53 protein-coding genes and 1 tRNA gene (2 of these 54 only partly in view) are annotated in these 56,301 nt (G+C 72.7%); 22 read left to right on the top strand and 32 right to left on the bottom strand.

Features of this window, described 5'->3' with window-relative positions; translation table 11 throughout:
* From Nocox_RS34180 to lat, 3 genes are all read left to right on the top strand, one after another.
* On the top strand, positions 1–444 hold the end of the coding sequence (locus Nocox_RS34180) for a penicillin-binding transpeptidase domain-containing protein (RefSeq protein ID WP_169577003.1). Its footprint begins 1,053 nt before the window's first position; only the last 444 of its 1,497 coding nucleotides appear in the window; the start codon falls outside the window, past its left edge; the stop codon is at positions 442–444.
* Between the two features lie 20 nt (positions 445–464).
* Positions 465–1,112, top strand: a complete 648-nt coding sequence (gene trhA / locus Nocox_RS34175) for a PAQR family membrane homeostasis protein TrhA (protein WP_033408171.1) — start codon at positions 465–467, stop codon at positions 1,110–1,112.
* 122 nt (positions 1,113–1,234) lie between these two features.
* Positions 1,235–2,527 carry an L-lysine 6-transaminase gene (gene lat / locus Nocox_RS34170; RefSeq protein WP_020541314.1) on the top strand — a complete coding sequence of 431 codons (1,293 nt, stop codon included), beginning with the start codon at positions 1,235–1,237 and terminating at the stop codon, positions 2,525–2,527.
* On the opposite strand, the gene Nocox_RS34165 is transcribed toward lat, so the two are convergent.
* Positions 2,517–3,737 (bottom strand): NAD(P)/FAD-dependent oxidoreductase, encoded by a 1,221-nt coding sequence (locus tag Nocox_RS34165; RefSeq protein WP_020541313.1) that lies wholly within the window; start codon positions 3,735–3,737, stop codon positions 2,517–2,519. The two genes, lat and Nocox_RS34165, sit on opposite strands and share 11 nt — an antisense overlap.
* A gap of 140 nt (positions 3,738–3,877) precedes the next feature.
* Here Nocox_RS34165 and Nocox_RS34160 point away from each other — a divergent pair, with 140 nt between their 5' ends.
* Entirely contained in the window at positions 3,878–4,543 is a 666-nt protein-coding gene (locus tag Nocox_RS34160; protein ID WP_020541312.1) for a helix-turn-helix domain-containing protein, read from the top strand.
* Positions 4,544–4,591: 48 nt separating this feature from the next.
* On the opposite strand, the gene Nocox_RS34155 is transcribed toward Nocox_RS34160, so the two are convergent.
* From Nocox_RS34155 to Nocox_RS34120, 8 genes are all read right to left on the bottom strand, one after another.
* The gene (locus Nocox_RS34155; RefSeq protein ID WP_020541311.1) at positions 4,592–4,816 is read right to left on the bottom strand and encodes a helix-turn-helix domain-containing protein; all 225 of its coding nucleotides are present in this window, start codon (positions 4,814–4,816) and stop codon (positions 4,592–4,594) included.
* Between the two features lie 159 nt (positions 4,817–4,975).
* Positions 4,976–5,051, bottom strand: a tRNA-His gene (locus tag Nocox_RS34150).
* Between the two features lie 88 nt (positions 5,052–5,139).
* A complete protein-coding gene (gene orn, locus Nocox_RS34145) occupies positions 5,140–5,733 on the bottom strand; it encodes an oligoribonuclease (protein ID WP_020541310.1) in 594 nt (197 codons plus the stop codon).
* Between the two features lie 69 nt (positions 5,734–5,802).
* Complete coding sequence (locus tag Nocox_RS34140) at positions 5,803–6,882, bottom strand: DUF2510 domain-containing protein (RefSeq protein ID WP_020541309.1); 1,080 nt, start codon at positions 6,880–6,882, stop codon at positions 5,803–5,805.
* Positions 6,883–6,932: 50 nt separating this feature from the next.
* The gene (locus Nocox_RS34135) at positions 6,933–8,336 is read right to left on the bottom strand and encodes a protein kinase family protein (protein ID WP_026213943.1); all 1,404 of its coding nucleotides are present in this window, start codon (positions 8,334–8,336) and stop codon (positions 6,933–6,935) included.
* A gap of 22 nt (positions 8,337–8,358) precedes the next feature.
* The gene (locus Nocox_RS34130) at positions 8,359–10,008 is read right to left on the bottom strand and encodes a serine/threonine-protein kinase (RefSeq protein WP_020541308.1); all 1,650 of its coding nucleotides are present in this window, start codon (positions 10,006–10,008) and stop codon (positions 8,359–8,361) included.
* Between the two features lie 109 nt (positions 10,009–10,117).
* The gene (locus tag Nocox_RS34125; protein ID WP_020541307.1) at positions 10,118–12,529 is read right to left on the bottom strand and encodes a serine/threonine-protein kinase; all 2,412 of its coding nucleotides are present in this window, start codon (positions 12,527–12,529) and stop codon (positions 10,118–10,120) included.
* An 85-nt stretch (positions 12,530–12,614) separates the two neighbouring features.
* A complete protein-coding gene (locus Nocox_RS34120) occupies positions 12,615–13,253 on the bottom strand; it encodes a pyridoxamine 5'-phosphate oxidase family protein (RefSeq protein WP_020541306.1) in 639 nt (212 codons plus the stop codon).
* Positions 13,254–13,324: 71 nt separating this feature from the next.
* Here Nocox_RS34120 and pdxR point away from each other — a divergent pair, with 71 nt between their 5' ends.
* Entirely contained in the window at positions 13,325–14,773 is a 1,449-nt protein-coding gene (pdxR, locus tag Nocox_RS34115) for a MocR-like pyridoxine biosynthesis transcription factor PdxR (protein ID WP_020541305.1), read from the top strand.
* On the opposite strand, the gene Nocox_RS34110 is transcribed toward pdxR, so the two are convergent.
* Positions 14,745–15,875: a DegT/DnrJ/EryC1/StrS family aminotransferase gene (locus Nocox_RS34110; RefSeq protein WP_020541304.1), complete on the bottom strand. Its 1,131-nt coding sequence runs from the start codon at positions 15,873–15,875 to the stop codon at positions 14,745–14,747. The genes pdxR and Nocox_RS34110 overlap by 29 nt on opposite strands.
* Entirely contained in the window at positions 15,872–16,954 is a 1,083-nt protein-coding gene (locus tag Nocox_RS34105) for a GNAT family N-acetyltransferase (RefSeq protein ID WP_026213942.1), read from the bottom strand. Before Nocox_RS34105 ends, Nocox_RS34110 begins: the two co-directional genes overlap by 4 nt.
* Positions 16,955–17,108: 154 nt before the next feature.
* Here Nocox_RS34105 and Nocox_RS34100 point away from each other — a divergent pair, with 154 nt between their 5' ends.
* From Nocox_RS34100 to Nocox_RS34085, 4 genes are all read left to right on the top strand, one after another.
* On the top strand, positions 17,109–18,134 hold the full coding sequence (locus Nocox_RS34100) for a phosphotransferase family protein (protein WP_020541302.1): 1,026 nt from the start codon (positions 17,109–17,111) through the stop codon (positions 18,132–18,134).
* 33 nt (positions 18,135–18,167) lie between these two features.
* The gene (locus Nocox_RS34095; protein WP_020541301.1) at positions 18,168–18,923 is read left to right on the top strand and encodes an SDR family oxidoreductase; all 756 of its coding nucleotides are present in this window, start codon (positions 18,168–18,170) and stop codon (positions 18,921–18,923) included.
* 107 nt (positions 18,924–19,030) lie between these two features.
* Entirely contained in the window at positions 19,031–20,422 is a 1,392-nt protein-coding gene (locus tag Nocox_RS34090) for a GH39 family glycosyl hydrolase (protein ID WP_246649649.1), read from the top strand.
* A gap of 22 nt (positions 20,423–20,444) precedes the next feature.
* Positions 20,445–21,176, top strand: coding sequence for a nucleoside/nucleotide kinase family protein (locus tag Nocox_RS34085; RefSeq protein WP_020541299.1), 732 nt, complete (start codon positions 20,445–20,447; stop codon positions 21,174–21,176).
* Here Nocox_RS34085 and Nocox_RS34080 read toward each other — a convergent pair.
* From Nocox_RS34080 to Nocox_RS34030, 11 genes are all read right to left on the bottom strand, one after another.
* Positions 21,154–22,383, bottom strand: a complete 1,230-nt coding sequence (locus Nocox_RS34080) for a DUF418 domain-containing protein (protein ID WP_020541298.1) — start codon at positions 22,381–22,383, stop codon at positions 21,154–21,156. The genes Nocox_RS34085 and Nocox_RS34080 overlap by 23 nt on opposite strands.
* Before the next feature lie 46 nt (positions 22,384–22,429).
* On the bottom strand, positions 22,430–24,559 hold the full coding sequence (locus tag Nocox_RS34075; protein WP_051112460.1) for a hypothetical protein: 2,130 nt from the start codon (positions 24,557–24,559) through the stop codon (positions 22,430–22,432).
* Between the two features lie 1,055 nt (positions 24,560–25,614).
* A complete protein-coding gene (locus Nocox_RS34070) occupies positions 25,615–26,931 on the bottom strand; it encodes a lipopolysaccharide biosynthesis protein (RefSeq protein ID WP_051112459.1) in 1,317 nt (438 codons plus the stop codon).
* Entirely contained in the window at positions 26,924–27,727 is an 804-nt protein-coding gene (locus Nocox_RS34065; RefSeq protein ID WP_020541297.1) for a polysaccharide deacetylase family protein, read from the bottom strand. Before Nocox_RS34065 ends, Nocox_RS34070 begins: the two co-directional genes overlap by 8 nt.
* A complete protein-coding gene (locus tag Nocox_RS34060) occupies positions 27,724–28,665 on the bottom strand; it encodes a glycosyltransferase family 2 protein (protein ID WP_020541296.1) in 942 nt (313 codons plus the stop codon). The genes Nocox_RS34065 and Nocox_RS34060 overlap by 4 nt, the downstream gene beginning before the upstream one ends.
* A gap of 21 nt (positions 28,666–28,686) precedes the next feature.
* Positions 28,687–29,520, bottom strand: a complete 834-nt coding sequence (locus tag Nocox_RS34055) for a glycosyltransferase family 2 protein (protein WP_020541295.1) — start codon at positions 29,518–29,520, stop codon at positions 28,687–28,689.
* A gap of 157 nt (positions 29,521–29,677) precedes the next feature.
* Positions 29,678–30,811 carry a GNAT family N-acetyltransferase gene (locus Nocox_RS34050; RefSeq protein WP_020541294.1) on the bottom strand — a complete coding sequence of 378 codons (1,134 nt, stop codon included), beginning with the start codon at positions 30,809–30,811 and terminating at the stop codon, positions 29,678–29,680.
* Positions 30,808–31,179: a hypothetical protein gene (locus Nocox_RS34045; protein WP_020541293.1), complete on the bottom strand. Its 372-nt coding sequence runs from the start codon at positions 31,177–31,179 to the stop codon at positions 30,808–30,810. Before Nocox_RS34045 ends, Nocox_RS34050 begins: the two co-directional genes overlap by 4 nt.
* 286 nt (positions 31,180–31,465) lie before the next feature.
* Positions 31,466–33,070, bottom strand: coding sequence for an RNA polymerase sigma factor (locus Nocox_RS34040; protein ID WP_020541292.1), 1,605 nt, complete (start codon positions 33,068–33,070; stop codon positions 31,466–31,468).
* A 101-nt stretch (positions 33,071–33,171) separates the two neighbouring features.
* A complete protein-coding gene (locus tag Nocox_RS34035) occupies positions 33,172–34,947 on the bottom strand; it encodes a substrate-binding domain-containing protein (RefSeq protein WP_246649647.1) in 1,776 nt (591 codons plus the stop codon).
* A 191-nt stretch (positions 34,948–35,138) separates the two neighbouring features.
* Complete coding sequence (locus tag Nocox_RS34030) at positions 35,139–35,774, bottom strand: cation diffusion facilitator family transporter (protein ID WP_051112458.1); 636 nt, start codon at positions 35,772–35,774, stop codon at positions 35,139–35,141.
* A gap of 124 nt (positions 35,775–35,898) precedes the next feature.
* On the opposite strand from Nocox_RS34030, the gene Nocox_RS34025 reads away from it, so the two are divergent.
* From Nocox_RS34025 to Nocox_RS34015, 3 genes are all read left to right on the top strand, one after another.
* Positions 35,899–36,672 carry a DUF4184 family protein gene (locus Nocox_RS34025; protein ID WP_020541289.1) on the top strand — a complete coding sequence of 258 codons (774 nt, stop codon included), beginning with the start codon at positions 35,899–35,901 and terminating at the stop codon, positions 36,670–36,672.
* A 19-nt stretch (positions 36,673–36,691) separates the two neighbouring features.
* Entirely contained in the window at positions 36,692–37,498 is an 807-nt protein-coding gene (locus tag Nocox_RS34020; protein WP_020541288.1) for a TrmH family RNA methyltransferase, read from the top strand.
* Positions 37,499–37,584: 86 nt separating this feature from the next.
* A complete protein-coding gene (locus Nocox_RS34015; RefSeq protein WP_026213940.1) occupies positions 37,585–37,848 on the top strand; it encodes a DUF4235 domain-containing protein in 264 nt (87 codons plus the stop codon).
* Positions 37,849–37,869: 21 nt separating this feature from the next.
* On the opposite strand, the gene Nocox_RS34010 is transcribed toward Nocox_RS34015, so the two are convergent.
* Positions 37,870–38,163: a hypothetical protein gene (locus Nocox_RS34010; protein WP_020541286.1), complete on the bottom strand. Its 294-nt coding sequence runs from the start codon at positions 38,161–38,163 to the stop codon at positions 37,870–37,872.
* Positions 38,164–38,281: 118 nt separating this feature from the next.
* Between Nocox_RS34010 and Nocox_RS34005 the strand changes: the two genes are divergently transcribed.
* Positions 38,282–38,803, top strand: a complete 522-nt coding sequence (locus Nocox_RS34005; RefSeq protein ID WP_020541285.1) for a hypothetical protein — start codon at positions 38,282–38,284, stop codon at positions 38,801–38,803.
* Here the strand turns inward: Nocox_RS34005 and Nocox_RS34000 are convergent, their stop codons facing one another.
* Positions 38,804–39,640, bottom strand: coding sequence for a D-alanyl-D-alanine carboxypeptidase family protein (locus tag Nocox_RS34000; RefSeq protein WP_246649646.1), 837 nt, complete (start codon positions 39,638–39,640; stop codon positions 38,804–38,806).
* Positions 39,641–39,742: 102 nt separating this feature from the next.
* Between Nocox_RS34000 and Nocox_RS33995 the strand changes: the two genes are divergently transcribed.
* Positions 39,743–39,943, top strand: a complete 201-nt coding sequence (locus tag Nocox_RS33995) for a YegP family protein (RefSeq protein WP_020541283.1) — start codon at positions 39,743–39,745, stop codon at positions 39,941–39,943.
* Here Nocox_RS33995 and Nocox_RS33990 read toward each other — a convergent pair.
* A complete protein-coding gene (locus Nocox_RS33990) occupies positions 39,940–40,470 on the bottom strand; it encodes a DedA family protein (protein ID WP_157382837.1) in 531 nt (176 codons plus the stop codon). The two genes, Nocox_RS33995 and Nocox_RS33990, sit on opposite strands and share 4 nt — an antisense overlap.
* Before the next feature lie 172 nt (positions 40,471–40,642).
* On the opposite strand from Nocox_RS33990, the gene Nocox_RS33985 reads away from it, so the two are divergent.
* A complete protein-coding gene (locus Nocox_RS33985; RefSeq protein ID WP_026213938.1) occupies positions 40,643–41,257 on the top strand; it encodes a hypothetical protein in 615 nt (204 codons plus the stop codon).
* Here the strand turns inward: Nocox_RS33985 and Nocox_RS33980 are convergent.
* The 3 genes from Nocox_RS33980 to Nocox_RS33970 all read right to left on the bottom strand — a co-directional run bounded on the left by Nocox_RS33980 (position 41,247) and on the right by Nocox_RS33970 (position 46,611).
* A complete protein-coding gene (locus Nocox_RS33980) occupies positions 41,247–44,618 on the bottom strand; it encodes an ATP-binding protein (protein WP_020541281.1) in 3,372 nt (1,123 codons plus the stop codon). The genes Nocox_RS33985 and Nocox_RS33980 overlap by 11 nt on opposite strands.
* A gap of 63 nt (positions 44,619–44,681) precedes the next feature.
* Entirely contained in the window at positions 44,682–45,743 is a 1,062-nt protein-coding gene (locus Nocox_RS33975; RefSeq protein ID WP_020541280.1) for a lysylphosphatidylglycerol synthase domain-containing protein, read from the bottom strand.
* A gap of 49 nt (positions 45,744–45,792) precedes the next feature.
* Positions 45,793–46,611 carry a PIG-L family deacetylase gene (locus Nocox_RS33970; protein WP_246649645.1) on the bottom strand — a complete coding sequence of 273 codons (819 nt, stop codon included), beginning with the start codon at positions 46,609–46,611 and terminating at the stop codon, positions 45,793–45,795.
* Positions 46,612–46,649: 38 nt separating this feature from the next.
* Here Nocox_RS33970 and Nocox_RS33965 point away from each other — a divergent pair, with 38 nt between their 5' ends.
* Positions 46,650–47,747, top strand: a complete 1,098-nt coding sequence (locus Nocox_RS33965; protein WP_020541278.1) for a glycosyltransferase family 4 protein — start codon at positions 46,650–46,652, stop codon at positions 47,745–47,747.
* On the opposite strand, the gene Nocox_RS33960 is transcribed toward Nocox_RS33965, so the two are convergent.
* The 3 genes from Nocox_RS33960 to Nocox_RS33950 all read right to left on the bottom strand — a co-directional run bounded on the left by Nocox_RS33960 (position 47,726) and on the right by Nocox_RS33950 (position 50,320).
* Positions 47,726–49,198: a DUF2079 domain-containing protein gene (locus tag Nocox_RS33960; protein WP_157382836.1), complete on the bottom strand. Its 1,473-nt coding sequence runs from the start codon at positions 49,196–49,198 to the stop codon at positions 47,726–47,728. The genes Nocox_RS33965 and Nocox_RS33960 overlap by 22 nt on opposite strands.
* 94 nt (positions 49,199–49,292) lie before the next feature.
* Positions 49,293–49,667, bottom strand: a complete 375-nt coding sequence (locus tag Nocox_RS33955) for a hypothetical protein (protein ID WP_020541276.1) — start codon at positions 49,665–49,667, stop codon at positions 49,293–49,295.
* A gap of 89 nt (positions 49,668–49,756) precedes the next feature.
* Positions 49,757–50,320: a TetR/AcrR family transcriptional regulator gene (locus Nocox_RS33950; protein WP_020541275.1), complete on the bottom strand. Its 564-nt coding sequence runs from the start codon at positions 50,318–50,320 to the stop codon at positions 49,757–49,759.
* A 50-nt stretch (positions 50,321–50,370) separates the two neighbouring features.
* Here Nocox_RS33950 and Nocox_RS33945 point away from each other — a divergent pair, with 50 nt between their 5' ends.
* Positions 50,371–51,474 carry an FAD-dependent oxidoreductase gene (locus tag Nocox_RS33945; RefSeq protein ID WP_084685332.1) on the top strand — a complete coding sequence of 368 codons (1,104 nt, stop codon included), beginning with the start codon at positions 50,371–50,373 and terminating at the stop codon, positions 51,472–51,474.
* 64 nt (positions 51,475–51,538) lie between these two features.
* Positions 51,539–52,651, top strand: a complete 1,113-nt coding sequence (locus Nocox_RS33940) for an aromatic ring-hydroxylating oxygenase subunit alpha (RefSeq protein ID WP_020541273.1) — start codon at positions 51,539–51,541, stop codon at positions 52,649–52,651.
* On the opposite strand, the gene Nocox_RS33935 is transcribed toward Nocox_RS33940, so the two are convergent.
* Entirely contained in the window at positions 52,621–53,178 is a 558-nt protein-coding gene (locus Nocox_RS33935; protein ID WP_033408165.1) for a DUF1707 SHOCT-like domain-containing protein, read from the bottom strand. The two genes, Nocox_RS33940 and Nocox_RS33935, sit on opposite strands and share 31 nt — an antisense overlap.
* 180 nt (positions 53,179–53,358) lie before the next feature.
* Here Nocox_RS33935 and Nocox_RS33930 point away from each other — a divergent pair, with 180 nt between their 5' ends.
* The 4 genes from Nocox_RS33930 to Nocox_RS33915 form a co-directional block, all read left to right on the top strand.
* Positions 53,359–54,282: an anti-sigma factor RsbA family regulatory protein gene (locus Nocox_RS33930; protein ID WP_020541271.1), complete on the top strand. Its 924-nt coding sequence runs from the start codon at positions 53,359–53,361 to the stop codon at positions 54,280–54,282.
* A gap of 178 nt (positions 54,283–54,460) precedes the next feature.
* A complete protein-coding gene (locus Nocox_RS33925; RefSeq protein WP_084685330.1) occupies positions 54,461–55,093 on the top strand; it encodes a DUF998 domain-containing protein in 633 nt (210 codons plus the stop codon).
* Positions 55,094–55,121: 28 nt separating this feature from the next.
* On the top strand, positions 55,122–55,583 hold the full coding sequence (locus tag Nocox_RS33920) for a universal stress protein (RefSeq protein WP_020541269.1): 462 nt from the start codon (positions 55,122–55,124) through the stop codon (positions 55,581–55,583).
* A 163-nt stretch (positions 55,584–55,746) separates the two neighbouring features.
* Positions 55,747–56,301, top strand: partial view of a methionine--tRNA ligase gene (locus Nocox_RS33915; RefSeq protein WP_020541268.1) — the 5' portion only. Its footprint extends 861 nt past the window's final position; only the first 555 of its 1,416 coding nucleotides appear in the window; it begins with the start codon at positions 55,747–55,749; its stop codon lies beyond the right edge, outside the window.

The following is a 56,301-nucleotide window of genomic DNA, read 5'->3' as shown; positions in this document are numbered from 1 at the left end:
GGCGCCGTCCCGGTGACCGAGAGCGTGGACACCTTCGCCGAGGACGTGATCGGCCAGGGCGAGGTGGTGACGACGCCGCTCTGCATGGCCGCGCTGGCCGCCGCCGTGGAGAGCGGCACCTGGCGCTCCCCCCGGCTGCTGTCGAAGGAGCAGGTGCGCCGCGTGGACGGCGCCACGATCGAGGACGTGCGCATGGACGAGGGCGTCGTACGGGCGCTGAGGGACATGATGGCGGCCGTCGTGGACCACGGCACGGCGTCCGCGATGGGGTTGCCGGCGGGCGTGGCGGGCAAGACCGGCACCGCCGAGACGCCGGACGGCCGGCCGCACGCCTGGTTCATCGGATACCGCGATGACCTGGCCTTCTGCGTGTTCGTCCGGCATGGGGGATCGGGGCGCGGCGCCGCCGTGCCCGTCGCCGTCCGCTTCCTCAACGGCCTCTAACCTACGGTACCGTAGGTTATATGACGACCTTGACCGTTAAGCCCAGGCTGCGCGGTTGGCTGCACGCGGGCGCGCTGCCCGTGGCCCTGGTCGCGGGCTTCGTGCTCGTGGCGCTCGGCCCGACGCTGCAGGCCCGCCTGGCCTCCGCCGTCTACGCGATCACCTCCGCCCTGCTGTTCGGCATCTCGGCGACCTACCACCGGAGCACGCTCGGGCCGAGGCTGGCCGCCGTCCTGCGCCGCTTCGACCACGCGAACATCTATCTGATCATCGCGGGCACCTACACGCCGTTCGCGCTGCTCGCCCTGGAGGGCGTGGCGCGGGTGGCCGTGCTCGGCGTCATCTGGACCGGGGCGGCGGCGGGCGTGCTGTTCCGGCTGTTCTGGCTCAACGCGCCCCGCTGGCTGTCCACGGCTCTCTACCTGCTGCTCGGCTGGACCGCGATCTTCGTGATGCCGCAGCTCCTGGAGGGCGCGGGGGTGGCCGCCGTGGTGCTCGTGGCGGTGGGCGGCGTCTTCTACTCCGCCGGCGCGATCGTCTACGGGCTGCGCCGCCCCGACCCCTCGCCCCGCTGGTTCGGCTTCCACGAGGTCTTCCACGCCTTCACCCTCGCCGCGTACCTCGTGCAGTACATCGCGGTGTCCATCGTCGTCTACTCGCACGGCTGAAGGACGACTCACGGCGGCCGTTGAAGAACTTCACTTGATGGGTAGATGTACCGTAATTTTTACGTATGGGTCGGCGCTTCACCGGAGAAGCGTGCGACCTGTCCGCCCACAGTGGAGGCGACATGGACGTACACACCCGCCTTGCCCGCCACCTGCTCGTCGACGGCTACCGCCTCGTGCTCGACCTTGAGCTGAGCCGCGGATCCTGGCTCGTCGACGCCCGCGACGGCCGCCGCTACCTGGACTTCTACACCTTCTTCGCCTCCGCCCCGCTGGGCGTGAACCCGCCCTTCGACCCCGGCTTCGTCCAGTTGCTCGGCCAGGTCGCGCGCAACAAGCCGGCCAATCCCGACATGTACACCGAGCACCTGGCGGACTTCGTCGAGACCTTCGTCCGCGTGCTCGGCGACCCCGCCCTGCCGCACCTGTTCTTCGTCGAGGGCGGCGCCCTGGCCGTCGAGAACGCGCTCAAGACCGCCTTCGACTGGAAGAGCCGCCGCAACGAGGCCGCCGGCCGCTCCCGCGACCTCGGCACCAAGGTCATGCACCTGACGCGGGCCTTCCACGGCCGCAGCGGCTACACCATGAGCCTGACCAACACCGAGCCGGGCAAGATCGACCGCTTCCCCGTGTTCGACTGGCCGCGCATCGAGGTGCCCGCCACCCACCTCGGCGACGTCGAGGCGGCCGAGGAGCGCGCCCTGGCCCAGGCCAGGGCGGCGTTCGAACGGCATCCGCACGACATCGCCTGCTTCATCGCCGAGCCCATCCAGGGCGAGGGCGGCGACAACCACATGACGCCCCGCTTCCTCCAGGCCATGCAGCGCCTGTGCCACGAGTACGACGCCCTCTTCGTCCTGGACGAGGTCCAGACCGGCGGCGGCACCACCGGCACGCCGTGGGCCTACCAGCAGCTCGGGCTGGAGCCCGACGTCGTGGCGTTCGCCAAGAAGGTCCAGGTCGGCGGCATCATGGCCGGCCGCAGGGTGGACCTGGTGCCCGACAACGTGTTCCAGGTGAGCGGCCGGATCAACTCGACGTGGGGCGGCGGGCTGGTGGACATGGTCCGCAGCCGCGGCATCCTGGAGATCATCGAGCGGGACGGCCTGATCAAGCGCGCCGCCACGCTCGGCACCGTGCTGCTCGAACGCCTCGTCAAGCTGGAGGCCGAGCACCCGGAGACCGTCTCCTGCGTCCGCGGGCGCGGCCTGATGGCCGCCTTCGACCTGCCCTCCAGGGCCGCCAGGGACGCCCTGGTGGCGAGGCTCAGGGAGGAGCACGGCGTGCTCGTCCTGGCCTGCGGCCCCCGCTCGGTGCGCCTGCGCCCGGCGCTCAACATCCCGGAGACCGACCTCGACCACGGGCTGCGCGCCCTGTCGGACGCGCTCGACGGGAAGACCCCGGTCACTGGGTGACGCTGGTGGCGGTGCGGCGCGGCCCGAGATAGCGCCAGAAGAAGTTGATCAGCACGCTCACCCGGTTGCGCCCGCCCAGCAGGTACGCGATGTGGATGAAGATCCAGATCAGCCAGGCGGGGAACCCGCGCACGGTGAGCCCGCTGGGCCGCTCCAGCACCGCCTCCGCCTTGCCCACCGTCGCCATGATGCCGGGATCGCTGTAGCGGAACGGCCGCAGCGGCTCGCCCTTGGCCGCGGCGAGGATCTGCCGCCCCACGTGCCTGCCCATCTGCCGCGCCGGCTGGGCGAGCTGGGGGAGCGGCTTCGGCGGCGCGGCCAGGTCGCCGGCCACGAAGATCTCCGGATGGTCCGGCACGTTCAGCGCCTCGGTGAGCGTGATCCGCCCGCCCTTGCCCTGCCGCAGCCCCCAGTCGGCGACCTGGTCGGGCGCGGTGACACCGAGCGCCCACACGGTCACGTCGCTCGGCAGCCGGGTGCCGTCCTTCAGCACCACCGCGTCCGGCTCGACCGAGGCCACCGTCGAGCCCAGGCGCATCCGCACGCCGCGCCTGCGCAGCGCGTTCTCGGCCGCCTGGCGCAGCCGCGGTTTGTACGGGGCCAGCACGTAGTCGAAGCGCTCCACCAGCGTCACGCTCGTCTGGTCGGGCCGGACCTCCGGATGCGTCAGCGGCAGCGTACGGCGGCGCAGCTCGGCCAGCGTGCCCGCCACCTCGACGCCGGTCGCGCCCGCGCCCACCACCACGACGTCGGTGCTCTCGCGCCGCCCGGCCGCCGTGTCCTCCAGGTAGTGCTGGAGCCGCCGCCGCAGGGTGGCCGCGTCGCTCAGCGAGTAGATGGGCAGCGCGTTCTCCCTGGCGCCCGGCACGCCGAGCCAGTTCGTGGTCACGCCGGTGGACAGCACGAGGTAGTCGTACTCCAGGGAGGTGCCGTCCTCCAACTCCACCCGCCGCTCGTTCGGCAGCACCTTGCTGAGCGCGGCCCGGCGGGCCCGCACGTTGGGCCACCTCGCGGCGAAGGTCCTGATCGGGTACGACACGTCCGCGGTGCCCATGCCGGCCGTGGCCACCTGGTAGAGCAGTGGCTGGAAGGTGGAGTACGGGTTGCGGTCCACCACCGTGACGAGCGCGCCGCCCCTGGCCAGCTCCCGCGTGGCCGCGAGGCCGGCGAAACCGGCTCCCACCACCACCACCCGCGTTCTCCGCACCATGACCGGATTCCTCCCCCTCGGCGGCGCCATGGAGTCCTATGACTCCGTCAGCGTCGGTTAAACCACGACGAGAAGAAAGGGCCCCCTTTCCCTGTGCGCCGGGAAATGGGGCTACGGTGATCCCTGGGAGGAGATCACTGATGTCGCAGCACGTGACCACCATCGAGCGCCTCGGCCACCGCATCGCCGAGCGGCGGGAAGCGCTCGGCCTCACCCGTGAGGAGCTGGCCGAACGCGCGAAGGTCGAGGCCGGCTACGTCGCCTACCTCGAAGGACGGGCCGGGCTGCCGCTGCGCGAGGCGCTCGCCCGGCTGGCCGGAGCCCTGGAGACGACCGTGGAGGAGCTGTTCGCCGAGCCGTCCGCGGGCGCGGGGCCGGCCGCCACGCGCCCCGAGCTGGTGGCGCTGGACGAGAAGGAGAGCCTGCGCCTCCTGGAGCCCGGCGGGGTGGGCCGCATCGCGTTCGAGGGCCGCTACGGGCTCACCGTCCTGCCGGTCAACTTCCGGCTGCTGGACGGCGCGATCGTCTTCCGCACCACGATCGGCGGGGCCACCGACGAGGACCTGCGCACCGGCGTGGCGAACGTCGAGTACCTCGTGGCCTTCGAGGTCGACCGGATCGAGGAGGGGACGCGGAGCGGCTGGAGCGTCCTCGTGCGGGGCTCGCTGCACCACGTGACGGACGAGGAGGAGCGGGCGGCGGCCGCGTCCACGGGCGTCGAGCCGTGGGCGGGCGGCGACCGCGGGCAATACCTCAAGATCGTTCCCGCCCGCGTGACCGGCCGCCGCATCGACACGGGGGCCTGAGGACCGCCCGCGTCGCCCCGGCCGGTGGTGCCCCCGGCCGGTGGGCGGCTATCGGTGGCGTGACCTCCAGAGGCCGATGGCGGTGACCCGGCTGTCCACGCCGAGCTTGGCGTAGATCCGGTTCACGTGGTTCTTGACGGTCTTCTCACTGAGGAACAGGCGCTGCGCGATCTGGCCGTTGGACTCCCCGTCGGCGATGAGATCCATGACCTCGATCTCGCGCTTGCTCAGGGACATGAACACGCTCTCGAACGCTGCGTCGTCGACTCTCATCCGGCCTCCGGGGGCGCGAAGACGGTCAGATCGCCGAGGCCCCCGCGCTTCCGGCGTTAGCGGTAGACAGCGAGCATAACCCGCATTGTCGTGATTTGGTTGCGATTGTCGGGAGAAAAACGACGACGGCCGGTCCATCAGGACCGGCCGTCGCACGCTTGGGGTGAGTGAAGGGACTTGAACCCTCGACACCCAGGACCACAACCTGGTGCTCTGCCAACTGAGCTACACCCACCACGGCCGCCCTCGTGAGGGCGGCACAGGAAAAGTGTAGCGGGGTTCGGGAGTCTTTACGCCACTCCTTATCCGCTGACACGCCCGGCTTACTTGCTGACGCGCTCCGCGAGTGATCGCGCGGTCACCGAGTCGGGCCCCGGCTGCTCCACGAAGATCGCCGCACGGTAGTAGCGCAACTCCCTGATGCTCTCGGTGATGTCGGCCAGCGCGCGATGCCCGCCCTGCTTCTCCGGCGCCGCGAAGTAGACCCGGGGATACCAGCGGCGGGCCAGCTCCTTGATCGACGAGACGTCGATCATCCGATAGTGGAGATAACCGTCCACCCCGGGCATGTCGCGGGCCAGGAACGTGCGGTCGGTGCCGATGGAGTTGCCGCACAGCGGCGCCTTCTTCGGCTCCGGCACGTGGTGGCGGATGTAGTCGAGCACGAGCGACTCCGCCTCGGCCAGCGTCATCCCGCCCGCCAGTTCGGGCAGCAGTGCGGAGGCGGTGTGCATCTCGCGCACCACCTGAGACATCTGCTCCAGCGACTCGGGCGGCGGCTTGATGATCACGTCGACGCCTTGGTCGAGCTGGTTGAGCTCGCTGTCGGTGATGACGCAGGCCACCTCGATCAGAGCGTCGCGCCCTAGGTCGAGCCCGGTCATCTCGCAGTCGATCCAGACCAGCAAGTCACTCATACGATCTCCTCGCCCAGCGGCTCGGAGCGATCCGCCCGCTTGTTACCCCCACCAGCCTAGTGCCACGGGTCACGCGGGCTTGAGCGAGCCGACGACCTTGCCGACCACGTCGGTGCCGAGATTGTCCGGCACGGAGACGTAGAGGAGGGCCGGCCGCTCGTTCGCGCCGCGGTCCATGAGCACGATGGCCCCGGACTCCTTCTTCCACTTGTAGCCGTTCTCCTTCGCCGCCTTCGTGAAGTCCAGCTCGAACTGCAGCAGCCAGCCCTCGCGGTCACCGATCTTGAACGCCTTGTCCGACACGATCTTGGTCTCGTGCGCGACCGAGTAGAACTGGGCGAAGTCCATGAAGACGGCCTGCGCGGTGCCGCGGAGCCCGGAGGTGCCGGTGTAAGGGTAGAGCTCGTTGAGCACGCCCGTGTTGACGTTGCCGACCCAGTTGCCGCCCTTGCCGTCGTAGTTCTCCTGCGAGGACTTCTCGACGCTGGACGACCAGAGCTGGAGGGTGGGCGGCGGGTTGTCCGGGTTGATCTGCGGCGGCACCGACCAGCCCTCGGGCACCTCGTACGAGATCCCGGCCTGGGTGTCGGCGATCCGGCCGTCGGCGGGCTGCGGCGGCGCGGAGCTCTGACCGGGCGACGGCTGCCGCGACGGCGGCTCGGAGGGCGGCTCCCCGGTCGGCCGCTCCGGCGGCACGTAGGTGTCGCGCGGGGTGGGCAGCGCGCCCGTGTCGCCGCGGTTGACGAGGAAGATCCCGCCCGCGACGAGCAGCGCGACCACCACGAGCGCCGCCAGGCCGCCGAACACCCACGGCATCGGGTTGCCCTGCTTGGGCGGCCGGCCGTATCCGCCGGGGCCGTCGGGGGCCCAGTGCGGCTGCGTGGGCGCCGGCTGGCCGTAGGCGGACTGCCCGTAGGTCGGCCCGCCGTACTGCGCGGTCGGGTTCGCCGGGGTCGCCGACCAGTCCGGCCGCGCCTGCCGCTGCGGGCCGGAGGCCGGCTGCTGCTGCTGGGGGTGGGGCTGGGACTGCGGTGCGGGCCCCTGCTCCTGGACGTGGGTGGCGTCGGTCCACTGGCTGCCGTCCCACCAGCGGAGCTTGGGCTCGCCATAGGGGTCCGGATACCAGCCCGCGGGGGTCTGGGTGGTCATGTTGGCCAGATTAGTAAGAAACCGCTTCGGTATGCATGGCCGGGCGGGCATCAGCACTTGTACGTGAAGCTGACCTTGTCCGTGCGCCGCGGCTCGGGGCTCACGATGAGCAGCGTGGCGGTGGCCTTGACCGAGGTCCTGCCGGTCAGCCGCCAGCGCAGCGGCAACTGGTACGACGTCTGGTCCGACCGCGTCTGCAGGGTGCCCTTGACGACCTCCTTGTCCAGGCTCTTGTGCCACTCGAAGGCGATCACGCCGGACCCGCCGTTGGTCACGACCGTGCCGGTGACCAGCGCAGTGGCGCCGCATCCGTACGACTTCCTGGCCGCCTTCACGTCCACGGACCCGATCGCGAGCTCAGGCGCGTCGCTCAGCCTGAACCAGGCCAGGATCGCCCCCACCATGATCACTGCGAAGAGCGCCGTGGAGCCCATCGTCCGCCACCGCCGGGACCGGGCCGCCTTGACCGGGCGTCCGCCCGCGCGGCGTCCGCCCGCGCGCTGCACGGTGTCGGCCTCCGGCCGGCCGGACCGCCAGATCTGCTCGGCCGTCGTCTCCGGCCGCTGCTCCCGCGTGCCCACACCGGGCCCGAACTGCACGGGCCCCGGCGGCACGGGCCCGGAATGCCCCGGCGCCACGCGGCCAGGGGCGAGCAGCGTCACGATGTCGCCCTCGTCCCTCGGCAGCGCGGGGAGAGCCGCCGCCGCGGCGTGCGCGGCCGGTTGCGCGAAAGCCGAGCGGCCCCGCGCCGCCTCCGCCAGCCCCTCCCTGCCGATCGTCCCGCCGGGCAGCGACGCCTGCTCGGCGAGCAGCGCGCCGCGCGCGGCCGCGAGACCCAGCGTCCCGGCCAGGCCCGCGGCCCGTTCGAAGAGCTGCGCCGCCTGCGGCGCCCACGCCACGAACGACGCGGCGAGGCCGCGCGCCAGCGCCGCCCATCCGGCCGCGTCCCGCTCCGGCGGGGAGACCAGGCCGCGGATGGCGTCGGACAGGCCCCGCTCCGACAGCAGCGCCGCGCCCTCGGACGTGACGACCACCGTTCCGGGGTGCACCGAGCCGTGCGTGACTCCGGCCGCGTGCAGCGCGAGCAGCGTCTGCGCGGTCTCCACCAGGGCCGAGGCGGCGCCGGCCGGTTCGATCGGCGCGGTGGTGAGCAGGTCGGCCAGCGTCGGGCTGACCGCCTGGCCGGTGAGCAGCCACACCTGGTCGCCGGCCGCCACCACGTCGGCGACCGGGATGAGCCCGGTCAGCCCGCCCAGCACCAGCCGCTGGTCGGTCAGGACGGCCGCCACCACCCGCTCGCGCACGCCGGGCAGCCCGATGAGCCGGGCGTCGAACAGCAGCGCGCCGGCCCTGCGGCCGTCCGGCGAGATGGCGTCGATCCAGTTGCCCAGCTCCGTCATCCACGTGTGCTCGGTGAGCCGGAAACCGGCGATACCGTGCTCAGGGTTGTTCATCGCCGTTCGCCCCCCGGCGCGTCTAGCGCTTCCTTCTGTGGCGGCCCGCCATGCGGCGCCGTACCGCAAGTGTGACCGGCACGACGCCGGACGTCACCAGGCCGAGGGCGAGCAGCGCACCAGGGGCCGCCTCGGCGCGGTCGATGCGCGGGACGTCGCTCGGCGTGGTGTCGCCCGTCGGGCTGGACGGGTCGGTCGGAGGCTGCGACGTGGGCGGCTCGGACGAGCTGGGCTGCTCCGAGGTGGGCCGCGTCGGCGGGCGGGTGGTGGCCGGGGCGCTGCTCCGGGTCGGCTCCGCGGAGGTCGGGCGCCGGGTGTTCTCCGGCACCTCCACCCTGCCGGTCGGCTCGGGCTCGTCGGTGTCCGTCGCCGTCGGGGACGGCTTGCGGGTCCTCGACGGCGTCCTGATCGGGCTGCGCGTGGGCCGGGGCCTGGCGGTGGTCCTGGTCGGGGCCGCCGTCGGCGCGGCGGTGGGCGGCGCCTGGCTCCCCGTGGCGGTCGGCGGCGGCGTCTCCGGCGGCGTGCTCTCCTCGGGCGTGCTCTCCTCCGTGGGCTCCGCGTCCTCCTCGACGGGCTCCTCCGTCGTGGGGACGACCGCGCTCGGGGTGACCGGGGTGGAGCCCGCGGACAGCTTGGCCTCGTCGGACGACGACAGCACGAACACGACCGCGCCGATCACCACGGCGACGCCGACCGTCGCCACGGCGATCTTCGCCGGCACCTTGCGCAGCAGCCCGGCCGCGTCGGGGAAGCGGCTCTCGGTGAACGAGGTCCCGGTCTCGACCGGCTCGTCCAGCGAGGTCGGGAAGACCAGGATCAGCATGCCGGCGAGCGCGGCCAGGCGGCGGCGCCCGCGCTCCTCCCAGTCGGGGCCGTACGCGCCGGCCGCGACCGCCTCCAGCTCGGTCAGGAACGCCTCCGCCGACGGCGGGCGCTCGGCCGGGTCCTTGGCCATACCGCGCTCGACGAGGCCCTGCAGCGCGGCCGGCACCTCCTCGGCCGGGACCGGCGCGCTCTGGTGCTGCGCGGCCAGCGCGACCAGGTTGGTGCCCCGGTAGGGCCGGCCGCCGGTGAGGCACTCGAAGAAGACGACCGTGGCGGCGTACACGTCGGTGGCGGGGCCGGCGGGCGCGCCCGACCACTGCTCGGGCGCCATGTAAGGCGGCGTGCCGGCGGCCCCGGCGTCCTCGCCGGCCCGGACCGCGATGCCGAAGTCCACCAGCTTGCTGGTGCCGTCCTCCTGCACCATGACGTTCTCGGGCTTGTAGTCGCGGTGGACGACCCCGATGGCGTGCGCCGAGGCGAGGCCGCGGAGCGAGCCCTTCAGCACGGTCAGCGCCGCCTCGGGGCCGGTCGGGCCCTGGGAGCGGAGCAGCTCGCGTAGCGAGACGCCGTTGACCAGCTCCATGACGATCGCCGCGCCGTAGCCGGACTCGACGTAGTCGATGAGCCGGGCGTGGTACGCGCTCTGCAGCGTGCCGAGCAGCCGGGCCTCGTGCCGGAAGCGGGCGACGAACCCCATGTCCGACCTCAGCTCGTCACTGAGGTACTTGATGGCCACCTCGGCGCCGTCGTGGTCGCGCGTGGCCAGCACGACCCGTCCGGCGGCTCCCGAGCCCAGCTCGCGAACCTCGGTATAGCCGGGGACCCCCCATTGGCCCTCGCCGTTCATACGGTCTCCTCTGGAGTTGTCTGGGCCCCCACCCGCATCAAACGGTCCGTAGCTTAACGGGACCTAACCGGATTCCCTGCCGATATGGCGATAAGTGTGACGGACGACTTCAGTCGATCTCCACCGGTGTGTCCGAAGTCTCAGGTCGAGGGGTCTTCGACGGCTCCTCCGGCTCCTCCTCGGGGGGAGGGCAGGCCGCGGTGGTCCCGCTCGCCGAGTCCGCGCCGCCGCCCGCCGCCGGATCGGTCGAGGCGGTCACCGTCCACCGCGTGCCACAGGCCAGTTTTACCGGGAAGGTGAAGGTCCGCACGTACGAGGTCCCGCCCGACAGCGTCGCCGTGTCGGAGCCGCCGCCCTCGCCGCCGGTCGAGTACCTGACGGTGAGGCGTACGGGCTGGGCACTGGAGGTCAGCACCCGGACCGTGGCCGTGATGCCCTCGCTCGCGCCCGCCCGCAGCACGGTGACCTGGCGCACCTCGGGCGGGCAGGTCACGGCGGCCCGCGCGGTGGCCGTCCGGCCGCCCGCCGTCACCCGCACCGAGAGCGTCGAGCCGCACGGGCGGGAGCGGAAGGCGTGGGTGAGCGCGCGGCTGTAGGAGGTGCGGCCGGAGAGGGTGACGTTCCTGGTGGCGACGGTGTCGCCGTTCACCGCGAAGCGGGCCGTGACGGGGATCTCGCCGGTGCCGCTCGCCGTCACCCTGATCGCCGCCCGCGCGGCGCGGGCCGGCGCGGCGGGCAGGTCCAGGGCCACCCGCAGGCCGGTCACCCGGGCCGGGCAGGCCGGCACGGACACGGACCCGCTCCGCGCACCGCCGGGGGCGGCCGGGGTCGTGGTGACGGTCAGCGTGACCGTACGGCCGCAGGCGCGCTCGCCGGGGGCCCAGGTCAGCGTGCGCGTGTAGGAGGTCGAGCCGCGTAAGGCGAGGCGCTGGGTGCGGCCCGGGGCGCCGGGGACCGACCAGGCGGCGGTGGCGGTCACGGGCGCGGTGCCGCTCGCCCGGACGGTGACCGTGGCGGAGATCGCGCCGTCGGCGCCTACGACCGGCTCACCGACGTTCACCGCGAGCACGGAGGTGTCCGGCGAGGGCGTGGTCACGGTCGGGGTCGGGGTGGGCGTCGGGGTGGGCGTCGGGGTCGGCGTGGGGGTCGGGGTGGGGGTGGGCGTGGGGGTCGGGGTGCGTCGTGGCCTCGGGGTGGGGGCCCTGGAGGGCTCGCGCGTCGGCGGTGAGTCGGCCGGGCGGGAGGTGGCGGTCCGAGGCGGGCCGGAAGGCTCGTCCACCGGGACGGCGGCCTTCGGCGTGGTGGCGGGGGTGCTCTCAGGATCCTCCGAAGGCGCCGGCTCCGGCGAGACCTCCGGGGTGGACGCGGGCGTCGCCTCCGGGGTCGCCTCCGGGGTCGATGGGGTGGCCTCCGGGGTCGTCTCCGGCGTGGGCGTCCCGGCGGCGGCCTCGGGCGTGAGAGGCGTCGGCGGCACGACCACCGCCGCGCCGATCGGCCCGGACGGCGGCGGCTGCTCCCGGTTGGTGAGCAGGATCACCGACGCCACCGCCACCGCCGTGGCCAGCCCGCCGCCCATCGCCACCCGCGCCGCGTTGGCGCGCAGGCCGCGGAAGACCGTGCGGGCGAACGACGTGGACACCTCCGGCGTGGCCGCGGGCGGCGTGGGCAGCAGCAGCGCGAGCAGGCCCACCAGCGCGGCGAGCCGCCGCCGCCCGCGCTCCTCCCAGTCCTCCCCGTACGCCGCCGCGGCCGCGGCCTCCAGCTCGGCCACGAACGCCTCCGCGCCCGCCGGCCGCCGCGTCGGGTCCTTGGCCATGCCACGCCTGACCAGCTCGCGCACCGGCTCGGGCGCCTCGTGGAAGGGCACCGGAGCGTGCACGTGCTGGTAGCCGAGCACGCTGGGCTCGGTCGAGCGGTAGGGCCGGTGGCCGGTCAGGCACTCGAAGAAGACGGCGGTGGCGGCGTACACGTCGGTGGAGGGCGAGGCCGGCCGGCCCTCCCACAGCTCCGGCGCCATGTACGGCGGCGTGCCCTCGGGCAGCCCCGCCGAGCCCTGCCGCACCGCGATGCCGAAGTCGACGAGCTTGCTCACCCCGTCGTGCCGGACGAGCACGTTCTCGGGCTTGTAGTCGCGGTGCACGACGCCGCGCGCGTGGGCCGCGCCGAGGCCCAGCAGCGAGCCCTTGAGCACGGCCAGCGCCGCCTCGGGCTCGGTCGTGCCGTGCTCGCGCAGCAGCGCCCGCAGCGGCACGCCGTTGACCAGCTCCATGACGATGGCCGCGCCGCCGGCGTCCTGGACGTACTCCCACATGGTGGCGATGTGGGGGTGGCGCAGCGTGGTCAGCAGCCGCGCCTCCGACTGGAACCGCGCCACCGCCGCCGGGTCCTGGAGCAGGTGCGGGGCGAGGTACTTGACGGCGACCTCGACCCCGGTCTCGTCGTGCACGGCCAGCACGACGCGGCCGCCGGCGCCGGCGCCGAGCTGTCTGATCTGGGTGTATCCGGGGGCGGTCCAGTCCATATGCCATCTCCCATCAGGATCCGGCCCACCTGATGAGACGTACGATCAAGAGCGCGGGTTTGCCAGGTGGCCCTGATTCATGGAACTACTCCCGATGGAGGATGTGAACCGGGGGATCGATACCTTCTGGGAGCACCGGATCGGGTTCGGGCGCGCCCCACGTGGTGACCAGCGGCAGCACGCCCGCCCACACCGGCAGGCCGTAGTCCTCCTCCTCGTCCACCGGCCCGCCGCTGCGCGTCTTGACCGACGCCTCCTCCAGCGGCAGCGCGAGCACGGCGGTGGCGGCGAGCTCCTTGCGGTTCGGCGGCCGGACGTGGTCCCACTGGCCGGGCGCCAGCCGTTCCGACAGGGCCCGCAGGCCCGCCAGCAGCTCGTCGGGGTCGGTCACCAGCCTGGCCGTGCCGTAGACGATCGCCGAGCGGTAGTTGACCGAGTGGTGGAAGATCGAGCGGGCCAGCACCACGCCGTCCAGGTGCGTGACCGTCACGCACACCTCGCCGCCGTCCGCCGCGCGCAGCGACCGGGCGCCCGTGGAGCCGTGCAGGTAGAGGGTGTCGCCCAGGCGGCCGTAGCCGGTGGGCACGACCATCGGGCAGCCGTCCACGACGACGCCCAGGTGGCAGATCAGGCCGGAGTCGAGCACGTCGTACAGGTCGTTCCTGTCGGTGCTGCCGCGCTCCTTGGAGCGGCCGAGCGTGGTGCGGGGAGTGGCGGAGAGCATGGTTCGACCGTACGCGCGGAGTGGACCTAATCTGGATGGCCACTACCGACCCCTTCGTAGGGACCACTTGCGTGCGTAGCTCCGTCGACCTGCCGGTTTCCCTCTCGCGGGAGGCCGCCGTGCCGCTCACCGCCCAGCTCGCCGGCTGGCTGCGGCGGGCCATGCTGGACGGCACGCTGCCGCCCGGCGAGCGGCTGCCGTCCAGCCGGGCCCTCGCCGCCCAGCTCAAGGTGAGCAGGACCGTCGTCACGGAGGCGTACCAGCAGCTCTACGCCGAGGGATGGCTGGAGGGGCGGCACGGCTCCGGCACCTTCGTGGCGGACATGGAGACGACGGGCATGAGGACGGCGGGCATGAGGACGGCGGGCAGGGGGACGGGCGGGATCGAGACGGCGGTCACGCCGCCGCGCGAGACCCCCCAGGACCCGGCCCCGGCCGGGCCCGCCGCCGCCTTCATCGACCTCACGGCGGGCCGGCCCTGGGTGCGCGACTACGACCGGGCCGCCTGGAAGCGGGCCTGGCGCAGGGCCGGCGAGCCACCGCCCGGCGCCGACCCCGACCCGTACGGCCTGCCGCGGCTGCGCGAGCTGCTGGCCGACCACCTGCGCCGGGCGAGGGGCATGGCCGTCGGCCCGGAGAACATCCTGGTCACCAGAGGCACCGGCAACGGCCTCGACCTGTGCGCGCTCGCCCTGCTCGGCGCGGGCGCCCGCGCCGGGGTCGAGGACCCTGGCTACCACGTGGCCCGCACGGTGTTCGAGGCCCGCGGCGCCGAGATCGTGCCCTGCCCGGTGGACGCCGACGGCGTGATCGTCGACGGCCTCCCCGGCGACCTCCGCGTGCTCTACACGACCCCCGCCCACCAGTACCCGCTGGGCGGCCGGCTGCCGATCCCACGCCGCGAGCGGCTGCTGGCCTGGGCGCGGAGCACCGGCGCGACCGTCGTCGAGGACGACTACGACGCCGAGTTCCGCTACGACGTCGCCCCGCTGCCCGCGCTCTACGGCCTGGACCCGTCGCGGGTGGTGCTGCTCGGCACGCTGTCCAAGACCCTGTCGCCCGACGTCGGCGTCGGCTGGCTGGTCGGCACGCCGGAGCTGGTCGCGAGGATCGCCGGGCTGCGCCGCGCGGTCGCCGACCGGACCAGCGGCCCGGTCCAGGAGGCGGTGGCGACCCTGCTGGAGCGCGGCGACCTCGACCGGCACCTGCGCCGCATGCGCCTGGAGTACGCCCGCCGCCGCGCCGCCGTGGTCGAGCTGCTGGGACCGGTCTGCCGGCTGCGGGGCGACACCGCGGGGCTGCACGTCCTCGCCGAGCTGCCCGCCGCCGTGGTGCCCGTCGTGGTCGAGCGGGCCAGGGAGCGGGGGATCCTGCTGGACGCCACCGGCCGGCACCACCACGGCCGCGAGCGGCTGCACGGACTGGTGATCGGCTACGGCTCGGCGTCGCTGGCCGACGTGCGCAGAGGCTGCCGGGTCATCGCCGCGATCGTCAGGGAAGCGGTGGCGGCGGCGCCGTAGCGGGCTCCAGGGCGCGCAGGACGGGCAGGGAGCGGTGGACGTACATCGGGTCCACGGGGAGGGCGTGGCGGGCCCACCAGCGGGCCTGGGCGGGGTCGGGTGACGGCTCGGCGAAGCCGGGGGCGTAGTCGTCGTAGGCGGGGGCGTACAGGTAGCCGGTGGGCACGCCGTGGCGCTCCAGCTCGGCGATGGCCGCGTCCCGCTCGCGGACCAGCAGGGGGACGCGGAACAGCGGCTGGTCCAGGTGGTCGCGCACGGCGGGCGCGACGGTGGGCAGCTCGGCCAGCCGCGCCACTCCCGCGAGCCGCCGGGCGCGCTCGCCGGGCACCCTGGCCGTCCGCCGCGCCTGGTGCCAGCGGGCCATCCGGCCGCGGCGCGACCGGTAGGCGTGCAGGTCGGCGCGGACCCACGGGTCGAAGGGCGGCAGCTCGGGGGTCTCCTTGAGCGCCAGCTCCAGCGCGCCGGGGTTGAGCGGGATGCGGAAGCCGTCGCGGGGCTCCTCCAGGCCGATCGCGCGGGCGACGGCGAGCGCCGGACGCACCAGGCCGAGTCTGAGCGCGGCCTGCCGGGCCATCGAGGTGGACACGGACAGCAGGTCGGCGCCGAGTGAGCCGGGCGCCAGCAGCTCGTCGCGGGCGCGTTCGAGCGCCCGCAGGTCGGCGGGGTCCTCGACGGCCAGCACGCCGCCGGAGCCGGCGCCCGGGTGCTTGGAGAGGCTGAAGACGCCTGCCCGGCCGAACGTGCCCAGCGGCCGGCCGCCGAGATCGCTCTCCATGGCGTGGGCGACGTCCTCGATGACGATCTTGCCGGTGAAGGCCGTGACGCGGTCGGGGATGCCGTAGAGGTTGGTCGTCAGGACGGCGTCCACGGTGGCGAGGTCGGCGCGCGCGGCGTCGATGTTGCCGTCGCGCGGGTCCAGTGGGGCGATCACCGGCCGCAGCCCGGCGGCGAGCACCAGGAAGAGGATCTCGTCGGCCGAGATGGGCGACATCAGCAGGCGCTGCCCGGGCGTGCAGAAGTGCCGTAACGCCAGGTAGAGACCGAGCCGGTTGGACGGTAGCGACAGGCAGTGACGGCCCGTGCGCTCTGCGAGGTAATTCACCGAGGCATAACGCTACGGATTCGTCCGTAAGTTTTCAATGCTTTGTCCGCAGTGCGTAGGAGAAGCGGATTGGCGAGCACCATCGCGCGGGCCTTGCGCGCGGGGACGCGCATCATCCAGTGCGCGCCCGCCCCCGCGCTCGCCCTGGCGACGCGGCCCTCGGCCACCTCGAGCTCGCCGTTCTTCAGCTTCTCCTTGTACTCCTTGTGCCCGCGCCCCATGTCGATCACTTCGATGCCGGACGCGGCGGCCTGCTCGGCCATCGCGAGATGGTGGATGAGGCCGGGGGAGTACTTGGCGAAGTCGGTGTCGTAGGCGGGGAACCAGCCGGCCAGCGTGGTGCGGGTGCGCACCCCGAAGTGCCCGGCCACCGGCCGGTCGTCGACGTAGACCATGTCGAGCACGCCGGCGAAGGAGTCGGTCCTGGTGGCGAGCAGCCGCTCGACCAGCTCGACGATCCACTGGTGGGCGAAGCGGTCGGTGCGGCCGGTGCGGCGGTACTGGTCGGTCTTCCAGCCGAGCAGGGTGCGCAGCGGCTCCAGGTCGGCGACGGCGTAGTCATGGCGGAGCGGGCCGGCCTCGCGCTGGAGCTTGCGCGACTTGGCCAGCGTGCTCTTGTACGTCTTGCCGGAGTTGTCCTTGAGGAAGCGCGTGTAGTGCTCGTAGCCGTCGCGCAGGTCGATGATCGGCGACGGGTAGCGCTCGGCGCGGGCGTTCATCAGCGGCTGCCCGGAGACCAGGTGGTCGAACTCGTAGACGGCCAGGCCGCAGTCCTTGATCAGCCGGCGCGCGTCGATCTCCAGGTCCTTGACGCAGACCAGCCCCTGCGCGTCGGTCAGCCCGGCGGCGACCGGCTTGCCGATGCCCAGCGGATGGCGTTCGAAGGGGAAGAATCCCACGATGTCGGGACCGTCGTGGAGGACGGCGACCCGGACGACCTCGCGCAGCTCACCCACCGTGATCGTGAACTCGGGCGACAGGAAGGGATTGTCGAAGGCGGGATCGGACTCCTGCAGAGCCCGCCAGCGGCTCACTTCGGACGGTCCCAGCTCACGGGGGAGGGCGAGAGTGACGCGCATGTGCTCCTACAGACGGCCGCACTTTGTCCAGCGAGGGATCGGACCAGGTAATTTCAGGGTAAGTGAACCTACCGAATGCTCATCACCGCAGGTCCGGAACGTTACAAAACTCTCAGGTATCGTTCAGAACCGAGTGAGGTTCTAATGTGGGTCCATGACCGTACCTGGCATCGAGTGGCCCCGGCTGGTCGCGTGGATGGGCCGGAACGTGCCCGACGCCGGCGAGCCCCTGTCCGTGTCCCTGATCTCGGGCGGCAGGTCCAACCTGACCTACCTCGTCGAGGCGCGTGAGCGCCGGCTGGTGCTGCGCCGCCCGCCGCTCGGCCACGTGCTGCCCACTGCCCACGACATGCGGCGCGAGTGGCGCGTCATCTCCGCCCTCGCGCCGACCCCCGTGCCGGTGCCCGATCCGGTCGCCTTCTGCGGCGACGAGGACGTGATCGGCGCGCCGTTCTACCTCATGGGCCACGTGCCCGGCGCCGCCATGCGCACCCGGGAGGAGCTGGGCGACCCGCCGCCCGAGCGCGTACGCCGGCTGTCGGAGCGGCTGGCCGAGGTGCTGGCCGCCATCCACGCCGTCGACTACCGCGAGGTCGGGCTCGGCGACTTCGGCCGGCCCGAGGGCTACATGGCCCGCCAGCTCGACCGCTGGTGCCAGCAGTGGGAGCGGTCGAAGACGGCCGACCTGCCGGAGTACGACCGGCTCGTCCGCCGGCTGCGCGACCGGCTGCCCTCAGAGGCCCCCGGCACGCTCGTGCACGGCGACTACCGGCTGGACAACACCCTCGTCAGCGCCGGCGACCTGGAGATCCTGGCCGTGGTCGACTGGGAGATGTCCACGCTCGGCGATCCGCTGGCCGACCTGGGGCTCACGCTGACGTACTGGCACAGCCGCGGCGACGACGAGCGGGCGGGCATCCCGGTGGCCGGCGACGCCACGCTGGCGCCCGGGTTCCTGGACGCGGCGGAGTTCGCCGAGCACTACGCGAAGGCGTCCGGCCGGGAGATCACCGACCTCGGCTTCTACGTCGCCTTCGGGAACTTCAAGCTCGCGGTCATCATCGAGGGTATTCACGCCCGCTTCCGCCAGGGTAAGACCGTGGGGGAGGGGTTCGACCGGATCGGCGCGGCGGTGCCGACGCTCATCTCGCGCGCGCACCGCACGCTCGACCAGGTCTGATCCCGTCGCCAGGCCCGACCCCCAGGGAGTGTCATGAGCACTGTTGCACTGATCACCGGCGCGGCGAGCGGCATCGGCGCCGCCACGGCCCGTCGCCTGTCGGCGTCCGGCGCCCGGTGCGTCCTCGTCGACCTCGACGCCGAGGGCGTCGAGCGGCTGGCGAAGGAGGTCGGCGGCGTGTGGCTGGCGGCCGACGTCGGCGACCCGGACGCCTCGCTGGAGGCCGTGGCCCTGGCCGAGAGCCGCTACGGGCGGCTGGACCTCGTGCACCTCAACGCCGGGGTCACCGGGCGGGTGGACCTGGCCGACTTCGACCTCGACCGCTACCGGCAGGTCATGGGCGTCAACGTGGACGGCGTGGTGTTCGGGGCGCGCGCCGCCGTGCCGCTGCTCGAACGCGGCGGCGGCGGGGCGATCGTGGTCACCGCGTCGCTGGCCGGGCTGGTCGGCTTCGCCGGCGACCCGATCTACACGATGACCAAGCACGCCGTGGTCGGCCTGGTGCGCGCGCTGGCCGAGCCGCTCGCGGCGCGCGGCATCCGCATCAGCGCGGTCTGCCCCGGTTTCACCGACACCCCTCTTGTGGCGGCGGCCAAGGAGATGTTCACCAGCGCCGGGTTCCCGCTCCTCACGGCCGAGGACGTGGCGGCCGCCGTCGAGTCGGCCTTCTACACCGACACGCCCGGCACGCTCCTCGTCGTCCAGCCGGGACGGCAGCCGGTGCCCTACCGCTACGCCGGGGTGCCGGGCCCGGCCGGCGGCCAGCGGCCCCCGGACGTGGAACAGTGAGTCCGGGCGCGGCAAGCCACATGCAAGCGGAGCTACTACTTTAATGAGGGCCGGGCCCCGTGGCCCGGCCCTTCGAACGTTCCGCCACCTTCCGTGAGGAGCCTCCCGTGATTCCGACCGACGGCCGGCACGCGCGCCGACGATCGCCCTGGCCCATCGCCGTCGGAGCGGGAATCCTCGCGGTGGTCCTGGTGGCGGGCATCATGGTCTACGCCTCCATGCGCTCGAAGTCCCGCGAGGGGTTCTCCGGCAGCGACGTGGCCACGGCCCAGCCCGAGGCCCCCGCCCCCACGCTGGAGGCGCCGCCCGAACTGGAGGCCTGGCCGCGCTGGGGCGTCACGCACACCCAGTACAGCGCGGACAACGAGCCCGAGGAGGTCGTCGAGCAGGCGAGGGGCGTGCTCGGGCGGGTGCCGATGCTGCAGAACCAGCACATCATGGGCTGGGGCGTGGGCAACCCGGAGCCGAGCCCCGGCCGGTTCAGCTTCCGCGACCTCGACCGGCGGCTGACGTTCATGTCCTCGGCGCGGGCGGTGCCGGTCATCACGCTGTGCTGCGCGCCCGACTGGATGAAGGGCGGGCAGCCCGGCCGCACGGACTGGAGCAAGAACCACACGGTCGCGCCCGAGCCCGAGCACTTCGACGACTTCGCCGCGCTGGCCGCGCGGGTGGCCAAGCAGTACCCCACGGTCAAGCACTACATGGTGTGGAACGAGTTCAAGGGCTTCTGGGACCCGACCACCAACAAGTGGGACGCCCGCGGCTACACCGAGATGTACAACAAGGTCTACGACGCGCTGAAGAAGGTCGACAAGGACATCCAGGTCGGCGGGCCGTACATGTCGATCGGCAGCAGCACGCGCCCCGACGCCGGCGCCGAGCTGAGCGGGCCGTGGGGCACGGTGGACCAGCGGGCGCTCGACGCGATCCGCTACTGGCTGGAGCACAAGAAGGGCGCCGACTTCATCGTCGTGGACGGCGCCTCGATGACGAACGAGAAGGGGAACGTTCCCGACGACTTCACCGCCCTCGGCAAGTTCGGCGCCATCACCACCTGGCTGCGGCAGCAGAGCGGCGACCTGCCGGTGTGGTGGGCCGAGTGGTACGTCGAGCCGGAGAACTCCGGCTGGAGCGAGGAGAAGCGCACGGCGGTGCAGGCCGCGGCCCTCATGGAGTTCGCGCGCGGCGGCGTCACGACGGCCCTCTACTGGAACCCGCAGCAGAAGGACGAGGGCGAGTGCCCCGGCTGCCTGTGGGCCCCCAAGGTCGGCGGCGAGCTGCCGATGGCGGGGCTGCTGAGCGGCTTCACCAGGTGGTTCCCGAACGGGGTCCGGCTGACCGACGTCCAGTCCTCGGACCCGAGGGTGAAGGCGCTCGGCCAGGAACGCCAGGTCGTGATGGTCAACACGACCGGCGAGCAGGTGACCGCCACCGTGGACGGCCGGCAGGTCGCCCTCGCCCCGTACGAGATCAAGTGGGCCGGCCGGGGCGGCGCGTAGGCCCGCGGCTATCGTGGGGCGCGTGCCACCGGAATCACGTGTCCACCACTCGGTCTCGACCTGGCGGCAGCCGGTCCCGCCGCCGGCCTCCGCCGGCCGCGCCCTGCTGGTGTCCGAGCTGGCCGGGCGGGTCCTCGCCCGCGGCTCCGGGCGGCTGCTGGTGGGCATCGACGGCCTCACCGCGGCCGGCAAGACCAGCTTCGGCCACGAGCTGGCCGCGGAGCTCGCCGCCCGCGGCCGCACGGTTCTGCGCGCCACGCTCGACGACTTCAAGAAGCCGTGGAAGGACCGCCACCTGTACGACCGCGAGTCGGGCGAGGGCTACTACCGCAACGCCTACGACTACGACACGCTGAGGCGCGTCCTCCTCGACCCCTTCCGCTCGCCCGAGGCCGTGGCGTGCGCCCTGTGCTCCATCGACCCCCTGACCCAGGTCGACCACTCGGCCGTCACGACCCCGCTGACCGCCGACGCGGTGCTCGTCGCCGACGGCGTCTTCGCCTTCCGCCCCGAGCTCGACGGCTTCTGGGACTACCGGATCTGGATCGACGTCGACGCCGAGCTCTCGGTCCGCCGCGGCGCCGCCCGCGACCAGGACTGGGCCGGCTCGGCGGCCGAGTCGGTGCACCGCGACCGCTACCTGGCCGCCGCGCGGGTCTACCTGGCCGAGGCCGACCCGCTGGGCCGCGTGGACGCGATCGTCGACAACACCGCCTTCGACCGGCCCCGCCTCATCCTCCCGGCGGCGGGATGACCGCGCCGGCCGGGCGGCGCCAGTACGTCAGGTGCCGCAGCCACCACTCGACCGGCCCGTACCGGTGCCGTCCGAGCCACCATTGGCTGGCGAGGACCTGGACGGCGAAGACGCCGCAGGCGATCGCCACCTCCAGCGGCGGGCTGACCCGGTCCACGAGCGCCAGGCCGTAGCCGGTGAAGATCAGCGAGCAGATCAGCGACTGCGCGAGGTAGTTGGACAGCGCCATCCTGCCGGGGGCGGCGAGGACGCGGCCGAGGCCCGGCAGGTGCGGCAGCAGCCGCAGGAACGTGGCCGCGTACGCCGCCGCCAGCAGCGGGGCCGTCACCAGGTCCACCGCCTCGCCCCAGAACTTGTGCACCGCGCCGGTCCAGGCCGAGGCGGTGTAGAAGAGCGCGCCGGACAGGCCCACGGTGAAGCCGATCCACTGGAGCCTGCGCAGCGTGTCCTGGTGGGCGGAGAGGTCGCGCAGGAGGCCGAGTTTGCCCACGGCCAGCCCGATGAGGCACGCGGCCAGCACCGCCGGCCCCTGGAAGAACACCCGCAGGACGAGGATCAGCGACAGCTTGCGCACGTGCTCGGTGATGATCTGCCAGACCCCGCCGACCAGCGCCTGGTCCGAGCGGGCCGCCTCGGCGGCCGTGTCCGCCACCGTGTGGCTCATGTCCAGCCCGGTCGACGTGAGGACGGCGAGCAGCACGAACGCCAGCGCGAGCAGCGCCGTCAGCCCCACGGCCAGCACCACCGCCGCCTTGGGCGTGATCCGGCGCAGCACCAGCAGGGCGACGCCCACCGCCGCGTACGTGGTCAGGATGTCGCCGGGGAACAGCAGCACCGCGTGCGCCAGCCCCAGCAGGAACAGCCCGCCGAGCCGGCGCAGGAACATCGGCGTGAAGCGGAGGCCCTGCCGGGCGGCCGAGTCGAGCTGGAGCGTGAAGCTGTAGCCGAACAGGAAGGAGAACAGCAGGTAGAACTTGTTCTCCAGGAACAGCGTGACCGACCAGCGCACGCCCCAGTCGAGCGGCCCCTGGAACGCCGGCTCCGCGTGCCCGGCCATCCGGTAGCCGGAGGCCAGGAACGCGATGTTCACGACGAGGATGCCCAGCAGCGCGAAGCCCCTCAGCGCGTCGACCGAGGCGATCCGCGCGCCTTTACCCGTGCCGGGCGGCGCGTCCAGGATGGTGGGATGTGACTGGTGTGACCTCATCGCAGGCCATCATCCCGTACATCCTGAGAGTTTCCTGGGAATTAACTCAGCTATTTGCCGCAATATAGACGAATCGTTCGATGATCACGGCAAACGCCACCACGAACGCGGGCACCGCCAGGTAGAGCAGCCGCCTGCGCGCCTTCCTGGCCCGGTTGGGGCCGTTGAGGCGGATGACCTCGTATGCGAAGAGCGTAGCCCACGTCACCCCGAGAGCCGCGATACCGACAGGCGTCCACGGCGAGGTGGGCTCGCCCCGGGCCGACTTGTACGGCCTCGGCTCCGGCGTCTCCGTGCCGCGGACGAACTTCTTCCACGTGTAGAGCGCCGCGTCGGCGTTGGAGTAGACCCGCTTGAGGTCGGGCGAGGCGTCCAGCGCCGCGCGGAACCGCTCGCCCCAGTCGGCCGGATAGCCCTCGTTGAGCTGCAGGTAGCTCACCTGGCCGCGGCTCACCATCAGGTACGAGTTCCGCGGCTGCTCCTTCAGCGCCTTGACCGCGTCCGCGATCTGCGCCGGATCCTTGTGGACCAGCGCCTGCACGTTGAAGCTGACGATCTCGACGTCCCGCTCGCCCCACGGCATGGTCGGCGTCACCTCGGGCCCCAGCTTGGGCACCAGGTAGAGCACGCGGGCGCTCGGCTTGTCGTTCGCGTAGACGTGGTGCAGGGCCGACACCTCGCCGGTGGTGACCCGCTCGAACTTCTCGTTGCCGTAGCGGGCCAGCAGGAACGCGAAGGCGAACAGCACCGCGAAGCAGGCCGCCAGCACCACCGAGAGCTTCTTGGTGAGCCGCGGGTCGAAGCGCACGTTGCGCCTGCGCAGCGGCACGGTCTCCTCGCGCACGTCCGCGCTGTCGGCCGGCAGGTTGGGGAAGAAGGCGTACGCGGCCAGCAGGCACGCCCCCGGCAGCGCGAACATGTAGATCCGCAGCCCGATCTCGCCGCCGTAGCTCTGCAGGCCGAGCGCCAGCACCGGCACGCACAGCAGGATCAGCGCCGAACGGTCGAACACCCCGCGCCGCAGCCGCCGCACCAGACCCGTCGCGGCCAGGCTGAGGATCACCACGAGGATGCCGAGCCGGGCCTGCAGCACCATGGCGTGCGCCGGGTCGCTGCCCTCGATGCGGTCGCCGGTGTTGCTGCGCAGGTTCTGCAGGATGTTGCCGAGGCCGCCGAAGATCGCGTCGATCTGGCTCGACCAGAAGCCGACCGTCATGTAGCTGATCCAGGCCAGCACCGCCAGCCCGAGGAAGAACGGCAGCGCCCACGTCAGCGACGTCCGCCTGAAGATCAGCAGCGCCGTCAGCACGCCCAGCATCATGAACGGCGTGATCTGGTGCGAGGCCACCGACGCCAGGAACAGCGCCACCAGAAGCATGAACATGAGCAGCTTGTCGGCCCGGAACGTCCCCGTGTTGGCCAGCTCGCCCGGCGTCATCGCGTCCAGCCGGCCGATCAGCCTGCGCAGCCCCTTCGGCGCGATCGGCTTGGTGCGCGGCTCCACCCGCCCGAACCAGCGCAGCAGGATCGCCACCCACGCCAGGTAGAGCGCGAACGTGAAGCCCTGCGGCGAGAAGTAGTCCTGGCCGATCCACTGCACCAGGACGAACAGCAGCGCCGCGAACCAGCGCGCCCGCGTCGTCGCCACCACCTGACGCAGGATCAGGACGAACGGCAGCAGATAGAGCAGGTTGGACAGGAGCGGCGTCCACTGGAGGATCGTCGTCATGTCCTGGATGCCGGCCGCCTTCGTGACGAACGCGAACAACGCGAAGAAGCCCGGCCAGCCCATGCGGGCGTCGATGCTGATCGCCGACTCGCCGGTCCTGCTGATGAACTCCACGAAACCGGCATGGATGTAGGCGGTCGGGAAACGCGGCTCCGACGCCACCAGCGCGCCCGCGCCGTGCAGCGCGAACGTGATGGCCGCGATCTGGAACAGCAGCAGGAACTTGCGGTCGGTGCTCTGGGCGACCGTGACGAAGAACGACACGATCATGATGAGGATCGCCAGGAACGCCGTCGCCGGGAGCGCGGAGATCAGTCCCAGGCCGTCGATGTCGGCCGGATCCACGCCGCGGAAGGGCCCCGGGGGGACCTTCAGGGCGAGGACGTACATGACCAGGCCCTCCAGCACCAGCAGGACCGGCAGCCACTTGGGGGCGCTCGCCAGCAACGCCCCGAGCCGCCCCAGGACCCCACCGGCCGTCCCGGCCCCCTTGTCCGCGACCCCGCCCTTCCCGGCAACCCCGGGCGCCGGCGCAGCGGCGACGTCCGGCGCGACGGCCGGCGTGGCAGGAGGAGGGGCAGGGGGAGGGGGAGCGAGGGTGGAGGCGGCCGTGGCACCGGACCGACGCGCGACATCGGGCGCAGCCGTCGAGACGGGCCTCGCCGCGGCATCGGGCGCGACATTGGGCACGGCATTGGGCGCGACATTCGGCACGGCATTCGGCACGGCATTGGGCGCGGACCCGGCAACGGGAGCCGCCGCCGCACCGCTCGCAGGTGCACGAAGCGGGATGGACGCCCGCGACACGGCCCGCGTCGTCTCCGCCGCCCCCGCTCCGGAAGCGGGCCCAGCACCAGCGGACCCTCCAGAAGCGGGTCCTTCCGCGGCGGACGTACCAGGCTGAGGCGTCTTGGAAGTGGGGCGCGCCGTCTCGGCGGCGGGAACGGAAGCCTCGGCGTCCTCAGCGTCGTCGTCAGGGGTGGGGCGGGCGTCCAGGGACGTAGCCGCCTCCGGCCGCGTCCCCGGGGGAACGGGCATGGAGACCGTTCCGGCGGTCGACAGGTCGGCGGCCTCCTCCATCGTCGGCGGTCGGCCGATGTGGAGGGCGGGGATGCGGAACGTGGCGGTCTGGTCCGCGGCACGCTCGTCGGCGTCCCCGCCGGCAGAGCTGTTCCCGCCGGCACCGGCACCGTCCCCGCCGACAGGGCTGTCCCCGCCGTCCCCGGCCTCGTCGCCGCCGGCGGCGCCCTCGACAGAGGCGTCTTCAGCAGGGGCGTCTTCAGCAGGGGCGTCTTCGGCAGGGGCGTCGGCGCCCGCGGGCTCGCTGGAGCTCGTGCCGGGACCGCGGCCGGAGGGCTCCTCGTCGAACGTCAGTCTGGGGATGATCCCCGTAGCGTCCGGATCGAAGGGCACGTCCGACTCCTCCTTGTCCCCGCGCACGTCCGAGGAGCCGCCGCTCCCCTTCCTCATGCCATCGCCGTCCCGTTGCCTCACGCTGACCATCATGAGGCCCCGGACAACCCCTGGGTGACAGTCTCCCGCCCTGTTTCGTCGATTCTGAGAATTTTACGGAGCTTTCCGAAGATCAAAATCGCCATGAGAAGCTCGCTGAAGAGCAGCCCGTACCCCACGGCGTTCACGTTAGCGAACGGGAACAGCGCCATCGTGGACACCAGCACCAGCGCGGCGAGTCCGATCTGCACGGCCGCGAGCGCCCGCGCCCTGCTCTGGGCCCGCAGCGCGCTCAGGTACACCTCGATCAGCACCCGCGGCAGCACGGCCAGCGCCATCAGCCGCAGCAGCAGCGTGCCCTCCTCGGCGAACTCCGAGCCGAAGATGGTCAGGATGAGCGGCGCGCCGAGGATCGCCACGGTGATGATCGGCGTCACGATCATGAACGCCCGCCGCAGCGCCCGCCGGCAGTTCTCGGCCAGCCGCGCCCGGTCGAAGGAGCCCTCGACGGTGAGCGAGACGGCCATGTTCATGGCCAGCAGCTCGATCATGCTGGCCAGCGTGTGGGCCATGGAGAAGCGCCCGAACGTGGCCTCGCCCACCTGCGTGGCGACGACCACGGGCACGAGGTAGACGATCGCCAGGATCGACAGCGTCCCGGGGAAGTCGCCCGCCAGGAACCGCCCGACCTCCCGCAGCCGCGGCGGCTCCTGCGCCGGGTCGGCCTGCTTGACGTGCCGCGGCACGACGAAGCCGAAGATCAGCCAGTTGATCGGGATGAGCGCGAGCGCGGTCGGGATCATCCAGGAGACGAAGATCCCGCCCGAGGGCAGCGCGCCCGCCAGCGCGACCAGCAGCCCCATCTTGACCAGGCCGAAGACGAGGTTGTTGAACGGCACGATGGTCGCCCGCCGCAGCCCGGTCAGCACCACGTCCTGGAGCGTGAAGACCGCCCACACGAGGACGGACCCCAGGAAGAACAGTCCGGGCCCGAACCCGCCCAGCACCTGGTACGTCCGCCCCCACATCGGCAGGGTCAGCAGGAAGCCGAGCGCCGCCACCCCCCCGGTGGCGGCGGCCAGCCCGTACCCCCTGAGGATCAGCTCAGGGGTGCGGCGGCCCGCCACCGGCAGGAAGCGGGCCAGCGCGCCGACGAAGCCGAGCGCGGTCAGCGACGCGAACAGCCGCATCGCGGTGATGACGGCCTGCCCGCGGCCGAACTCCTCGGGCGTGTAGTAGTGCGCGGCGAGCAGCCAGTAGCCCATGCCGAGCACGCCGGTGACGACGGTGTTGGCCATGAGGGCATAGCCCTGGCGGAAGAGCGGGTTGCGCAGATCGTGGAGGATCCTGCCCCGGACGCTAGACATTTCCGCGCACCCGCTGCAGCCCGTACCTCGTGCGCCGCACGACCGCGTACCCCTTGGTGAGGATGCGCTCGCGCAGGTAGATGAGGGGCACGGCGTTGCCTTCGACGGCGCGCTTGAACATGCCGATGGTCTGGCCCTTGCCGACCGTCAGCCGGGGGATGGCGAGGATGTCGTGGCGATCGGCGGCGATCGTGTTGTTGACGGCGCAGGCGGCGAAGTAGCCCGCCTTGCGCACCTCACGGCGTACGCGGGCGCTGCTGTAGCCGTACGGGTAGGCCATGGTGGCGACCGGCGCGCCGATCTTCTCCTCCAGCAGGCCCTTGTTCCTGCGCAGCTCCTGGCGCAGCTCGTCGTCGGGGAGCTGGTCGAGCTGGGGGTGGCTGTGGCTGTGGCCGCCGATCTCGATGCCGGTCTGCGCGGCCTCGCGGGCCTGCCCCCAGGACAGCATGGCGTCCAGGGGGCGGCCCGCGGCCTCGGCCCCGGCGTCGGCGACCCAGCCGCTGGTCAGGAAGACCGTGGCGGGGAAGCCGTAACGTTCCAGCAGCGGCAGCGCGTGGCTGTGGAAGTCGGCGTAGCCGTCGTCGAAGGTCAGCACGACCGGCTTGGCCGGCACGCTGTGACCGTCGATCCCGTTGAGCGCGGCCACCAGGTCGCCCAGGGTGAGCGGGGTGAAGCCGGCGCTCCTCAGGTGGTCGAGCTGCTCCTCCAGGTCGCCGGGACGCACGGCGTGCGGCTTGGTGTCGTCGTTGGGCGTGTCCGTGACGGAGTGGTACATCAGGATCGGTACGCGGGTCATGACCGTGCCACCTTCAGCCGCGCGGAGCCGACCACGTAGCCCCAGGTCGTCCAGGCCAGCCCGATGACGATCGCGAACGCCCGCCCGAGCCCGCCGAGGTCGCCGCGCAGCGCCTCGCCGAGGCCGCGCAGCGCGCCCAGCGGCAGCGTCTTCATGGCGTGGGCGCGCTCGCTGGACAGCCCGTCCTGGGTGCCGACCTCCCGCGTCACCAGCGCCTTCGACAGCCCTTCCGCGTAGCACCGCGACCGGAAGTACCCGAACCGCTCCCGCTGCGCGGACACCTTGTGCCCGATGAGCGCGCGCGGCTCGAACAGCATGACCGAGCCGGGCTTGCGCTGGCTCAGCCGGATGCAGAACTCGGTCTCCTCGCACCCGAGCGGCCGCGACTTGCGTCCCTGCACGCTGCGCCCGATGCCGCTGTGGAAGCCGCCCACCTCGGACACGGCGTCGCGCAGGAACGCGGCGTTGCCGCCCATGACGTTGCGGATCGGCGCACGCACCGCGGGCATGCCGCGGTAGGTGCAGCCGACCGTCCAGTCGAACTCGTACGGGAACCACCCCGGCCGCCGCCCCGAGGCCCAGATGGGCTCGGTGCGGCCGCCCACGCCCACCACGCCGGGTTCCTGGAAGCCCTCCTCCAAAGCTTCCAGCCATCCCGGATCGGCTACGGCGTCGTCGTCGAGGAAGGCGACGATCTCGCCGCCCGCGGTCGCGACGCCGGTGTTCTTGCCGCCGGACAGCCCTTTGTCGTGGGTGTTCTCCACGACGACGGCCTGCGGGTATGCGCGCTTGAGCTTGAGATGCAGCTCGGGGTTGTGGTCGACGACCAGGATCAGCTCGTGTGCCGGGCGTGTCTGGTTCTCGACCGACTCGACTGCCTGCCTGATGTCCTCCCACCGGTCCTCGGTGTAGACGCAGATGACAACAGACGTGTTCACAACATGCCTCTTAACGGGAAATTACGCGACGCCCCGGTCGGCTGCGGGCTGGGCCGTCGGCTCGGGCTGCGGGGCGCTGGGCTGGCGGCGCCACTCCTTCAGGATGGTCTTGAGCACGCGGAAACCGTCGCGCACGACGTGCAGGTTGCTCTCGCCGTGAATGCGGTTGCGCTCGTGGCTCGGCACCTCGTACACCTTCAGCCCGGCCTTGGCCGCCCGCACGTTCATCAGCGTCTCGACCTCGAAGCCGTCGCAGTCGAGGTTGAGCACGTCGAGGTGACGGGCCCAGAAGGCGTTGTAGCCGTAGCACAGGTCGGTGTACTTGGTGTTGTACATCACGTTGACGATGCCGGTGAGCACCTTGTTGCCCAGGCGCCGGTTGATCGTCAGGTCGTCGCTGCCGCCACCCGAGGCGTAGCGTGAGCCCTTGACGAAGTCGGCGCCGGTGACCAGTGCTCCCACGAAGTTGATGATCTCACGGCCGTCGGTGGAGCCGTCGGCGTCGATCATCACGATGATGTCGCTGGTGCAGGCGGCGAAGCCGGCGGCCAGGGCGTCGCCCTTGCCCTTGCCGGTCTGGGTGACCACCTTGACGTTGGGGCGCAGGCGCTTGGCCACGGCCACCGTGTCGTCGACGGAGTTGCCGTCGACGAGGACGATCTCGTCGATCCACTGTGGGATCGTGGCGAAGACGTGCGGCAGGTTCTCGGCCTCGTTCATCGCCGGGACGACCACGCTCACCGTCGGCGAGATGGCGAGGTGCGGGGTGACGGGCGTGAAGCTGCTGGGCGGCGGCATGGAACGGAGGGGCGAGGTGTGGGCCTTGCCGTTGTGCTTGGTGATCTCGGGACTCATGGCGAGGGAAATCCTTCCGGGACCCTCCGCTGCGAGCCGGTCTGCACCGTTCCCGGGTGCTGCGGAAACGGCGATGCCGGTGACGGGTGCATCGGACGGTCCTGTGGAGTGAGGGTGTACGGGATGCCGGGCTGCTGTGGTGCTGGGGTGGGAGCGGTCAGCGCGCTCCCGTCGCTTCGTTCGCTACTGCGTTGGGTGACTCCTGTTGCTGCTGCATCGAGGTGCGCACCCGACCGAAACCCTTCAGGACGCGGTCGGCCGCTCTATAGAGAGACGGTCGGTCCATGACAATTGTTCGGGCTTTGTTGAAAGGAGTTCGGCCCATCCAGTGCACGGCCGCTGACGCGGACGGCCGTGACACCCGGCCTTCGGCGACGTACAGGGTGCCGCTCTTGAGCCAGTCCTTGTACTCCTTGCCGCCCTTGCCCATGTCCACCATGTGCAGGCCGGACTGCGCGGCCGCCTCGGCCATCTGCAGGTGGTGGACGATCCCGGGCGAGTAGCGGGCGTACTCGGTGTCGTAGGCGGGGAACCACCCTACAAGCGTGGTCGCCGTACGGAGCCCGAAATGCCCGGCCACCGGTACGTCACCGGCATAAAGCATGGTCAGAACGCCCCCGAAGTCCGATGCGTTCTCGGCATGCATCATCTCGGTCAGCTCGACGATCCACGGCTGGGCGAAGCGGTCCACGCGGCCGGTGCGGCGGTACTGGTCGGACTTCCAGGCCAGCAGGATCCGCAGGACCTCAGGGTCGGGCGTGGACCAGGCGAAGCGCAGCTCGCCCTGCTCGCGGCCGAGCTTGCGCTCCTTGTAGCGAACGGTCTTGAGGTTCTTGGGGGAGTTGGACTTCACCTGCTCCAGCCAGGCCTCGAAGCCCTGGGTGAAGTCCATCACGGGGGCGGGGCGGACGTCCTGCTCGTAAGGGGCGAACGTCGGCTGCCCGGCCACCATGTGGTCGAAGTCGAAGACGCTGAGCTTGCAGGCGCGCAGCAGGGCCTTGGCGTCGAGCCGCAGCTCCGGGCCGGAGATCAGGCCGTGACACGTGGTCAGGAAGCCGCCGAGCGGCTTGCCGATGCCGAAGCTGTGCCGCTCGTAGGGGAAGAACCCGGCGATGCGGCCGCCGTCGCTGACGACCGCCACCCTCACGTAGTCGCGCAGACGGTCCATCGCCACGGCGAACTCGACCGACAGGAACGGGTTGTCCAGACTCGGGTCGGCCTTCTGCAGCTCACGCCATCGGTCGCGCTCGGCCTCGCCGAGCTCTCCCGGCCGAACTACCTGGATTTTCACCTTGCCCTGGCCCCCTGTTCGGTCTGCATGGTCTTCCCCCGGTACAAGACGCGCAGCACGTACATGAACCCGCCGAGGACGGCGACGGTCGCGACACCGGCTCTCGGGGACCACGCTCCGAACAGGAGCATGGCCTCGGCGAGCAGAACGTTCATGACGAGACTTGCCGCGGCTCCCACGGACAGTGCGGCGAGGGGGTCACGATCGCGCAGCAACCCCACGACCGCCGCTCCTGGCACGACGAGCAGGAACAAGGAGATCAGGAAGGGCCGCAGCGGCGTCTGGATGTCGAACAGGGCCACCGCCGCTCCGGCGACGCAGGCCAGCCCCACCACCCAGGCGAGGGCCTTGCGGCGTTGCTTGAGCATTTCCCGATTCTCTCCTGCTCTCAACTGGTCACAGCACGATTGATCGCAGTTCATGGGACCAATCCGTGCCCGGACACGTCAATGCCGACGCTTGGCGACGCGCCTCGGTTTACCGGCAGGCAGAGTTTTCTCGTGTGATCTTCACCACACGCTCAAGTGGTCTCCGGCCCCGACGCGGTCCCCAAGCACACCAGAATGCCCTATGCGGCATGGGATCCACGAGTCGGGGTCCGCTATGTCCCCGTTTGTCGATAAATTTTCAGTCTACCGTCCGTTGATGCCCGCTTTATTCCCGATTCATGTCATCAGTTCCAGAACTCGCCATTCCGGTAGGAATCGCGGTGGATTCTGTGGGTGTGGGAACGGGGTCGTGGTCGGGCGGCCCCGCGTCGTCGGGCTGCCTTCCCTCCCAGGTCAGCGTGCAGGCCGAGGTGCCGCCGTTCGAGGTGAACGACACCCGCCCGTCGCCCTCGTCCTCCGGCTCGGTCACCGTCACCTGGATCCGCACCGAGCCGCCTGCCTTGATCGATCCGCTCGCGGGGGAGACCTCCAGCCCCTGCGAGGCGGCCGCCGACCAGGACACCGCGGCGCCCCGGGCACTCAGCCCGATCTGCGCCACGCCGTCGATCGCCTTCGGGCAGGACGCGCCGAGCCGCGGCACGGGGGCCGGGCGGCGGGTGTTCCGCGCCGGGGCCCGGCGCGGCGGCGCGGTGGGCAGCGTCGCCGGCCGGGTGGTCGGGCGGGTGGTCGGGCGGGCCGCCGCCGGCCGGCCGTCCTGCCCGGACCGGCGCGAGGCCGACGGGCTCGGCTCCGGCGACGGCGTCACCCCGTCCTGGTCCGGCACCGGCTCGGGGCTCTCGTCGTACGCGGAAGGCACGGCGGGCGGCGCGTCGGACGTGACCGGCGTGGCGGGCGCGAACCGCAGCGAGGTCTTGTCCGCCGCCTCGCCCCCGTTGATGACGACCACCGCGCCGGTCGCGGCCAGCACGCACGCGCCCGCCAGCACCACCGGCGCGAGGCGGAGCGGCCTGCGCCGGCGGGAGCGGCGCTCGCCCGCCACCGGGAACCCGGCCCGGTCGAAACCCTCGCCGCGCTCCACGATCAGGGTGCGGGCCTGGTCGCGCCCGGGGCTCACGCAGGTCTCGATCACCCGGCGGCGCAGGGAGAGCGGCGGGTACCCGACCGGCACCAGGTCGAGCAGCCGCCGCCCGTCCACCTGGCCGCGCCGCCGCTCGCCGCACACCTCGCAGCCCCCGATGTGCCCGGACAGCCGCCGGCGGAGCAGGGGCGTGAGAGGGCCCTCCCAGGAGTCGACCATCGCCGACAGGTCAGGGCAGTGCGCCCGGCCGGTCCTCGCCAGCACCACGGCCGCGACGGCGATCTCCAGGTGGTCGCGGGCCCTGGCCAGCCGGGCCGCGGCCTGCCGCGAGGTCAGCGCCAGCACCGCGCCGACCTCGGACGGGGTGAGGCCGTGGCGCAGCGACAGCTCCAGCACCTCACGGTCGAGGCCGGCCAGCTCGCCCAGCGTCTCGTGCACGAGGTCGGCCAGCTCGGGGTCGGGCTGCTCGTCCGGGTCGGGCAGCGGCGGGCCCTGCGGCGGCGTGCCGCGGTGCGCGAGCCTGGCCCCGACCTGGGACCTGGTCAGCGCGTACAGCCAGGCCCGCAGCCGGCCGGGCTCCTTCAGCCGCTCGATCCAGCCGTGGGCGCTGACCAGGGCGTCGTGCACGGCGTCGGCCGACAGGTCCGGCTCGCCCGTCAGGCAGTAGGCGTAGTCGTGCAGCCGCTCGCCGTAGGAGTCGAAGAGCGTGGCGGGGGCGTCGGGGTCCGCGCGGCGCAGCGCCTCCACCAGGTCGTGGTCAGCGGCGCGATCGACGGTCGGCCATCCAGGCACGGATTCCCTCCCCGCGGGTAGACGGGCATGTGAGCCCCACGCGGAGAGGACGCGCCCCTTTTCTGGAGGGTTCGCCCGTCATGCCCGATGGGCATGAAACGTCAGCCGTCGCAGTTCGGCGTGCAGAGGCGGCGCTCCATGCCCTGGAGGAAGAAGTCGCGCACCTGGAGGACGTCCTTGGCGATGTACGCCTCCCCGCCCGTGGCCCGCGCCACCGCGTCCATCTGCTGCTTGCCCTTCTCCGCCTCCGGCCCGAACGCGATGAGCAGGATGCTGATCGGCCGCTTCGGGTTGTAGGTCTCCTTGAGGTAGTCCAGCAGCCCGGCGTTGGACAGCCCGCCGTCGGGGTCGTCGTTGCCCGCGCCGTCCGTCAGGATCAGCAAGGTGTTGATCTTGTCTTCCTTGTACGTCTTGCTGAGCTGCGCGTAGGCCGCCTTGACCGTGTCGTTCAGCCCGGTGTCGCCCGTCGCCTTGGCCTGCGTCTGCGCGAACGACTTGACCAGCATCTCCTTGCGCAGCGTGCCGTTGATCGGCTCGCTGACCGGACCGACCGACACCAGCTCCCGCCAGTCCTTGCCCTGACCGTCCAGATGCGTGGAGAACGTCCACAGCCCCAGCTCCGAGTCGGCGGGGAACAACGCCAGCCCCTCGGTGGCGATCTTGTTGATGGCCTGCATGCGGGTCATGCCCGTGCCCGGCACCGGCAGCGCCATCGTCCCCGAGACGTCGAGCAGCGTGAGCAGCCGGGTGCCGAGGTTCAGCCGGGACCAGGTCTGCACCATCCGCGCCACGGTCGCCCCGTCCGGCGGCGTCAGCGCCTGCGGCGTCTCCTGCGTGAAGCCCTTCTCCTTCGACAGGCTGTCGCCCGCCTTGCCGTCGGCGCTGCGGAACCCGGCCTCGCGCAGGATCTTCTTGGCCGACTCGCCGGTCAGCTCCTTCTTGAAGCCCGCCGCCGCCTTGAGCGTCGCGGCGTCCTTGGTGAGGATCGTCATCGGGTAGTCGAGGCTGAGCGTGCCCTCCTCGGGATAGAGGGCGACGACCGGAGCCTCGGGCTTGCGCGTGTTGTGGACGTAGACCGCCTGCTCGGAGGCCACGCCCACCGGCACCCTGCTGCCCGACTTCACCGTGAGGCTGGCCAGCAGCGCCGAGGAGTCGGAGGCGAGCTGGCCCGACAGCTCCTTGAGCGCGCCCACCAGCGCCTTGTCCTGCTTGGCCGCCTTGGCCGTGCCCGCGGCGGCGAGCAGCGCGGTGAGGCCGGCCGAGTTCTTCTGCGGGTCGAGGGCGAGCACCCGGACCTTCCTGCCGGGCCCGTCCACGTTGGCCACGTTCGCCGCCGCGATCAGGGCGGTCCAGCTCGGCTTGAGCGTGCCCTCCAGCTTCGCCGCGGAGGTCTTGGCCGTCGCCAGCACGACGGGGGAGAGCGCGGCGGAGCCGTCCGGCCGCGGCAGCGCGTCCCCGCCGGCGGCGGCCGTACGCATGCTCTCCAGCAGCAGGCTGGAGTCGGCCACCCAGAAGTCGGCGCTCGACTTGCCCGCCGCGACGGCGTTGGCGGTCCTGGCCGCCGACTCCTTGGTCACCGTCACGTCCACGCACTTGCTGTCGATCGAGTGCATGGCCTTGTTATAGTTACTGGCGATCTTGTTGAGCGCCGGCTGGATGTCGGGGGTGGCGACGACACGCAGCGCGAGCTTGCCGCCCGAGCAGTCGTGCTCGCGGTTGAAGATGACGAACGCGGCCACACCGAGGAGCACCGCCAGCGCCACGGCGCCGGCCAGCGGCACGAGCACGCGGCCCCGGCTGCTGCGCGCCCTCCGGCGCGAAGGGGGGTCGGCGGGCCGGTATCCGCCGTCGAGCTCGTCTGTGCGGTGTCGCCCCACGATGTCCTCTTCGGTGTGTCGTGACCTTTCGGAGACCCTAGCGGGAGTTGCTCCGCAATACTCCGGGAACGATACTCGGTGCGGTCAGTGGTGCAAAACAGCCCTTTTGGTGCGGCGATAACACTCCGTAACCAAGCATGGTCACTGCGGGACCGGTGACGGCGGGTGCGACAACCCTTGACGGTCCGCGGTCAGTGGCAGCAGGCGTGGCCGCGCCAGGCCCGCGCGCCCTCCCGTACGCCCACCGCCGCGAGCGCCAGCGCCATCGCCGGGTCCGCCCACCACCAGCCCAGCGTGTTGAGCCACAGCCCGGCGAGGACCCCGGCGGCCATCGCGCCGCAGATGAGGTTCTGCGTGCCCTCGCCCGCGGTCGCGGCCGAGCCCAGCCTGCGGCCCAGCCGGCGCTTGGCCACGCCCAGCACCGGCATGCCGGCCAGGCTGACCGCCGTCACCACGATGCCGAGCACGCTCGGCGCCGCCCGATGCCCCTCGCCCAGGTCGTAGGCCACGTGCGCGACGAGATAGGGGGCCAGCAGCCAGAAGCTCACGGCGACCGCCCGCCGGGCCGTGCCCTCGGCGCGCGGCGACAGCGTGCGCGAGCCGGTGAACCGCCACAGCACGATCAGGCTGGCCGCCGCCTCCACCAGCGCGGACAGCGCCCAGCCGATGAGCGCCACCGAATGGGCCGCCATCCCGGCCACCAGGCCGAGCGTGCTCTCCACGCCGAGCCAGCCGAGCGTGACGAGCGCGAGCACGCGGGCGGCGCGGGCGTCGCCCAGCCACTCCGCCGACACCGCGGGGCGCTCATGGATCCGCTGCTCAGACATGACGAACCTCCCGGGTCTGGCGACTTGGAGTGACGTACCCGTCACCGTACGCGAGATCGGCGGGTGACCCGGCAAAGAATGGTCAAGATCGGCCGATAATGGGGGCGACGAGGGGGAGAGTCCGATGCCGTTCACGCCCGCGCACATGGCGGCGGTGCTGCCGCTGGTCTCCGCGGCCCGGGTGCGCCGCCTCGCCGACCCCTGGGCGCTGGCCGTGGGCGCGATGGTGCCCGACCTGCCGATCTTCCTGCCGTTCCTGCCCGACTACACCGACTGGCACTCCTGGACCGGCGTCCTCACCCTCGACCTCGCCGCGGCGGCGCTGCTGGTCGCGCTGTTCCACCACGTCCTGCGCGACCCCCTGATCGCCCTGCTGCCGCCCGCGCTCGCCGGCCGGGCCGCGCTGCTCGCGCCCGCGCGGCTCCGCCCGCTGCCCATCCTGGCCGGAGCCGTGATCGGCGCCGCCACCCACGTGGCCTGGGACTCCTTCACCCACTCCACCGGCCCCGCCCTCTGGGGCGACTGGCTGTCGGCGGAGGTCCTCGGAGTGCTGCCGCTCTTCCGGGTCCTCCAGTACACCTCCTCGGCCGCCGGCCTCGCCGTCGTCGTGTGGTGGGCCTGGCGGGGCCTGGCCAGGATGGCGCCCGCGCCGGTGCCCGAGCGGCTCGCCCTCTCCGGCCGCGTACGCGCCGGCGTGCTCACGGCCTGCGCGGCCGGCGTCGTCGCCGGGGCGCTCGTCTGGCCCCTGGTGGACGAGCCGACCCCGGCGCTCGGCCTGCCCAGCGTCCTCACCAAGACCGGCGCGGGCACCGTCGTCGGCCTGTGCCTGGTCCTCGCCTGCCACGCCGCGCTCTGGCAGCTCAGGCGGCGCCGCCCGGCCGTCCCTGACGGCCCCTGAGTCCTGGCACTATCGAGAGGTGCTTGAGTACGTCACCGACGCCGACGACCCGCGCCTCTCCGACTACACCCGCCTGCGGGACGTCGAGCTGCGCAAGAGCCTGGAGGCCGAACGCGGCCTCTTCCTCGCCGAGGGCGAGAAGGTCATCAGGCGGGCCGTCGGCGCCGGCCACCCCGTCCGCTCCGTCCTGACCACCCGCCGCTGGCTGCCGTCCCTCGCCGACGTCCTGGGCGACGCCCTCGTCTACGTCGTCACCGACGAGATCATGTCCGGCATCGTCGGCTTCCAGGTCCACCGCGGCGCCCTCGCCTCGATGGAACGCCTCCCGCTGCCGTCCGTGGAGCACCTGCTGATGGGCGGCGCCCGCCGCCTGCTCGTGCTGGAGGACCTGGTCGACCACGGCAACGTCGGCGCCATCTTCCGCTCGGCCGCCGCGCTCGGCGTGGACGGCGTCCTGCTCTCCCCGCGCTGCGCCGACCCCCTCTACCGGCGGGCGGTGAAGGTCTCGATGGGCGCGGTGTTCTCGATCCCGTACGCGCGGATGGACGACTGGTTCGACGGCCTGACCCGGCTGCGCGAGGCCGGCTTCACGACGCTCGCCCTCACCCCCGACCAGAGCGCCACCCCGCTGGAGGCCGTCGAGCCCGCCGAGCGCATGGCGCTGCTGCTCGGCTCGGAAGGCGACGGCCTGTCCTCCCACTGGCTGCACGAGGCCGACCGGGCGGTGTGCATCCCCATGAGCGCCGCGGCGATGGCCGCGGGCGTCGACTCGCTCAACGTGGTGGCCGCCGCCGCCATCGCCTGCCACGGGCTGATGCGGAACTGACGGCCGCCGCGGCGACCGGGCGGGAGAAACGGGTTTAGGCGGCGTACACGGGGCACGGGCAGACAGCGTCGTCGAGGAGAGGTGAGATGCACTCCGTAGAGAAAGCACTGTCGCTCGGAATGGGCATGCTCAGCGCCGCGCTGGCCGCCTCGCTGTTCAAGCGGGCGTGGACGATGGCGTCGGGGGAGGAGGACGCGCCGGACGCCGGCGACCTGGAGCGTGGATGGGCGGAGATCCTGGTCGCCGCCGCGCTGCAGGGCGCGATCTTCGGCCTGGTCAAGGCCGCGGTGCACCGCGCGGGCGCGCAGACCTTCCACCGCCGGGCGGTGAGGAGCGGCGGGAAGGGCTGAACCCCGGCCGAGGGCGCCCGGTCAGGGATGGCCGGGCAGCCAGTCGGGGTGGCTGTCGATGTCGTGCGTGACCGGTCTGCTCTCGACCGGGCCGGCATGACCTGACGACCGCATCAGCGCCTCCAGCGCGGGCGCGTACGCGTCCGCGATGAGCAAAGTGAGCCGCCAGGTGGACGTCTCGGCGGTGGAGGAGGGGGCCGGCACCTCGTCGATGTCGATGGAGGTCGCGAGGTCCGCCCCCATGATCTCGTGCGCCAGAGCGGCCGCCTTCTCGTGGCCTTCGACCGTGGTGCGGACCTCGATGAATCCCGCCATGGCTTTCCTTTGTCGAGGGGGGAGCCCCACCCTACCCGCGGGACGGGCGAAGCGAACGGGGTTCGGCATATGCTGCAGGACGTGGCCCGGCCATGACGGTGAGTGACAGGGGAGGCTCATGGACCTGGGGTGGATCATCGTGATGGCGGTCGCGGCAGGCGCCCCGCCCGCCGCCCCACCGGCCGCGCTGACCTGCGCGGTCGCGACCCCGCCCGGCCGGCCGCTGGCCTTCACGCCGCCCGCCGGGCTGACACCCCGGGCGGTCACCGTGCGGGGCAACCTCCAGCTCACCGGCTGCGTCTCGCCGGACGGCTCGGCCTCCGCCCTGCGGTCCGGCTGGGTGTCCCTGCGCGCCACCGCCGACGCCTCCTGCACCAGCGCCGGCCGGGTACGCGCCCGCGCGAGCGTCATCTGGTTCGGCTGGGACGGCCGGCCCGTCGGCACCTCCACGATCAGCGGCGGTGGGGGCAGCCTGGCCACCCACCGGCCCGCCGACAGCCTGCTGACCGGCACGGTGACCTACGGCCCGCTCAAGGGCCGCCGGGCGAGCGGCGGCCTGACGCCCGGCGCGGGTCTCGTCTCCTGCGCCACCCAGGGGCTGAGCCGCCTCTCCGGCACGGGGACGATGACGTTCGGCTGATCAACCGCTCGCGATCTGCCTCTCGGCGTAGTCGAGCAGCCGCTCGGCCGTGGTGAAGCGGCGGTCCCTGCCGTCGTGGAGCAGCGCGCCCACGATCTGGACGCCGTTCCGCTCGGCGGCGAACAGCAGGCAGTAGCCGGCCGCCCTGGTGTAGCCGGTCTTGACGCCGAGCACGCCGGAGGAGCGGGAGAGCAGCTCGTTGGAGTTGCGCCAGGTGTGCGCCCGGTGCACGGCGGTCTTGCCCACCTTGTACGTCTTCGTGCCCACCATGGCGAGGAACGTGCTGTCGGCGAGCGCCCGCTGCGCCAGCTTGACCTGGTCGGCGGCGGTCGAGTAGCCGCCGTTGCCGGGCGTGGGCATGCCGTCGGCGTTGGTGTAGCGGGTGTCGGCCAGGCCGAGGGCGCGGGCGGTGCGGTTCATCTTCGCGACGAACGCCGCCTTGCCGGGCCCGTAGCGGCGGGCCAGGGCGCTGGCCGCGTCGGCGCCCGACGGCAGCAGCAGCCCGTGGAGCAGGTCCCTGACCGTGAGGCGTTCGCCCTCGCGCAGCCCTGCCGTGGTGGCGCCGCCCCTGACGGCGTCCTTGACGTCGGCCTCGGTGACGGTGACCGTGTCGGTGAGGCGGGCCTCGCGCAGCACGACGTACGCGGTCATGACCTTGACCAGGCTGGCGACCGGCACCCGCCGGGTCTGCCGCTTGCCGAAGTGGATCGTTCCTGCCGAGTCGACCACGTACGCCTCGCCCGCCTTGACCGTCGGCGCGTCGGCCGCCACGGCAGGGGTGGCGAAGCCGACAAGCACGGCGAGCGTGGCAGAGACCATCAATCCCGCAATACGCATGCCAGACATGGTGGCAGGAGATCAAGGGTTCGTTTGCCTGGCTTCGCCATAAAGCCCCGCCGGGTGCGGGTAAATGAATGCTAGATCGAAGGGGGAGCGGCCGTGGCGGGCAGGTTCATCATCACCGAGGACGGGCGGGGCGGTTACCGGTTCGCGCTGGTCGCGGGCAACGGGCAGACGCTGGCGGTGGGCGAGGGCTTCACCAGCAAGGCCGCCTGCGTGAACGGCATCGAGACCGTACGGAGAAGCGCCCCGGACGCCGTCATCGACGACCGCAGCCAGGCGGGCGGGCCGGAGACCTAGGCGGTCACGGCCTCCTCGTCCGCCGTGGCGCGCCGCCGCCTCCTGCGCCACACCACGAACCCGGCGACCGCGCCGACGACCAGCACGGCCACGGCCACGGCGGCGGCGGGCGAGTGCGAGGCCAGCCGCACGTAGCCCCAGACGGCCGCCGCGCCGCCGAACCACCACAGCGGCGCCCAGGTCAGGCAGCCGAGCGCGCTCGCGACGACGTACCAGGGGTAGGAGACCCGCAGGGCGCCGGCGACCCAGGGCAGGGTGTGGCGCAGCCCCGGCACCCAGAAGCAGCCGTAGACGGCGAGCGCCCCCCACTTCTCGACGACCCGCTCGACCGCCTCGATGCGGGTCCGGCCCACCTTGCGCCCGACCCGCGACTCGTAGAGCTTCTCGCCGAGCCGGCGGCCGACCCAGTAGTAGACCTGGAACACCCCGAACAGGGCGATCATGAGGATGATGCCCACCAGCCAGTACGGCAGATTGAGCCAGTACGGCGTGTCGGGGGCGGGAACGGCGATCATCGTGGCCGACATGTCCCGGTTCACCACCCCTCAACGAAGCGTTAGGTAACCCTAACCTTATTCGGGCGGCAAGCCGAGTGCCACACCTGCCCCTGCAAGCGCCTCGCAAAAGGTGCAACCAGCGCACAAGCGGTGCTCAACCGCCCCGCTCCACTCTAGGTGTGAGCAAGAAGGGGTGTTGACGATGTCGACGACGAGAAGCAGGGCCGCGCTGGCCGGCGGCACCGCGAACGCGGCCAGGCTCTTCGTGGCCGCGCTGGCGTTCACCAGCGCCTACGTCGGCCTGTCCGCCTACGGCAACGCCCGCTCGGCCGCCGCCCCGGAGCGGACCGTGATGCTGTCGGCCCGCGAGCTGCCGCTCGCCCGCCCCCTCGCCGTCACCGCTGCCGAAGCGTCCACCACGTCGGCCACGTCCACCACGTCTGCCACGTCCGCCCGCGCCGGCGCGGTCACCGTCGCCGCCCTGACCGGCAGCACGGCGGCCGACGCGACCGGCGGCACCACCGGCAGCACCGCAGACAGCCCGGCCGCCGGTTGCGCCCCCTCGTACGTCGCCCGCAGCCTGCTCGCCGAGGCCGCCCCCGGCGAGGGTGTGCTCTACCGCTGGCGGCTGTCCCGCTGGAGCCCCGCCACCGGCACCTGGCGCACCTACCTGGCCGAGCACGGCGGCTTCGCGGCCGGCGAGCGGGCGGTCGAGTGGCGCCCCCGGATCCCCGGCAACCCCGGCTGGTATCGCGTCGAGGTGCTGGCCGAGGGCGCCGCGCCCGTCAGGAGCGAGCGTTTCCTGGTCAGCTGCTGACCGAGCGCCGCGCCGCCTCCACCCAGCGCGGCACGCCGATCCGCTCGGCGACCTCCAGGGCCTTCTCGTAGTGCTCGCGGGCCGCGTCGGGCTGGCCGAGACGGACCGCCAGGTCGCCGAGGGTCAGCGCCACCGGCCACAGCGCGACCACGCCGGTGCCCGCGCCCGCCACCCGGTCGGCGAACGGCTTGAGCTTGTCGTAGCAGTCGACCATCCGCTCCCGGTCGTCGAGCAGCATGCCGGCGAGGGCCCGCCAGGTCATCGCCAGCTCGTACAGGAAGTCGGGGCGCACCGGCGGGCGGACGGAGGCGACGGCCTTGGCGTCGGGGACGTGCCCGGCGGAGGCCAGCGCGAGCGCGTAGGCGTCGAGCGTCCACTTCGCGCCCCGGTGGTGGGCGTCGGCCAGCAGGTCGACCATCTCGGCCGCCCGGCCGTCGACCAGGTGCAGGCAGAACGTGGTGATCAGCGGGAGGTCCTGGCGGCCCTCCAGCATGCCCGCCCGGTGGGTCATCCTGGCCGCGTCGCGGTAGGCCCGCTCGGCGCCCGCGTAGTCGCCGGTGATCATGAACCGCATGCCGCGGTACCAGACGACCACCGCGGCCGGGGCGGACAGGTCGTACTGCCTGGCGAGCTGGTCGGCGGCGGCGGCGTGCGTGTCGGCGGCGGCGAACTCGCCCCGCGCCGCCGCGCACTCCAGCAGCACCAGGTGGGCCAGCGCCTGCGTGGCCATCTGCCCGGAGCGCTGCGCCACCTCCAGCAGCTCCCTGCCGATGCTCTCGCGCGCGTCGACGGCCGGGATGTCGTACGACTGCCGCAGCCGCCCGCTCAGCGCCGCCGCGATCAGCGTCGGGTCGCCGCTCTCCCTGGCCAGCTCCAGCGCCTGCAGCGACGCCTCCCGCCCGCGTTCGGGAGAGGAGGAGCCCTCCAGCTCCAGGGCCAGCGTCGTCAGCAGGCTCGCCCGCAGCCGCTGCTCGCCGGCGGGCAGCTCGACGAGCGCCCGCTCGGTGACGTCCACGATCTCCCACGCGGTGCGGGTGAAGTCGCGGGCCATGCCCTTGTGCGGCACGGCCAGCGAGGCCGCGACCTTGGCGGTGAGCTCCAGGTCGCCGAGCGGCAGCGCGGCGTCCATGGCCTGGCGGCGCAGCAGCCGCGCGGCCGTCATGTCGCCGCACACCGCGAGCGCCCTGATCTGGCGCAGCATCAGCCGCAGCCGCTCCTTGGCCCGCTCGGGCTGCTCGGTCTGCTCGTCGCCCCGGGAACGGTCGAACGCGGCGATCGCCTGCTCCCACAGCGAGGCGGCCTCGCGGTGGGCGAAGCGCCGCTCGGCCTGCTCGGCGGCGAGGCCCGCGTAGCGCACCGCCTTCTCGGCCGCGTCGGCCAGGAAGTAGTGGTGGGCGAGCGCGGCCACGTCGGAGGACGTGCGCTGCTCGATGACCGCCGCCACGGCCGCGTGCAGCCGGGCGCGGCGCAGGCGGGAAGCGTCGGAGTAGATCGTGTCGCGCACCAGGTCGTGGTCGAAGCGCAGCAGCCCGGGGCCCGGCTCGGTGACCAGCCCGGCGAGCAGCGCGGCCTCGACGGCCTCGATCACGGCGTCCTCGTCGCCCGCGACCGCGATCAGCACGTCGAGGTCGACGTCGCGGCCGATCACCGCGGCCTGCAGCAGGATCTGCTGGGCGCCGGACGGCAGCCGCGAGATGCGCCGCCGCAGCACGTCGCGGACGCCTGAGGGCACCTGCGACAGCACCTCGGTGGCGCTGGCCCGGTCGGCCGCACCCTCGGAGTCGAGCAGGCGCACGGTCTCGCGCACGAAGAACGGGTTGCCGGCCGTGCGCTCGACGATCGACTCGACCGCGTCCTCGTCGATCTCGCGGACGCAGGTCGCCCGGACCAGCTCGGCCACGGCCTTCGGGTCGAGCCCGGAGAGGCCGACGCGGACCGGGCCCAGCCGGGCCAGCGAGGCCAGCACGTCGGACTGGGCGTCGTCCAGCTCGCTCTCCCTGCACGTCACCACCAGCAGCACCCGGCTGGTGGCCAGCAGGCTGGGCAGCGCGCGCAGCAGCGCGAGCGTCTGGTCGTCGGCCCAGTGGAGGTCTTCCAGCGTCAGCAGCACCGGCGCGCGCTTGGCCACCCCCGCGAGGTAGCCGCCGACCGCGCGGTGCAGGCGGAAGCCGCCGGAGACCTCGTCCTCGTCGGGGTCGGGGGCGGCGTCGTCCAGCAGCGGGGCGAGGAGCTGGGCGTACTCGCCGGCGCCGGTCAGGCCGACGAGCGCGCGCAGGATCTCCACCCAGGCCCAGCCGGGCGGGGTGGCGCTGGAGTCGGGGCAGGCGCCGGAGGCGGTGATCCAGCCGTCGCCGCCGAGCTGGCCCTCCAGGCGGCGCAGCAGCGTGGTCTTGCCCGCGCCCGCCACGCCGGTGACCACCGCCACCTGGAAACGGCCGGTGCGGGAGGCCGCCGTGGTGAGCCGGGCGAGCTCGGCCTCGCGGCCGACGAACGGCTCGGGGTCGAGCGGCGGCGGCTCGACCGCGGCGGCCGGGCGGGGCGGCCAGGTGTCGCCGGCCGCCGGGGCCGGGCGCGCGGGCCGCGCAGGGAGCGCCAGGTCCAGCTCGGGCGACTGGGCGAGGATGTCGGACTCCAGCTTGCGCAGCGCGGGGCCGGGGTCGATGCCGAGCTCGTCGGCCAGCATGTTCCTGGCGCGGCGCAGGGCCGCCAGCGCGTCGCCCTGCCGGCCGCAGCGGTAGAGGCCGAGCGCCAGCAGCCGCCAGCCCTCCTCGCGCAGCGGATGCTCGGTGGTCAGCGCCTCCAGGTCGGGCACGGTCTCGGCGTGCAGGCCGAGGCGCAGCCCGGTGTCGGAGTGCCGCTCGCGGGCCACCAGCCGCAGCTCGGTGAGCCGGTTGACCTCGGCCTCGGCCCACTGCTGGTCGGCGAAGTCGGAGTAGGGGGTGCCGCGCCACAGCCCGAGCGCCTTCTCCAGGCGGCCGCGCGCCGACTGGGGGTCGCCCTCCTCCAGGTGCTCGCCCGCCGCCCGGACGAGCTGCTCGAACCGGAGCGCGTCGACCTGGTCGGAGGCCACCCGCAGGGCATAGCCGGAGGCGACGGTCACCAGCAGGCGGTTGGGGCCGCCGCGCGGGCGGCCTGGTTCGAGCACCCGGCGCAGGCGCGAGATGTAGACCTGAAGGCCCGACTGCGCGCCCTTGGCCGCGTCGTCGTCCCACAGATCGTAAAGAAGAGTGTCAACCGGGACGACCTGACCCCTGGCCACGAGGAGTCGGGCGAGGACGGCTCGCTGCCGCAACCCGCCCAGGTCGAGCTCGTCGTCGTGGTCGTACGCCTCGACTGGCCCCAGAACTCGGAACGCCACCATGTCAGCCGCCACGCTATGCGGGCCTACGAATCGCGCACAAGGTCTTTGAGGGGTTTGGGATTGTCACTGGGGGGCCTTCGAGATCGCCGACGGGGACTCCGCGCCGGTGCCCCGGCCGCCGCGCCTGCGCAGCAGCGCCCACGCGCCCAGGGCCAGGCCACCGAACGGGATCTCGATAGTGTAAGTCCAGAAGCCGAAAAGCAGTGCGGTCGCGGTGGCGGGAGCGGCCGGCACGTGGAAGGCGGCGGTGAGCAGGAACACCACGCCGCTCTCCATGATCCCGGCCCCGCTGGGCGTGACCAGCGCGCTGGTGAGCACCCGCGACAGCGCGAAGACCGCGATCGACTGGGCGAGGCCCGGCCAGGCGCCGGTGGCCCACATGCAGGCGGCCATGATCGCCCACTGGAAGCCGAGGAAGAAGACCATGCCGAGCGACAGACCGACCGAGCGGGTGCGGACGATCTCGGCGGTGTCGGCCCGCAGCTTGTGGAAGTGCTCGCCGGCCCTGACCCGCAGCCGCAGCAGCCCGGTGATCCGGTCGAGGGCGCGGCCGAGCAGGTCGGCGGCGCGGTCCCAGTAGAGCGCGGCGGCCACGGCCGCGCACAGCGCCAGGATGGCGAGCGCGCCGGTCCAGCCGGCGTTGGCCACCGTCGCGTTGGGCGCCTCGCCCGCCACGAGCAGCGCGATGATCCCGACGGCCGGCAGGATGAACCGGAACAACGTGTTCCAGATGCCGCTGACCAGCGTCATGACCACGATCGCCCGGTTGCCGAAGCCCCAGCCCCTCGTCATCGCGAACGACAGCGCCACGCCGACCGCGCCGCCGAAGGGCAGCAGGTTGCTGACCGCGCTGCCGGCCGCGTTGAGCGTGAGGCCCTGGAGGTTGTTCAGCCCGGGCAGCGAGTTGGTCAGCACGAACGTGTAGGCCAGCAGGCTGAGCAGCCACAGCGCCGTCATCAGGGCGATCTCGCCGAGCCCGAGCGCGCCGAACACCGCGCCGATCTCGGCCCACGACACGGGCTTGCCCGTGAGCGCCCGCACGATCTGCGGCAGGTAGATCACGAGCAGCACCGCCAGCCCGAGCGAGAGCACGGAAAGGACGATCTGCAGCCACTTGTTCTTCATCGGCACCCAGTCTGCCCCCTCGCGGGCGGCCGATCGTCCCCCCAAGGGACTACTCGGGCCACCGCTCGAAAGGATGACGCAGGCGGGCGCCCGGCGGGAGGTCGCGGCGGACGTACCACTCGGTGCCGAAGACCAGGCGGTAGAGCGGGCCGGGGACCTTCAGCATGACGGCGAGCGTGCGGTCGCTGTCGCCGCCGCTCGCCTGGGAGACGTGGGCCGACATCGCGGCGCGTTTCCGGCGGGCGTAGCGGCGGACGTTGACCCGGTGGGTGATGGCCTCGCCCGGTGAGTACGCGCTCTCGAAGGTACGCACGTCGAACTCGGGCGGGAACCGGTAGAACCGGGTCGCGAGCCTGAGCAGCCGGACCAGCGGGTCGCGGTTGACCGTCGCCTCCAGGACGATCCCGGTGCCGGCGATCTCGGCGGCCCGCCTGCCCACCCGGTGCACCTGCACGTGGTCGGGATGGCCGTAGCCGCCGGCCGGGTCGTAGATCGCGAGCAGGTCGGCCCGCTCCTCCTGGAGGATCGCGGCCAGCGCCTTGGCCGCCTCCTCGATGTCGGCGTCCATGAACGCGTTGTCCGGCCGCTCCTCGGCGCTGCCGCCCTTGGGGCTGAGGCCCGAGTCGCCGTAGCCGAGGCACTCGACGCGGGCGCAGCCGAGCACGGCGGCCGACTGGTAGAGCTCCTTCAGCCTGGTCTCGCCCAGCGCCTCGCCGGGCGCCATGTCGGCCAGGCCGCGCTCGCCCGCGGTGGCGGTGACCAGCACCACGCGGTGCCCCTCGGCCGCGAGCATCGCCATGGTGCCCGCCGTCAGCAGGGCCTCGTCGTCGGGGTGGGCATGGAAGAACACAGCGGTACGTGGAGGCACACGCCCAGATTAGTCTGGGAGGGGTGCGGATCTTTCACGTGAGCGACTGTTACCTGCCGCGACTCGGGGGGATCGAGGTCCAGGTGGCCGATCTCGTCCGCGTGCAGCGCGCGGCCGGGCACGAGGTGACGGTGGCCACGGCGACCAGGGGCGAGCCGCTGGAGGGCGTGCGCAGGATCGTCGCCAGGATGCCCTTCGACCTGCCGGTCCACCCGCGCGGCGTCGGCCGGCTCACGCGGTGGATCGCCGACGGGCGGCCCGACGTGGTGCACGTGCACACCGGGGCGGTCTCGCCGTTCGCGTGGATGGGCGTGCGGGCCGCGGCGCGGGCCGGGGCGCCGTGCGTGGTGACCGTCCACAGCATGTGGGACCCGCTGACCCGGCTGCTCTACCGGCTGCTGCGGGCGGCGTACGGCTGGCAGCGGTGGGGGCTGGTCGCCACCACCGTGAGCACGGCGGCGGCGGCGCCGATCCGCGCGGTCGCCGGGCCCCGGGTGCCGGTCAGGGTGGTCTCCAACGGCCTCGACCTGTCGGGCTGGGCGCCTCCGCCTGGCACGCCGCAGCGGCGTGAGGAGGTGCACGTCGTCGCGGTCGGCCGGCTGGCGCCGCGCAAGCAGCCCGTACGCCTGCTGAAGCTGCTCCAGGCGGCCAGGGCCCGGGTGCCCGCCGCGGTCCCCATGCGGGCCACGATCGTCGGCGACGGTCCCGCCAGGGGGCAGATGGAGCGTTTCCTGGCCCGGCACGGCATGGCCGGCTGGGTGTCGCTGCCCGGCCGCTACTCGCGGGAGCAGATCGCGAAGGTCCTGGAGTCGGCCGACGTCTTCGTGGCGCCCGCGCCGCGCGAGTCGTTCGGCATCGCGGCGCTGGAAGCGCGGGCGGCGGGGGTGCCGGTGGTGGCCAGGGCGCAGAGCGGGGTGGCCGACTTCGTCGCCGACGGCGTCGAGGGGCTGCTCGGGCGCAGTCTCGGGGACCTCGCGCGGGCGGTGGCGCGGCTGTGCGCCGACGCCGGGCTGCGCGAGGCGATCGCGGCGCACAACCGGGCGACGCCGCCCTCGGCGGGGTCGTGGCCGGCGGTGCTGGAGGGGTTCGAGTCCGCGTACGAGCGGGCCCGCGATCAGCGGCGCAGCACCACGTAGCCGTCGCGTTCGAAGACGATCACGTAGCCCTGGGCCTGCAGCTCGCCGACCTTGGCGACCTGCTGGTCGAACGAGCCGAAGGGGAACTCCCAGCGGGCGGTGTCGGCGACCACCCAGGGCGCGTTGTGTGAGGTGGGCCCCCACAGCAGCACGGTGGTGCGGCCGGTGAGCGCCGGCCCGACCGAGTTGGGCGCCTCGACGACCACGCCGTCGGGGATCTTGCTCACCGCCTCGGCGGCGGCGGCCGCCTTGGGCTCCTTGTAGAAGGACGGATGGTAGAGCTGGTCGAGGGCGAACCTGGGCACCAGCGTGAGCGCGACCACGCAGGCGGCGGCCGACCAGAGCAGCTTGACCGTGGCGTCGTCGGAGCGTTCGAGCCGGCGCAGCAGCCGTGACAGCCCGTCCACGCCCGCGCAGATGATGATGATCACGGTGAACGCGCTGTACTGGAAGTCGGCCTGCCACCACTGGGGGCGGTCCGACAGCATGCGTTCCAGCACGTGCGGCAGCGCCGCCAGCGACAGCGGCGACAGCAGGCAGAGCATCAGGGTGGGCCAGGTCAGCAGGAACAGCGTGTCGACCTTGGCCTCCTCGCTGAACGGCAGCAGCAGGGCGGCCAGCGGGTCGCGCGCGATGCCGGCGAGCGCGCCGGGGATGTCGGGGCCGAGGTGCCCGTAGGCCCAGAAGTCCTGCGAGCTGCCGCCGAAGACCGAGGTCACCAGCCCGCGGATGAGCAGCACGGCCCCGAGGCCGAACGTGGCGCACAGCGTCCCCCGCCACCGCTCGCCCATGACGAACAGGCACAGCCCGACCCCGGCGATCATGAGCCCCATGTCCTCCTTGACCAGGAGGAGGGCGAGCATCGCGAGGAAGGCCGTCCGCTCCCTGCCCGCGTGGTAGCGCTCGATCATGATCGCGGTGAGCACGGGGACGAACATGACCTCGTGCGCGTCGAACGCGACGGCCTGCGCGACCGGCCACGACAGCGCGTACGCCGCCGCCACCAGGTAGGCGGGCGCGACCCCGAGCACCCGCCTGGTGTAGTTCCACAGGAACGGCACGGCCGCGGCGAACAGCGCCGCCTGCGCCACGATCAGCGTGCCGGGCCCGTCGTGGATCCAGTAGAGGGGCGCGAGCAGCGCGTAGATCGGCGAGAAGTGGTCGGCGAGCTGGACGTAGTCCATCCCGCGCCCGTGGAACATGCCGAGCACGGGGATGTACGGAGGCCGGAACGCCGCATAGTTGCGCACGGCCTGGTCCACGATCACCAGGTCGAACGTGGTGGCGCGGAAGGAGGCCAGCTTCACCAGCCCGAGCACGGCGTAGGCCACCGCCGCGAGCAGCGTCATCACGCCCACTCGCAGCCGGTGGCCGCTGAGCGAAACCCTCCAGGCCCGCCGCCGTGCGGGGGGAGCGGCGCCGTCGGGCGCGAGGTCGGTTCCAGCCGTCACGGGCGACAAGACTAGAACGAATCCGTGCGAAAGTGGCGCGGCCGCCGCGCCGGCCTGCCCCCCGCAGGCGGTACGGCGGCCGCGGGCCCGCCCGTCAGGTGCAGGCCGAGGTGATCTTGCTGGAGAACCCGTTCATCTTGCCGGTGAACTCCGACACCTGCGCGAGGTCGCCCTTCTCCAGGCTCTCGAACCCGGAGGCGAGGTCGTTGAGCGCGGCGGCGACCTCGCCGTCGTACTTGCCGGCGAGCTCCTTGGTCTTGTCGGCGGCGGTGGCGGAGGCGGTGCCGATGGCCTTGGCGTCGGCGGCGTTCTTGGTGACCTCCGAGCTCCAGTCCGTCATGATCTTGGTGGCCTCGTTGGCCGCGGTGTTGCAGTCGACCGCCTGGCCCAGCGCGCCACAGGCGGTGGTCAGGACGGCAAGGGAAAGCGTCGCGGCCGCGACGGCCAGGCGACGGCGAGGGGGAGTCATCTTCCGGTGCCCTTCGTTGGTTGAGCGAACACCGAGAACATTAGGGCCAGAACTTGATCTCCGCTTGCACCCCGCTAACACCCGGGCCGTCAAGCCGGTGTAAAGCCGTGGAGCAGGACCTGGACGATCTCCTCCGGCTCGGGAAAGGGCAGGTCGAGCAGGCCGCGGTAGGCCACCAGGCCGGTGAACAGGTCGGTGAGGAGCCACAGGTCGGCGTTGGGGGGCAGCTCGCCGCGTTCGATCGCGCGTTCGTAGACCACCCATGACCGCTCCATCCTGGTCCGCATGCCGCTGCGGATGATCTCGGCGACGGCGGGGTCGCGGCCGGCCTCGCCGTACAGCTGCCTGGCCGTGCGGGAGACCCCTGGGCTGCGCCAGAGGGCGAGCGTGTCGGTCACCACCACCCGCAGGTCGCTCTCCAGCGAGCCGGTGTCGGGGATGGCGACGTGCGTGTGCATGAATCCGGCGAGGGTCTGGAGGAGCATGTCGCGTTTGGTGGGGTAGCGGCGGAACACGCTCGCTCTGCCCACGCCTGCCTCCTCGGCGACGTCGTCCATGGTGAAGTCGAAGCCCCGGGTGAGCACCAGCCTGGCCGCGGCCTGTCTGATGCGGTGGTCGACCGTGGGATCGGGCTTGCGGCCGCGCGCGGACATAGTGATACTCCTAGTATCTGATACCCCGAGTCTCACATTCAGGGAGTCTTATGAGAGTAATAGTGGTGGGTGCGGGCGTCGCCGGTCTCGCGCTGGCGCGCGGCCTGCTCGCCGCCGGTCACGACGCCGAGGTGTACGAGGAGTCCCCCGAGCCGCGCACCGCCGGCGGCTCCGTCACGCTCTGGCCCGGCAGCACCGGCATCCTGGAGGAGCTCAAGGCCGACCACACCCGCGTCGGGCGGCGGCTCGAGACCCTGGAGTCGTGGAGCTCCGACGGCCGCAGGCTGGTCACCGTCGACCTGACGGCCGCCGAGCGGAAATACGGCCACCCCACCGTCCACGTGGCCCGCGGCGAGCTGGTCGAGCTGCTCGCCGAGGGCGTCCCCGTCACCTATGGAGCCCGGGTCGAGCACGTGGACCCCGACCGGGCCGAGGCGCGCCTGGCCGGCGGGACCACCGTGCGCGGCGACGTCCTCGTGGGTGCGGACGGGCGGCGCTCGGCGGTCCGCGCCGCCCTGTGGGGCGAGGACCGGGCGGAGCTGACCCGCTGGGTGACCTGGCAGGGCTTCATCACCGCCCCCACGTCGCTCACCGAGGGTGGCGCGGCCGTGATGATGGCGGGCCTCGCCGGGCTGTGCGGGCTCATCCCGGCGGGGGAGGGGCGGCTGCTGTGGTGGTTCGACGTGCGCTCGGCGCCCGGCGAGCCGTTCTGGGCGGACGACCCGTGCCTCGCCGAGCGGCTGCGCGAGCGCTTCGGCGGCTGGGCCGACCCGGTGCCGGCCGTCCTCGGCTCCCTCTCCGGGTCCTCCCCGGCGCCCGACTTCTTCCCGCACCACCGCCGGCCGATCCCCGAGGTGTGGGGGAGGGGGCCCACGACCCTGGCCGGCGACGCCGCCCACACCATGCCCCCCACCATGGCCCAGGGCGCGAACCAGGCGCTGGAGGACGCCTGGCTGCTCGCCCGCTCGCTGGACGACCTGCGCGGCTACGAGCGCGCCCGCGCGCGGATCGCCCGCCGTCCCGCCCGGCTCGCCGCCACCGAGCTCACCGACATGCACCGCCCGGCGGCGGGGCTGATCCCCGACCGGCTGGCCACCTGGCTCAACACCGCCTGGCTGCGCCGGGCCAGCACCTACCTCTTGACAGCCTCCTGAACACCGGCCGACGATGTCGCAGATAGAGCAACTCGGTGCGTCATACGCAACAAGGCGGTGTCGGTTGACCACCACGTCGAGCCTGATCCCCACGCTCCCCGGCCGCTTCTACTCCGACCCCGACGTCTTCGCCGATGAGCAGGCCAAGATCTTCGAAAGCCTCTGGTTCTGCGCCGTCCGCGGCGAGGACGTGCCGCGGCCAGGCGCGTTCCGCACCGTCCAGGTGGGCAGGGAGAGCGTGATCGTGGTCCGGGGCCGCGACCACCGCCTGCGGGCCTTCCTCAACGTCTGCAGGCACCGCGGCGCCCGGCTCTGCGAGGAGCCCGCGGGCGAGGTCAGACGGACGATCAGGTGCGCCTACCACGCCTGGTCCTACGACCTCGACGGCCGGCTGGCCGCCGCGCCCAACCTGGCGAAGATGCCCGACATCGACCGCGTCGCCCACGGCCTGATCCCCGTCCACCTGCGCGAATGGCTCGGCTACGCGTGGGTGTGCCTGGCCGCGGAGCCGCCGTCGTTCGAGGAGAGCGTCACCGGCGCCGCCACAGAACGGCTCGGGGACCCCGCCGCCATCGAGCGCTACCACGTCGAGGAGCTGGCGCTCGGCCGCCGCGTCGGCTACGACGTCAAGGCCAACTGGAAGCTCATCGTCGAGAACTTCATGGAGTGCTACCACTGCGCGACCATCCACCCCGAGCTGGTCGCCGTGCTCCCCGAGTTCGCCGGCGGCTACGCGGCGCAGTACTACGTCGGCCACGGCGCGGAGTTCGCCGAGCGGGTCGAGGGCTTCACCGTGGACGGCGGCCCCGGCTTCGGCAAGCTCCCCGACGTCGCGCGGGAGCAGGACCGCCGCTACTACGCGATCACCGTCAAGCCGCAGGTGTTCGTCAACCTGGTGCCCGACCACGTGATCGTGCACCGGATGTTCCCGCTGGCCGTGGACCGGACGCTGGTGGAGTGCGACTGGCTCTACCACCCCGACGTGGTCGCCTCGGGGGCGGACCTGTCGAGGTCGGTCGAGTTGTTCCACCGGGTCAACGAGCAGGACTTCGACGCCTGCGAGCGGACCCAGCCCGGCATGTCGTCACGGGCGTACCGGGAGGGCGGGGTGCTCGTGCCCAGCGAGCACCACATCGCCCTGTTCCATCAGTGGGTGAACCAGCGCTTGCGCGGGTAGCGCACGGTCAGCGTGCCGTACTTGGCGCCGCCGGTCACCACCACGTGCAGGGTGCCGGGCCTGGGGCGGCCGGGGACGTCGGTGGTCGAGACGTGGCCCCACTCGCTGCGGAAGCCGTCGACGTCGGCCGTGCCGCCGACCGGCAGGATGATCTTGGCGGAGCCGTAGGTCATGTCGAGCTCGATCTCCACCACCTGATGGGGGACGACCGCCTCGGACAGGTCGAGGTCGGCGCTGCCGTACTTGGAGGTGATGCGCAGCCGGCGCGGCACCGCCCAGTCGCCCGAGCGCTTGATGTGATCGCTCTTCGACTCCAGTTCGACCACGTCGTCAGGCGGCGCCTGCTGCTCCGCCGGGAGATCCGTGATGAGGCCGAGCAGGTCGCCGTAGGTCCGCGCGGTCAGGGCCAGCCCGAGCCGGTCCTCCAGCTCGGGCCGCGTGAGGCGGCCCTCGGCGAAGGCGTGCTGAAGCCGGCCGGCAGTGCGCTCACGGTCCTCGTCGGAGACCCGCATGTGCAATTCCGACATGACCTGAGCATAGATTCGCCGGGCTCAGAACGGGAGCCGCCGGCCGGACGGGGTCCGCAGATCGAGGGGTTCCGGCTGGCGGACCGGACGGGGGCGGAGGATCACCTGCACTCTCTTCACACCTATGTGGTACCCAACGCTTTCCCATGAACTCCTCAACCTTGGGTAGCTTGAGACGTGATGACACAGGCCGGACCGTTCTCCCACCTCGCGCTCCTCTACCGGAGCGCGGCCGAGTACGTCTCCGCCACCACGTCCTTCGTCCGCGAGGGCCTGGCGGCAGGAGAGCCCGTCGCCGTCGCCGTCCCCGCGCCCAACCTCGCGCTCGTCGCCGCCGGGCTCGGCCCCGACGCCGGCGCCGTGCGCCTGCTCGACATGGGCGTCGAAGGCCGCAATCCCGGGCGCATCATCCCCGCCGTCCTGCGCGACTTCGCCGACCGGCATCCCGGCGGGCGGGTGCGGATCATCGGCGAGCCGATCTGGGCCGGCCGCCCGGCCACCGCCTACCCCGCGTGCGCGCAGCACGAGGCGCTGATCAACCTGGCCTTCGCCGGGTGCGATGCCGCCATCCTGTGCCCGTACGACGTCGCCGCGCTCGCCCCCGAGGTCGTCGAGGAGGCCGCGCGCACCCACCCCGTCCTGCTGGACGCCGAAGGGGAGCGGCCCAGCGGCCACTACGCGCCCGAGCGGGTGATCGACGCGCACAACCGGCCGTTGGAGGAGCCCGGGGAGTGCCTGTCCCTGCGCTTCGACGGCACCGACCTGCCGGCCGCGCGGCGTCTCGCCACCCGCCGGGCCGCCCTGCTGGGCTTCACCGGCGAGCGGCTCGACGACATCCAGCTGGTCGTGGCCGAGCTGGGCGCCAACAGCCTCGACCACGGCGGCGGCTCCGGCACGCTCAGGCTGTGGGCGACGGCGGACCGGCTGGTGTGCGAGGTCAGCGACCGGGGCCACATCCGCGACCCGCTCGCCGGGCGGATGCCCGTCGACCCGCGCACGCCGGGCTCGCGCGGCCTGCTCATCGTCAACCTGCTCGCCGACCTCGTCCGGGTCCACACGCGGCCGGGCGGCACGGTCGTACGCGCCTACTTCGACCGGCCTTGACCGCCGTCAGGGACAACCCTGCCCCCCTGAGGGGGACTGCCCTACCCAGGGTCACCTTTTCCCAGGTCAACGGGGCAGGTCCAGATATATCGATACTTAAGGACTAGGGGGAGCTTCAGGGCCCCTTCGGGCTGATCTCCGATACTCCGCGAAGCCGTGTTCCACGAGCTTAAGAGGCATGAAGGCTTTGCTCGTCAGCGGATTCGCGACCCTCGGCGCCGGGGCAGGCGCCATGCTCACCCTGCACGCCGACGCGGGGCTCGACCCGATGCACACCGTGATCAGCGAGTACGCCTGGCAGCGGTCCGGCTGGCTGCTGCCGGCCTCGCTGACCCTGTTCGCGGTGGGCGCGGCGCTGATCGCCGAGGCGATGCGCAGGGCCGGCGGCGACCGCTGGGTCGTGGGGCTGCTGGTGGCGTGGGGCGCGAGCATGTTCCTGATCGGCGCCTTCCCCACCGACCGGCCCGGCGTGCCGTTGTCGCTGTCGGGAGGCATCCACCGCTACGCCGCCTTCGCCGCGTTCCTCGTGATGCCGGTCGCCGGGTTGCTGCTGGCGAGGGCCCGCATCAGGTACGCCCGCGTGATGCGGATCCTGTGCCTGGCCGCCCTCGGGGCGCTGGTGCTGGTCGTGATCCCGTACGTGGTGCGCATGTTCGGCGTCCCGCTCACCAACGACGACATCCCCGCCGGGCTCATCCAGCGGACCGTCGTGGTGACCGAGGTGGGCGTGCTGGCGCTGGCCGGGCTGTCGATGCTGCGGCCGGCGGCCCGGCGCGCGCTCGCGGCCCGGCCGGTGGCCGGGCAGGCGTGAAAGCCACGGACAGGGAAAGACTGCTGACATGACGATCCTGATTGCGTACGACGGCTCCGACGACGCCAAGGAGGCCATCGCCTTCGCCGGCCGGATGTTCAAGGGCGAGCAGGCCGTGGTGCTGACGGTGTGGGAGCGCCTGGCGATGAGCTCGGCGCGGGCCTCGGCCGGCCTCATGATGACCATCGACACCGACGCCGCCGGCGACGAGGCCATCGGCAAGGCGATGAGCGAGCTGGCGCGGCGCGGCGCGGACCTGGCCAGGCAGGCGGGCCTCGACGCGACGCCGCGCTGCGAGGCCGACGCGGTGGCGGTGTGGGCGGCCATCGTGGACGTGGCCGACGAGCTCGACGCCACGCTCATCGTGACCGGCACCCGAGGGCTCGGCGGGGTGCGTTCGCTGCTGCTGGGCAGCACCTCCGACCGCGTCCTGCACCACGCCCAGCGCCCGGTCCTGGTGGTCCCCGCCCCGAGGACGGACCCCGCCTAGGCCCGTTGCGGCTCGCCAGGACGCCGCCCCGGCCGCTAGCATGACGGCATGACGATCGCCCAGGTGATGATGGCCCCCTAGCGGGGTTCATCGGCGACGTCCACGTTGAGGCCCTGCGAGCCGGGGCCTCTCGTCATGTCCGGGGCCCCACGGGAGGCACCCGATGTACATCACGACCACCATCCCCTACGTCAACGCCCGCCCCCACCTGGGGCACGCGCTGGAGCTGGTCCAGGCCGACGTGCTGGCCCGGCACCACCGGCGGCGCGGCGAGCCGGTGCGCTTCCAGACCGGCACCGACGACAACTCGCTGAAGAACGTGCTGGCCGCCGAGGCGGAGGGCGTGCCGGTGCGCGAGCTGGTCGACCGCAACGCCGCCGCGTTCGAGGCGCTGCGCGGGCCGCTGGAGCTGTCGTTCGACGGGTTCATCAGGACCAGCGCCCATCCGGGCCACCGGGCCGGCGTGGAGCGGATCTGGCGGGCCGTCGGGCACGACCTCTACCGGCGGCACTACGACGGGCTCTACTGCGTGGGCTGCGAGCAGTTCTACCCCGGCGGGCCCTGCCCGGACGGCCACCCCGGGCCGCTGCAGGCCGTGTCGGAGGAGAACTGGTTCTTCCGGCTCTCCCGCTACCAGGACGCCCTCTCCGAGCTGATCCGCGGGGGCCGGCTGCGGATCGAGCCGGCCGCGCGCAGGAACGAGGTGCTGGCGTTCGTC

Origin of the sequence: Nonomuraea coxensis DSM 45129 (assembly GCF_019397265.1) — a bacterium.
GTDB lineage: Bacteria > Actinomycetota > Actinomycetes > Streptosporangiales > Streptosporangiaceae > Nonomuraea > Nonomuraea coxensis.
This window is presented reverse-complemented; position numbering and strand designations above follow the sequence as displayed.

Bases quoted from the DNA above. Each gene is read 5' to 3' on its own strand.
- Nocox_RS34000 (WP_246649646.1), bottom strand. From the start codon at position 39,640: ATGCGTATTGCGGGATTGATGGTCTCTGCCACGCTCGCCGTGCTTGTC.
- Nocox_RS33985 (WP_026213938.1), top strand. From the start codon at position 40,643: ATGTCGACGACGAGAAGCAGGGCCGCGCTGGCCGGCGGCACCGCGAAC.
- Nocox_RS34160 (WP_020541312.1), top strand. From the start codon at position 3,878: ATGTCGCAGCACGTGACCACCATCGAGCGCCTCGGCCACCGCATCGCC.
- Nocox_RS34055 (WP_020541295.1), bottom strand. From the start codon at position 29,520: ATGAGTCCCGAGATCACCAAGCACAACGGCAAGGCCCACACCTCGCCC.
- Nocox_RS33955 (WP_020541276.1), bottom strand. From the start codon at position 49,667: ATGACTCCCCCTCGCCGTCGCCTGGCCGTCGCGGCCGCGACGCTTTCC.
- Nocox_RS33950 (WP_020541275.1), bottom strand. From the start codon at position 50,320: ATGTCCGCGCGCGGCCGCAAGCCCGATCCCACGGTCGACCACCGCATC.
- Nocox_RS34080 (WP_020541298.1), bottom strand. From the start codon at position 22,383: ATGAGGTCACACCAGTCACATCCCACCATCCTGGACGCGCCGCCCGGC.
- Nocox_RS34105 (WP_026213942.1), bottom strand. From the start codon at position 16,954: ATGCGCGTCACTCTCGCCCTCCCCCGTGAGCTGGGACCGTCCGAAGTG.
- Nocox_RS34070 (WP_051112459.1), bottom strand. From the start codon at position 26,931: ATGTCTAGCGTCCGGGGCAGGATCCTCCACGATCTGCGCAACCCGCTC.
- Nocox_RS33975 (WP_020541280.1), bottom strand. From the start codon at position 45,743: ATGAAGAACAAGTGGCTGCAGATCGTCCTTTCCGTGCTCTCGCTCGGG.
- Nocox_RS33930 (WP_020541271.1), top strand. From the start codon at position 53,359: ATGACACAGGCCGGACCGTTCTCCCACCTCGCGCTCCTCTACCGGAGC.
- Nocox_RS34030 (WP_051112458.1), bottom strand. From the start codon at position 35,774: ATGTCTGAGCAGCGGATCCATGAGCGCCCCGCGGTGTCGGCGGAGTGG.
- Nocox_RS34005 (WP_020541285.1), top strand. From the start codon at position 38,282: ATGGACCTGGGGTGGATCATCGTGATGGCGGTCGCGGCAGGCGCCCCG.
- Nocox_RS34015 (WP_026213940.1), top strand. From the start codon at position 37,585: ATGCACTCCGTAGAGAAAGCACTGTCGCTCGGAATGGGCATGCTCAGC.
- Nocox_RS34135 (WP_026213943.1), bottom strand. From the start codon at position 8,336: ATGAACAACCCTGAGCACGGTATCGCCGGTTTCCGGCTCACCGAGCAC.
- Nocox_RS34100 (WP_020541302.1), top strand. From the start codon at position 17,109: ATGACCGTACCTGGCATCGAGTGGCCCCGGCTGGTCGCGTGGATGGGC.
- Nocox_RS34025 (WP_020541289.1), top strand. From the start codon at position 35,899: ATGCCGTTCACGCCCGCGCACATGGCGGCGGTGCTGCCGCTGGTCTCC.
- Nocox_RS34130 (WP_020541308.1), bottom strand. From the start codon at position 10,008: ATGAACGGCGAGGGCCAATGGGGGGTCCCCGGCTATACCGAGGTTCGC.
- Nocox_RS34155 (WP_020541311.1), bottom strand. From the start codon at position 4,816: ATGAGAGTCGACGACGCAGCGTTCGAGAGCGTGTTCATGTCCCTGAGC.
- Nocox_RS34010 (WP_020541286.1), bottom strand. From the start codon at position 38,163: ATGGCGGGATTCATCGAGGTCCGCACCACGGTCGAAGGCCACGAGAAG.
- Nocox_RS33980 (WP_020541281.1), bottom strand. From the start codon at position 44,618: ATGGTGGCGTTCCGAGTTCTGGGGCCAGTCGAGGCGTACGACCACGAC.
- Nocox_RS34045 (WP_020541293.1), bottom strand. From the start codon at position 31,179: ATGCTCAAGCAACGCCGCAAGGCCCTCGCCTGGGTGGTGGGGCTGGCC.
- Nocox_RS34120 (WP_020541306.1), bottom strand. From the start codon at position 13,253: ATGCTCTCCGCCACTCCCCGCACCACGCTCGGCCGCTCCAAGGAGCGC.
- Nocox_RS34140 (WP_020541309.1), bottom strand. From the start codon at position 6,882: ATGACCACCCAGACCCCCGCGGGCTGGTATCCGGACCCCTATGGCGAG.
- Nocox_RS33925 (WP_084685330.1), top strand. From the start codon at position 54,461: ATGAAGGCTTTGCTCGTCAGCGGATTCGCGACCCTCGGCGCCGGGGCA.
- orn (WP_020541310.1), bottom strand. From the start codon at position 5,733: ATGAGTGACTTGCTGGTCTGGATCGACTGCGAGATGACCGGGCTCGAC.
- Nocox_RS34125 (WP_020541307.1), bottom strand. From the start codon at position 12,529: ATGGACTGGACCGCCCCCGGATACACCCAGATCAGACAGCTCGGCGCC.
- Nocox_RS34165 (WP_020541313.1), bottom strand. From the start codon at position 3,737: ATGGTGCGGAGAACGCGGGTGGTGGTGGTGGGAGCCGGTTTCGCCGGC.
- Nocox_RS33920 (WP_020541269.1), top strand. From the start codon at position 55,122: ATGACGATCCTGATTGCGTACGACGGCTCCGACGACGCCAAGGAGGCC.
- trhA (WP_033408171.1), top strand. From the start codon at position 465: ATGACGACCTTGACCGTTAAGCCCAGGCTGCGCGGTTGGCTGCACGCG.
- Nocox_RS34095 (WP_020541301.1), top strand. From the start codon at position 18,168: ATGAGCACTGTTGCACTGATCACCGGCGCGGCGAGCGGCATCGGCGCC.
- Nocox_RS34065 (WP_020541297.1), bottom strand. From the start codon at position 27,727: ATGACCCGCGTACCGATCCTGATGTACCACTCCGTCACGGACACGCCC.
- Nocox_RS33935 (WP_033408165.1), bottom strand. From the start codon at position 53,178: ATGTCGGAATTGCACATGCGGGTCTCCGACGAGGACCGTGAGCGCACT.
- Nocox_RS33945 (WP_084685332.1), top strand. From the start codon at position 50,371: ATGAGAGTAATAGTGGTGGGTGCGGGCGTCGCCGGTCTCGCGCTGGCG.
- lat (WP_020541314.1), top strand. From the start codon at position 1,235: ATGGACGTACACACCCGCCTTGCCCGCCACCTGCTCGTCGACGGCTAC.
- Nocox_RS33990 (WP_157382837.1), bottom strand. From the start codon at position 40,470: ATGTCGGCCACGATGATCGCCGTTCCCGCCCCCGACACGCCGTACTGG.